The sequence below is a fragment of the Streptomyces sp. NPDC002623 genome, assembly GCF_053592635.1.
The window spans coordinates 1-57,671 of sequence record NZ_JBSFWB010000006.1 but is presented as its reverse complement, the minus strand read 5'-3'; the positions used below and the strand labels follow the sequence as shown (position 1 = coordinate 57,671).

Here is a 57,671-nt window from a genome sequence, read left to right as displayed (position 1 = left end):
GGAGGACATGACGGCATGTTGTCACGTCCTCCGAACAAGTCCGAATCCGGCCGTCCATCGGCATAGGCCACCGGCACGAGTGCCGGTGGCCGGTACCTTCCGGTCGCCCTTGGGGCTGACCTTTCGGTGCCTTTCGGTTGGCTTTCGGTTGCCTTTCGGTGGGCTCAGCGCCCGTTGAAGGCGTCCTTCAGCCGCGAGAACAGGCCCTGTTGACCGGGCTGGAACTGACCTGTGGGCCGCTCCTCGCCGCGCAGCTTCGCGAACTCGCGCAGCAGCCGCTCCTGCTCGGGGTCGAGCTTGGTCGGCGTCTGTACCTCGACGTGCACGATGAGGTCGCCGCGTCCGCCGCCCCGCAGATGCGTGACGCCCCGGCCGTGCAGCGGGATCGACTGGCCGGACTGGGTGCCGGGCCGGATGTCGACCTCCTCCAGACCGTCCAGCGTCTCCAGCGGCACCTTCGTGCCGAGCGAGGCCGCCGTCATGGGGAGGGTGACCGTGCAGTGCAGATCGTCGCCGCGGCGCTGGAACATCGCGTGCGGCAGCTCGTGGATCTCCACGTACAGATCGCCCGCGGGACCGCCGCCGGGGCCGACCTCGCCCTCGCCCGCCAGCTGGATCCGGGTGCCGTTGTCGACACCGGCCGGGATCTTCACCGTGAGCGTGCGGCGGGAGCGGACACGGCCGTCACCGGCGCACTCCGGGCAGGGCGTGGGAACCACGGTTCCGAAGCCCTGGCACTGCGGACACGGCCGCGAGGTCATGACCTGGCCCAGGAAGGACCGCGTCACCTGCGACACCTCACCGCGACCGCGGCACATGTCACACGTCTGGGCGGTCGTGCCCGGGGCCGCGCCCTCACCGCTGCAGGTGGCACAGACGATCGCCGTGTCGACCTGGATGTCCTTCGTCGTGCCGAAGGCGGCCTCCTCGAGGTCGACCTCCAGCCGGATCATCGCGTCCTGGCCGCGCCGGGTGCGCGAGCGCGGCCCGCGCTGCGACGCCGTCCCGAAGAACGCGTCCATGATGTCCGAGAAGTTGCCGAAGCCACCGGCCCCGAAGCCGCCCGCGGCTCCGCCGCCCGCCTGGGACAGCGGATCGCCGCCCAGGTCGTAGACCTGCTTCTTCTGCGGGTCCGACAACACCTCGTAAGCGGCGTTGATCTCCTTGAACCGCTCCTGGGTCTTCGGATCCGGGTTGACGTCCGGGTGCAGCTCGCGAGCGAGCCGCCGGAAGGCCTTCTTGATCTCTTCCTGCGACGCATCGCGGCGCACGCCGAGAACGGCGTAGTAGTCCGTGGCCACTTACGACTCCGCCAGGATCTGTCCGACGTACCGTGCCACCGCTCGTACCGCTCCCATCGTTCCCGGGTAATCCATGCGGGTCGGTCCGACCACGCCGAGCTTGGCGACTGCCTCGCCGCCCGAACCGTAGCCGACCGACACCACTGAAGTGGAGTTGAGTCCCTCATAGGCGTTCTCGTGACCGATGCGTACGGTCATGCCCGAATCTCCCGCCTCGCCAAGGAGCTTGAGGAGCACGACCTGCTCCTCCAAGGCCTCCAGGACGGGCCGGATGGTGAGGGGAAAGTCATGTCCGAAGCGGGTGAGATTGGCGGTTCCGCCGATCATCAGCCGCTCCTCGTTCTCCTCGACGAGCGTCTCCAGCAGGGTGGAGAGCACCGTCGTGACCGTGCCGCGGTCCTCCGCCTCGAAGGCTTCCGGCAGGTCCTCGACCAGCTGCGGCACGTCCGCGAAGCGGCGGCCCGCGACCCGGCTGTTGAGCCGCGCGCGTAGATCCGCCAGAGACGTCTCCCCGAAGGGGGCCGGGCAGTCCACGAGCCGCTGCTCGACCCGCCCGGTGTCCGTGATCAGCACGAGCATCAGGCGCGCGGGCGCGAGCGAGAGAAGCTCCACGTGCCGCACGGTCGAGCGGGTCAGCGACGGGTACTGCACGACGGCGACCTGCCGGGTGAGCTGCGCGAGCAGCCGAACGGTCCGGGCCACCACATCGTCGAGGTCGACGGCGCCGTCGAGGAAGTTCTGGATGGCCCGGCGCTCCGGACCGGTCATCGGCTTGACGCCGGCCAGCTTGTCGACGAACAGCCGGTAGCCCTTGTCCGTGGGGATCCGCCCGGCACTGGTGTGCGGCTGGGCGATGAACCCCTCGTCCTCCAGGGCGGCCATGTCGTTGCGGACCGTCGCCGGGGACACACCGAGGTTGTGCCGCTCGGTGAGCGCCTTGGAACCGACCGGCTCCTCGGTGCCGACGTAGTCCTGGACGATGGCGCGCAGCACCTGGAGCCTGCGTTCACTCAGCAACCGCGCACACCTCCAGAAGTCGTCCCCGGTCCGCTGGGCGTCCGCCCCGGCACCTGCCCTGACACTGTCCCTGGCACTCTTCACTTCCGAGTGCCAGCGTTCCCCGGCCCAGTGTACGGCTGTGGGGTACACCCGGGGCAAGGTCGGCCGACGGCAGGCGGTCGGGCGGGGGCGATATGGGGCTAGCGTCGCGGTATGACGGTGACTTGGGAAGAGCTCGGGTGGGAGCGGGTGGCGCCAGGGGTCGGACGATGCCGGCTGCCGGGCTGGGACTGCACGGCCGGGCTGGTCGTCGGGGCGGGCGCGGTGCTGATGGTCGACGCGGGGTCGAGCCTCGCGGAGGGAGCCCGGCTGCGGGCGCAGGCCGAGGAGCTCACCGGCGGGCGTGTGACCCATCTCGCGCTCACCCATCCCCACTTCGACCATGTCTTCGGGGCAGCCGCGTTCGCCGGCGCGGAGGTCTTCGCAGCGGTGGGCGTGGATTCCGTGTCGGCCGAGGAACTGCGGGCGGACGCGGTGCGCAACGGCCTGGACGAGACCGCGGCGACGGAGGCCGTGGACACGCTCGTCCGGCCCCGCCACCTGGTCTGCGGCGAGTGGACCCTGGACCTGGGCGACGGCCGCCAGGTCCTGCTGGCGAACGTGGGCCCGGGCCACACGGCCCACGACCTGGCGATCCTGGTCCCCGCCGCCCCCGGCTCACCGGAGGTGGTCTTCTGCGGCGACCTGGTCGAGGAGTCCGGCGAACCGCAGGCGGGCCCGGACGCCGTCCCCTCCCACTGGCCCGCCGCCCTCGACCGGCTCCTGGACCTCGGCGGCGAGGACGCGCTGTACGTGCCGGGGCACGGGGCGGTGGTGGACGCGGCGTTCGTGCGGGCGCAGCGGGACGCGCTGGCGGCACGATTCGGCGTGTCGTAGTCATCCGGTCACGGCTTCTCCTATCGTCATCCGAATGCGCCAGTACTCCGCCGATCTGACCCCGCCCTGGAAGAAGCCCCGGCCCGTCCCCGAGGTCGCGGCGGAGCCCGGCCTGGTGGTGGAGGAGCCCGGCACCGGCTTCTGCGGCGCGGTGATCCGCTGCGAGGCGGGCACGGTGACCCTGGAGGACCGCTTCGGCAAGCACCGCGTGTTCCCGCTGGAGCCCCGCGGCTTCCTGCTGGAGGGCCGCGTCGTCACGCTCGTACGCCCGTCAGCCGGTCCCGTACGCCCCACCCGCACCGCCTCCGGCTCGGTCGCCGTCCCCGGCGCACGCGCGCGTGTGGCCCGCGCCGGCCGCATCTACGTCGAGGGCCGGCACGACGCCGAGCTGGTCGAGAAGGTCTGGGGCGACGACCTGCGCGTGGAGGGCGTGGTCGTGGAGTACCTGGAGGGCGTGGACGACCTCCCGAAGATCGTCGCCGACTTCGCGCCGGGCCCGGACGCGAAGCTGGGCATCCTGGTGGACCACCTCGTCCCCGGCACGAAGGAATGGCGTATCGCCCGGTCGGTCACCAGCGAGCACGCCCTGGTCGTGGGCCACCCGTACATCGACGTCTGGGAGGCGGTGAAGCCGTCGTCCGTGGGCATCGAGGCATGGCCCCGCGTCCCCCACGGCCAGGACTGGAAGACAGGTGTCTGCCGCGCGCTGGGCTGGCCGCCGGAGAACACGGGGGCGGTGTGGCAGGCGATCCTGGCGCGGGTGAGCTCGTACCGGGACCTGGAGCCGGAGCTGCTGGGCAGGGTCGAGGAACTGATCGACTTCGTGACTGCCACCAGCCCGTCCGGCGCTTGAGGACGAGGCCGTCCAGGCCGAAAGCGGGGGTCTGGGGGCGCAGCCCCCAGGGACGGGACGGGAAGGGGCGGCGGGGGCGAAAACCCTCAGTCCACCAGATCCCGCACCACCGCGTCCGCCAGCAACCGCCCGCGCAGCGTCAGCACGGCTCGGCCCTCGTCATACGGCTCCGCGGCCAGCAGTCCCTCCGTCAGCGCCCGTCGGGAGGCCGCCAGGCCGTCCTCCTTCAGCAGGGCCAGCGGCACGCCCTCCCGCAGCCGCAGCTCCAGCAGGATCCGCTCGACCCGCCGGTCCTCGTCGGACAGAAGCTCCCGCCCCGCGCCCGGCGAGCGCCCAGCGGCCAGCGCCGCCGCATACGCCCCCGGGTGCTTGACGTTCCACCAGCGCACCCCGCCGACATGGGAGTGGGCGCCCGGCCCCGCGCCCCACCAGTCGGCGCCGCGCCAGTACAGCTCGTTGTGCAGGCAGCGCCCGGCGGCGGAGGTCGCCCAGTTGGAGACCTCGTACCAGTCGAAGCCCGCGGCGGACATCACCTCGTCCGCGATCAGATACCGGTCGGCGTGGACGTCGTCGTCGGTCATCGGAACCTCGCCGCGCCGGATCCGGCGCGCAAGCTGCGTGCCCTCCTCGACGATCAGGGCGTAGGCCGAGACATGGTCCGGGCCCGCGCCCAGCGCCGCGTCCAGCGAGGCCCGCCAGTCGTCGTCCGACTCGCCGGGGGTGCCGTAGATCAGGTCCAGGTTGACGTGCTCGAAGCCGGCCGCGCGGGCCTCCGCCACGCACGCTTCGGGGCGGCCCGGCGTGTGGGTCCGGTCCAGCACGCGCAGCACATGCTGCTTCGCGCTCTGCATGCCGAAGGAGATCCGGTTGAAGCCGCCTCGGCGAAGGGTGGCCAGATAAGCGGGGTCGACGGACTCCGGGTTGGCCTCCGTCGTCACCTCCGCGTCCGCCGCGAGCCCGAACTCGTCGCGGATCGCGCCCAGCATCCGTACGAGGTCGGACACGGGCAGCAGGGTCGGCGTGCCGCCGCCGACGAAGACCGTGCGGACCTTGCGCGGGTCGTCGCCGAGGACCTTGCGGGCCAGGCGGACCTCGTCGATCAGGGTGTCGGCGTAGTTCTCGCGGGAGGCGAGGACACCGCCCGTGCCGCGCAGCTCTGTGGCGGTGTACGTGTTGAAGTCGCAGTAGCCGCAGCGGGTCGCGCAGTACGGGACGTGCAGATAGAACCCGAGGGGGCGGTCGGCGGCGCCGGCGAGCGCGTGCGCGGGCAGTGCACCGTCGGTGGGGACGGGCTCACCGTCGGGGAGTGCGGAAGGCATGGGGTCCATTGTCCCGCACGTCCGCACCGTTCCCGGTTCTGCCAGCTCAGCCCGGCGGTCCGGCGGTCCGCCAGCCCGGCGGTCCGGCGGTCCGGCGGCCCGCCAGCCCGGCCGCTCGCAGTCCGGCCGCTCGCAGTCCGGCCGCTCAGCCGAGCAGCTCCGCCCCCAGCGGCCGTCCCGGACGTGCCCCCGGCAGGACGTACGCCACCGCCGAGCCCCGGGCCTCGCTGAACCTGCTCAGCTCGTCCCGCGCGGCCATCCGCCGCTGCACCCGGGTGAACAGCGCCGGGTCCCGCATGAAGGCGAGGAACAGCAGGCCCTGGTCGGTGGGGCCGTCGGCGTAGGAGTAGCCGCGGCGCAGCATCCGGGCGCCGGCGTCGAGGCCGGGATCGGCGGCGCGGACATGGGAGTGCGGCGGGACGACGTCCCGGCCGCCGTCCACACCGCCGCCGTCCACGCCGTCCATGCCGTCCACGCCGTCCAGCGGGCCGCCGGTCTCGCGGCGACGGCCGATGATCTCTTCCTGGCGGTGCACGGGGAGCCGCGCGAAGTCCTCGACGCTGAGGTGGACGCGCCGGACGACGAGGTAGGTGGCGTCGCCCGTCCAGACCCAGCGTTCGCACTCCTCGGCGGTGGGGTTGGCGCTGCCGTTCTTGAAGCCGAGCAGGTCGCGAGGGGTGCCGCCGCCGTCCGGGGACGGCGGCAGGAAGCCGGCCTGCCGCCAGCGCGGGCGCAGGGTGTCCCCGGCCAGCCGGGTCAGGGTCGCGGCGGCCGCCTCGGTGGCGTCGGCGCTGTCGGCACACAGCTGTACGAGCACGTCGCCGCCGCAGCGGGCGGGGTCGAGACGCTCGCCGGGGAAGGGCGGCAGCTCGCGCAGGGCGGCGGGGACGGGGACGCCGAGGCGGCCGGGCAGGCGGGGGCCGATGCCGACGGTGGCGGTGAGACGGACCGCACCGGAACTCCCGAGGGCGTGGGTCCACGCGCCGAGCACCGCCTTGAGCGCACGGACGCCCGCCGCGCCGCGCAGTTCGGGATCGAGGTCGTACGCGAGCAGTAGCGCGGTGGCCTGCTGCGGGGTGGTCACCCCGGCCTGGCGCATGCCGTGGAGGGCGGGTCCAGGGGCGCCCTGCGGCGGATCGGCGTCACGGGTACAGGCGGTCACGGTCAGCCCGATCCCCACGCCGGCGATCAGGACGCGTCGGCGGGTGGGCGCATCAAATACGGCATTCTTCGCCATCGGCACGAACGGGACGATACATCCGTCGGTGCGACCGCCCCGTCTCCCCCGCCCGGGCCGGTCCCCCGCACTCTCAGTCCGCCTGCAGCACCAGCAGCGCCAGATCGTCCTCCGGTGGCTGCTCGCCGAACTCGTGCACGAGCCGCCGGATCCGCTCCGCGATCAGCTCCGCGTCGAGCCCGGCGCAGCCGGCGAGCGCGGTCGCCAGGCCGTCGCCGTCGTCGAACTGACGGGAGCCCGACCGCCGTTCCGTGACCCCGTCGGTGACGCACAGCAGGCTGTCGCCGGTCCGCAGCTCCAGGCTGTCGCTGGTGTACGTGACGTCCTCGATGACCCCGAGGAGGGTCTGCGGGCGCCCGGCCGTGGCCACCGAGCCGTCCGGTGCGAGCAGCAGCGGCAGCGGGTGTCCGGCGGAGGCGAGGGTGCAGCGGACGCCGCCCTCGAAGGGGGCCAGTTCGCCGTAGAGGAGGGAGAGGAAGCGGGTCTGCGGGCCCTCGCCCGGTCCGGCGGGGCCGACGAAGGCGCGGGCGGCGGCGTCGGCGGCCTCGGTCGCGTCGTCGAGGAGGAGCTGGTTGAGGCGGTCCAGGACGTCGGCGACGCGGTAGCCCTCGCGGGCCAGCAGCCGCAGCCAGGGCCGGGCGAGGCCGATGACGACGGCCGCCTCCGGGCCCTTGCCCTGTACGTCGCCCACCGCGAAGCACCAGCGGCCGTCGCCCGCCGGGAACAGGTCGTAGAAGTCGCCGCTCGGCCCGCCCTGCTCGCGCGGCTCGTAGACGAGGGCGCTGCGCATGCCGGGGATCTCGGCGACCGCGCCGGGCAGCAGCCCGCGCTGCAGGACGGCGCTGATGGTGGCCTGGCGGGCGTACTGACGGGCCGCGCCGATCGCGAGCGCCACCCGGCGGCCGAGGTCCTCGACGAGGCCGGTGACCTCGTCGGGAAAGGCGGTCGGCCCGGCCCGGCCGATGACCAGGGTGCCCAGCGGGCGGCCGCCGGCGATCAGCCGGTAGGCGAGCGACGCGCCGCGCGGGCCGAGCACCGTGCCGGGCCAGGGGAAGGGCTCGGGTCCGGACTGCGGACCGCCGTCGGGCGGACACGGCGGGTCCTTCTCCAGGGCCCGGCGCAGTTCCTCGATGAGGTGCTCGCCGCCGTGCCAGACCCGGGCCAGCCGCGGGCCGGGCCCGCCGGCCCAGTCGCCGCGTCCGCCGACCTCGTCCTCCAGCCACACCGCGCACCAGTCGGCGAGCCGCGGCACGAGAAGCTGGCCGGTCAGCGCGGCCACCAGGTCCTCGTCGAGCTGTCCGGCGAGCAGGTCGGAGGCCTCGGCGAGGAAGGAGAGGGCGCCGCGGTTGAGCCAGTCCGGGTCGCCGCGTCCGACGGGCTGCGGCTCGGGGGCGAGGGCTGCGAGGAGACCCGGGGCGGGGCCGTCGGCCGGATCGAGGTCATGGGGCTCGGCGTTCGGCGTCAGTCGCGCCCACACCGTCTTCGTCCCCCTGCGGTACGTCACTCCCCAGGCTTCGGCGAGCGCGGCGACCAGGCGCAGGCCCCGGCCGTACTCCGGCATCTCGTACGGCGTCCCACCGTCCGACGGCGTCTCGTACGAGTCGTACGACCCGTACGACTCATACGCCGATGTCTGGTTCGGCGGTTCGGCGGCGCCGTCGCGTGGGGCGCGGGAGGGGTGGTGGTCGGAGACCTCGACGACGACCGCGAGGCAGCCGTCGGGGTGCCCGGGCTCGTCCTCCAGCCGGCAGACCAGCTCGACGTCGGTGCCGGCGTGGACGACGGCGTTCGTGACGAGCTCACTGACGACGAGTATCGCGTCCTGCGCGCACCGCTCGCCGAGTTCTCCGGGACCGGGTGCGCCGGCGCCGACCCACTCCGTGAGCGCGGCGCGGACCAAGGCGCGGGCGGCGCCGGGCGCCAAGGGGCCGCCGGTCAGGGTCGTACGGGTGTGCGGGAGCCCGCCTGAGTGCGCGGGCGCGCCGTTGGCACGGGAGACGGTCTCCCGTTGGGTCGGAATGGCCCCCATGCGCAGCTCCCCGGACGGTTTCGGATGCCCTCAGCGTGACAGACCGATCCCGGCCATGAGCGCTGGGTTACCGAAGTGGGCCGTCATGAGCGAGAAGCGTGCTGCGCAGATGCACACCCGTGTACGCGCGTGCTCGATGACGCACGGTTGAGGGGCGGAATCCGAGCATTCGGACTCCGCCCCCACCCCGCGCACTGGCCTAATACGGGTGGTGCGTCACGCCTCGCGCGCTCCGGCGTACATCTCGTCGATGAGGTGCTTGTACTCCCGCTCCACGACGGGTCGCTTCAGCTTCAGGCTCGGCGTGATCTCGCCGTGCTCGACGTCGAGGTCCCGGGGCAGCAGCCGGAACTTCTTGACGGTCTGCCAGCGCTGGAGGCCCTCGTTGAGCTGCTTGACGTAGCCGTCGATGAGCTCGACCGTCGCGGGCGCGGCGACGACGTCCGCGTACGACTTTCCGGCCAGTCCGTTCTCCTTCGCCCAGTCCATGAGCGAGATCTCGTCGAGGGCGATGAGCGCGGTGCAGAAGTTCCGGTCGGCGCCGTGCACGAGGATGTTGGAGACGTACGGGCACACCGCCTTGAACTGTCCCTCGACCTCGGCGGGCGCGATGTACTTGCCGCCGGAGGTTTTGATCAGGTCCTTCTTGCGGTCGGTGATGCGCAGATAGCCGTCGGGCGAGAGCTCGCCGATGTCGCCGGTGTGGAACCAGCCGTCGGCCTCCAGCACCTCGGCGGTCTTCTCGGGGAGCCCGTGGTAGCCCTCCATGATGCCGGGGCCGCGCAGCAGGATCTCGCCGTCCTCGGCGATGCGCACCTCGGTGCCGGGCAGCGGCTTGCCGACCGTGCCGGTGCGGTAGGCCTCGCCGGGGTTCACGAAGGAGGCCGCGGAGGACTCCGTCAGGCCGTAGCCCTCGAGGATGTGGATGCCCGCGCCGGCGAAGAAGTAGCCGATCTCGGGCGCGAGGGCCGCCGAGCCGGACACGCACGCGCGCAGGTTCCCGCCGAAGGCCTCGCGGATCTTGGCGTAGACGAGCGCGTCGGCGACCTTGTGCTTGGCGCCGAGCCCGAAGGGGACGGCGGCGCTGCCGGTGCGGCGGAAGTTGTCCTGTGCGGCCTTGGCGTACTCGCGGGAGACCCCGACGGCCCACTGGAAGATCTTGTACTTGGCCCCGCCGCCCGCGCGGGCCTTGGCGGCGACCCCGTTGTAGACCTTCTCGAAGATGCGCGGCACGGCCGCCATGTACGTCGGCCGGACGATCGGCAGATTCTCGATGATCTTGTCGACGCGGCCGTCGACGGCGGTGACGTGCCCGACCTCGATCTGTCCGGAGGTGAGCACCTTGCCGAAGACGTGCGCGAGCGGCAGCCACAGGTACTGCACGTCCTCGGCGCTGATCAGCCCGGTCGCGGCGATCGCCTTGGCCATGTACGACCAGTTGTCGTGCGGGAGGCGCACGCCCTTGGGGCGGCCGGTGGTGCCGGAGGTGTAGATGAGGGTGGCGAGCTGGTCGGAGGTGATCGCGGCGACCCGGTCCTTGATCAGTCCGGGCTCCTGCGCCAGCCGGGCGGCGCCGCGCTTCTCCAGCTCGTCGAGGGTGAGGATCCAGTCCTCGCCGGTCTCGACGCCGGCCGGGTCGATGACGACGACGTGGGTGAGAGCGGGCAGCTCGGCGCGCTTCTCGATCGCCTTGGCGAGCTGGGCTGCGTCCTCGGCGATCAGCACCCTGCTCTCGGAGTCCGAGAGGATGAACGCCGACTCGTCGGCATTGGTCTGCGGGTAGACGGTGGTCGTGGCGGCCCCGGCGCACATGATGCCGAGGTCGGCCAGGATCCACTCGTACCGGGTGGAGGAGGCGAGCGCGACGCGCTGCTCCGCCTGCACGCCGAGCTCGATGAGGCCGGCCGCGATCGCGTAGACCCGCTCGGCGGCCTGCGCCCAGCTCAGCGACTTCCATTCGTCGGGGCCCGCGCCGGACGCGGCCGGCACCGGGTACCGGTACGCCTCCACGTCGGGCGTGGCCGCCACGCGCTCCAGGAAGAGGCCCGCGACCGACGGCGGACGGTTCTCGATCAGTGTCTGTGTGTCGCTCACGACATCCTCCGGCGCCCGCGGCGTTGCTGGCTCAATGCGGCTGGTGGCTGACTGCTGTTGTTTAACTCACGAGTAACTATTGAGCAGGCATCAGAGTAAGCGGCGACTGGCCAGCGCGTAAGGGGCTCCGGGTGATCGATTTCCACCAGGACGGCCCACACGAGCACCACAGGACGCACCCGGGGCCCGCCGCGCTCTCGCGTGACGGGCCCCGGAGGATCGGCGTTCCGGGCGGCTACTTCTTGCCCTTGCCGGATCCCGCGTTCTCGTCGCTGCTCAGAACGGCGATGAAGGCCTCCTGCGGAACCTCCACGGAACCCACCATCTTCATCCGCTTCTTGCCTTCCTTCTGCTTCTCCAGCAGCTTGCGCTTCCGGGAGATGTCACCGCCGTAGCACTTGGCGAGGACGTCCTTGCGGATGGCGCGGATGGTCTCTCGGGCGATGACCCGGGAACCGATGGCCGCCTGGATGGGCACCTCGAAGGCCTGCCGCGGGATCAGCTCGCGCAGCTTGGCGACGAGCCGCACACCGTAGGCGTAGGCCGCGTCCTTGTGGGTGACGGCGGAGAACGCGTCGACCTTGTCGCCGTGCAGCAGGATGTCGACCTTGACCAGGCTGGAGGCCTGCTCGCCGGTGGGCTCGTAGTCGAGCGAGGCGTAGCCGCGGGTCTTGGACTTCAGCTGGTCGAAGAAGTCGAAGACGATCTCCGCGAGCGGGAGCGTGTAGCGGATCTCGACCCGGTCCTCGGAGAGGTAGTCCATGCCGAGCAGGGTGCCGCGCCGGGTCTGGCACAGCTCCATGATCGACCCGATGAACTCGGAGGGCGCGAGGATCGTGGCGCGTACGACAGGCTCGTACACGTCGTCGATCTTCCCCTCGGGGAACTCGCTCGGGTTGGTGACCGTGTGCTCGGTGCGGTCCTCCATGACGACGCGGTAGACCACGTTGGGCGCGGTGGCGATCAGATCGAGCCCGAACTCGCGCTCCAGCCGCTCCCGGATCACGTCGAGGTGCAGGAGCCCGAGGAAACCGACGCGGAAACCGAAGCCCAGAGCCGCCGAGGTCTCCGGCTCGTACACCAGCGCGGCATCGTTGAGCTGGAGCTTGTCGAGGGCGTCGCGCAACTCGGGGTAGTCGGAGCCGTCCAGCGGATACAGGCCCGAGAAGACCATCGGCTTCGGGTCCTTGTAGCCGCCGAGCGCCTCGGTGGCCCCCTTGTGCAGGGTGGTGATGGTGTCACCGACCTTGGACTGACGGACGTCCTTCACACCGGTGATGAGATAGCCCACCTCACCGACGCCGAGCCCGTCGGCCGACTTCATCTCCGGGGACGAGACGCCGATCTCCAGCAGCTCGTGCGTGGCGCCCGTGGACATCATCCGGATCCGCTCACGCTTGTTGAGCTGCCCGTCGATGACACGTACGTACGTCACGACACCGCGATAGGAGTCGTACACCGAGTCGAAGATCATGGCGCGCGCCGGAGCGTCCTGGACGCCGACCGGTGCGGGGACCTCGGCGACGACCTTGTCCAGCAGCGCCTCGACGCCCAGACCCGTCTTGGCGGAGACCTTGAGGACGTCATCGGGGTCGCAGCCGATGAGGTTGGCGAGCTCCTCGGAGAACTTCTCGGGCTGCGCGGCCGGCAGGTCGATCTTGTTCAGCACCGGGATGATCTTAAGGTCGTTCTCCATCGCCAGGTAGAGGTTGGCGAGGGTCTGGGCCTCGATGCCCTGAGCGGCGTCGACGAGGAGAACGGTCCCCTCGCAGGCCGCGAGCGACCGCGAGACCTCGTAGGTGAAGTCGACGTGCCCGGGGGTGTCGATCATGTTGAGGATGTGCGTCTTGCCCGGATCCTGAGTCGGGGCCCAGGGCAGACGCACGGCCTGGGACTTGATCGTGATGCCGCGCTCGCGCTCGATGTCCATGCGGTCGAGGTACTGAGCACGCATCTGCCGCTGGTCGACCACGCCGGTCAGCTGGAGCATGCGGTCGGCGAGCGTGGACTTGCCGTGGTCGATGTGCGCGATGATGCAGAAATTGCGGATCAGAGCCGGGGCGGTACGGCTCGGCTCGGGCACATTCTTAGGGGTCGCGGGCACGCAGGGTCCTGATTCTTGAGGTATCCGCAGGGTCAGCGGCTCGGGTCGGATCTATACGTAGGCTCCATGGTCCCATGGGCGGCGACCGGGGGCCGGTTTGGGCCGTTCTCGCGTCCACTGGTAACGTGGGCAGCTGTGTCTCATGCCCTCTCAGCGCGGGGCACATTCGAAACCAGGAAATAGAAGAGGCTTACTTCGTGGCGAACATCAAGTCCCAGATCAAGCGGATCAAGACCAACGAGAAGGCTCGGCTGCGCAACAAGGCCGTCAAGTCCTCCCTGAAGACCGCGATCCGCAAGGCCCGCGAGGCCGCTGCCGCGGGTGACGTCGAGAAGGCCACCGAGTACCAGCGCGCTGCCGCGCGTCAGCTCGACAAGGCCGTCTCGAAGGGCGTCATCCACAAGAACCAGGCCGCCAACAAGAAGTCGGCGCTTGCTTCCAAGGTCGAGACCCTCAAGGGCTGAACCCTTATCTGATCTGATCGCCGGAAGGACTCGGGCGGGCCCTCTCTCATCCGCCCCCGACCGGCACCCACGGGTCCGCGCACGGCCTGCGTTCGCCACGCGGGCGCGGATCCAACAGCTTGATCGGCTTGAACCGAAGGCCCCGGCACTCGTCCTTCCCCAGGACGGCAGCCGGGGCCTTCGGCATGCCCACGACCAGAAGGCTCACGAGCCAGAAGGCTCACAACGAGAAGGCTCACGACCAGAAGTCGTTGCTCTTGTCGATGCTCTCCAGGCACTCGTCGAGGTCGGTGATCTTGTCGCCGACGATCCGGAAGACGATGCAGCCGTTCTCGTCGATGTGCTTGCCGTTGCGGTCGGCGGTGAAGCGGTGCATGGCGACGGCGTGTCCACGGCCGTCGACAAGGATGCTCTTCACCTCGACCCGCATCGAGCCGCCCGTCTCCGAGAAGAGCCGACCGTACATGTCGATGATCGCGTCGGTGCCCTTGAAGTCCCCCGAGAGGGGGTGGGAACCGGGCACATGGTGTGTACAGTCCCCGGTCATCATGCCTCTGAGGGCGTCCATGTCGCCCCGCATGAAGGCTTCGTACCCCTTGCGGACGAGCATCGCGTGCGGGTGTTCGGCCATGTCGATCGCCACCTTTCCTGACACGTCCGATTCTCCTCCCCGACGGGGGAAGGGCTACTGGATCACATAGCTCGCATCGGGGTCCGGAGGGGCGGATCCGGGGCTGGAGGGGGAGGCGGCTTGCGGGGAGCCGGAGGTGGAGGCGTGTTCGGGGATCCCGGAGGACGGATCCCGGAGGGGCGGCTAGCCTCGGCCGCCGGAGCGGGCCGCCCGCGCGATCGTCACGACGGCCTTCTCCAAGGCGTACTCGGGATCGTCACCGCCGCCCTTCACTCCCGCGTCGGCCTCGGCCACCGCCCGCAGCGCGACGGCCACCCCGTCCGGTGTCCACCCCCGCATCTGCTGTCTGACCCGGTCGATCTTCCAGGGCGGCATACCGAGCTCCCGGGCGAGGTCGGCCGGCCGGCCGCCGCGCGCGGAGGACAGCTTGCCGATGGCCCGCACGCCCTGGGCGAGCGCGCTGGTGATCAGCACGGGCGCGACGCCGGTGGCCAGCGACCAGCGCAACGCCTCCAGCGCCTCCGCCGCCCGCCCCTCCACCGCCCGGTCGGCGACGGTGAAGCTCGACGCCTCGGCCCGCCCGGTGTAGTACCGCCCGACGACCGCCTCGTCGATGGTCCCCTCGACATCCGCGACCAGCTGGGAGACGGCGGACGCCAGCTCCCGCAGATCGCTGCCGATCGCGTCGACGAGCGCCTGGCACGCCTCGGGCGTGGCCGACCGGCCGGTCACCCGGAACTCCTGTCTGACGAAGGCCAGCCGGTCCGCCGGCTTCGTCATCTTCGGGCAGGCCACCTCCCGCGCCCCCGCCTTGCGCGCGGCGTCCAGCAGCCCCTTGCCCTTGACCCCGCCGGCGTGCAGCAGCACGAGCGTGATCTCCTCGGCGGGAGCCCCGAGGTACGCCTTGACGTCCTTGATCGTGTCGGCGGACAGGTCATGCGCGTTGCGTACGACCACGACCTTGCGCTCCGCGAAGAGCGACGGACTGGTCAGCTCGGCGAGCGTGCCGGGCTGCAGCTGGTCCGAGGACAGGTCACGTACGTCCGTGTCGGCGTCGGCGGCCTTGGCGGCGGCCACCACCTCCTGCACGGCACGGTCGAGCAGGAGGTCCTCCTGGCCCACGGCAAGGGTCACCGGGGCGAGAGGGTCGTCGTTTGCAGTCTTCCTGGCCATCTCCGAAAGCATCCCACGAGCCACTGACAACGCGGTCGAGGTCCGACGTGTACGACCGCGGCCGACGCGTGCCACTGCGGCCGACGTGTACGACCGCGGCCGACATGCGCGACTGCGGCCGAGGCCGGCTACGGCTCCTCGCGCCAGCCGTCCCACTCCCCCGCGAACTCGTCGAGCGCGCCCGCGTCGAGCCGCTCGTCCTCGTCCCCGACCAGGACGAGCCACTGCGCGTCCTCCGCGTCGTCCTCCCCGGCCAGGGCGTCCCGGACGATCCTCGGCTCCTCGCCCAGCCCGAACCGCTCCCCGAGCGCTCGGGCCACTTCCTCAGCGGCCTCACGATCGGGCAGCACCAGCACATGTCTCACATCACTCACGGGCCCCATTTTCCGGCACGCGGGTCGGCAGCCGTACCGCAGGTCGGCCGGTCGGCACGGTCGGGCGTTAGGCGTGGTCAGGCCTTGGGCGTGGTCAGGCCTTGGGCGTGGTCTGCACGATCTGCACGTCCAGCTCGATGCTGATGCTGGGGCCGACCACCGCGATGCCCCGCGTCAGCATCGTCTGCCAGCTGACGGTGAAGTCGTCCCGGTGCAGTTCGGTCCGCGCCCGGCAGGCCGCCCGCACCTCGCCGCCCATGCCGTTGCCGACCCCGAGGTACTCCGTGTCGAGCGTGACCGTCCGCGTCACACCGTGCAGCGACAACGCCCCGGTGACCGCCCACCGGCTGCCGCCCTTGTGCACGAACCGCTCGCTGTAGAACTCGAGCGTCGGGAACCGCATCACGTCCAGGAAGTCCGCGGACCGCAGATGGTCGTCCCGCATCCTGACGTTCGTGTCGATGGACGCCGCGTCGATCACCACATGCATCGCCGACTGCTCCATCCGCTCGGCGATCCGCACCGCCCCCGCGAAGGAGTTGAACCGCCCGTGGATCCGGGCGAGCCCGATGTGCCGCGCGGTGAACCCGATCGACGAATGCGTCGGCTCGATCTCCCAGTCCCCCGGCGTCGGCAGCTCCGGAGGCCGCGCGACCTGGAGGGTCACATCGCCGAGCGAGGCCAGCGCGTTCTCCCCGACCGTCGCCGTCGCCCGATAGGGCGTGTACCCCTCGGCGGACACCGCGAGCCGGTACTCCCCCGCCGGCACGGTCGTCATGAACGCCCCGAAGGGATCCGTGCCGCCGCTGACGACGTTGCGTCCCATCGCATCGCTCACCGCGAACTCCGCATGCGGCACCGGTTCGTTGACCGGGTCGAGGATCCGACAGCTCAGCACTCCGGCGTTCGGCGGAGTGTGGACCGCCGCGAGGGGACTCGTCCGCTGCACGCGGTTCGTACGGTTTCCCAGCCAACGGCCGAACATCTACGACACCCCTGCGCGACTTGACATCACTTGTTGTCGAAGAAGCATTCGATCACCGATGCGGCTTTCGAGGCAAGACGAGCCCACATCGCGGGAAACCAGCGCATGTGCTGGCACTACGCACGAGTAGCCCCGTGTGACCGGAATCTACCCCTCCGATCGCAGGCTTCCCTCAGCCGGCTCCTCAGCCCGTCTCTCCGCCGGCCCCTCTGTCGGCCTCTCTGCCGGCCTCTCCGCCGCCCGTACCGTCGGCACCCGCTCCAACTCGATCCCGAACCGCTCCCGATATACCGCCAACACCGCCTCGTCGCCCGTCAGTTCACTCTCCTCACGCACTCCGTCGACGGATGTCGCCTTGAACCGGCGTCCGCTGAGCGTGATCCTCCCTCCGTCCTCCGTGACCCGTGAGCAGATCAGCGACTTCGTGAAATGCGACTCCGGCGAGGTGCTGTGCCACCAGGCTCCCGCCACGAAGTCCCCCAACACCCGGGGCCGCACCTCCAGTCGGTACACCCGCACCCCGTCGCACACGACGTCCAGGTCCCGCGTCTGCGCCGCACCGGTGCCGCCCCTGGCCGGATCCGGGCCGTCCCGATCCGCCTCGACGATCCGGAACACCCCGCCGGGATCCCTCTGTTCATCACGGTCCCCCCACCGGAGCGGGTAGTGGCTGTGCGCCCCGAACCCGACGTCGGCCAGCCACTCGCCCGCGTCCGCCGTCCCCACCAGCAGCGCGAGATGGTCGTACGGAATCCCTAGCCGCCCCTCCTCCCCGTACACCCGCGCCGCCATCAGCGTGACCTCGAACCCCAGCGCCGCGAGCAGCGCACCGAACGCCCCGTTCAGCTCGTAACAGAACCCTCCCCGCCGCGCCCCGACGACCTTCTCGACAAGCCTCCTCTCCTCCAGCACGATCTCCTCCCCCAGATGAACCGACAGGTTCTCGAAGGGCACCGTCCGCAAGTGCCGCAGATGCAACTCACGCAGCAGATCGACGGTGGCAGTGGCGGTGGCGACAGGGGCAGTGGTACCGGTGACAGGGGCAGTGGCACCGGGGGTGGTGGCGCGGACGACGGGAGCGGTGGCGGCGCGGGCGACGGGAGCGGTGGCGGCGACGGGAGTGGCGGGCCGTGCCGGGGGCTCGACGCCGATGCGGCGCAGATAGGCATCGACCAGTCGAGCGTCGAGCCCAGCGACGGAGGGCTGGGGCGGTTCTTCCTCGGCCTGTGCGGGATTCATGCCCTCAGTCTCGCGCCACCCCCAGTTCCCCGCCCACGCCCGCGACCACCGCCACCGCGCCGTCCCGGTCCGTCCGGAACACCGCCGCGCCTCCCGCACGCAGCGCCGCCACCGTGCTGGGCGCGGGATGCCCGTACGAGTTGCCCGCACCGCACGAGATCAGCGCCAGCCGTGGTGCCACTGCGCGTATGAGGTCCGGATCCTGGTAGGCCGAGCCATGATGCGCCACCTTGAGGACGTCCACTCCCCGCACCAGCGCGGCCGCCGGTGATCGCACCAGTGCCTGTTGCGCCGGGGGTTCGAGGTCTCCGAGCAGCAGCATCCGCAGCCCGGCCGACCGCACGAGCAGCGTCACGCTCGCGTCGTTCGGACCGTCCGGTTCCGGCACCGGGTTCGGCGGCGGCCACAGCACCTCCCAGTCGAGCGCCCCGATCCGCCTCCGCTCCCCGGCCACGGCCCGCACCAGCGGAACGCCCCGCGCCGCCGCCTCCTTCCGTACGAAGTCCACCTGGTCCACTGGCTCCTCGAACCCCGTCGTCTGGATCTCGCCCACCGCCCGGCCACGCAGCACCCCCGGCAGCCCGGCGACGTGGTCGGCGTGAAAGTGGGTGAGCACGACGAGCGGCACCCGGGTGATTCCGAGCGAGCGCAGACAACGATCGACCAGTCTCGGATCCGGCCCGGCGTCCACCACGACCCCGGCGCCGTCGCCCGCTGCGAGGACGGTCGCGTCGCCCTGTCCCACATCGCACATGGCCAGCCGCCACCCCGGCGGCGGCCAGCCCGTGAGCACTCTGGTCAGCGGCGGCGGTTGCACCACCACGAGCAGGAGCAGCACCCCGCAGAGCCCGCACAGCCAGGGGTGCCTCAACAGTCGCCGCCCGAGCAGCACCGCCCCTCCCGTGACAAGCGCGAGCAACAGGGCTCCGCCCCAGCTCCCCGGCCAGTCCACTCCCCCGCCGGGCAGCGCCGCCCCGGCCCGCGCCACACCCGCGATCCACCCGGCCGGCCAACTCGCGCACCAAGCCAACGCCTTGGCCACCGGCATCGCCATCGGTGCCGTCGCCAGCACCGCGAAACCCAGCACCGTCGCCGGCGCGACCGCGAACTCCACGAGGAGGTTGCAGGGCACCGCCACCAGACTGACCCGCGCCGACAGCACGGCGACGACCGGCGCGCACAGTGCCTGCGCGGCTCCCGCGGCCGCCAACGCCTCCGCGAGCCGCGGGGGTACCCGGTGCCGCCGCAGCGCGGCGCTCCACCGCGGCGCCAGCGTCAACAGGGCCCCGGTGGCCAGGACGGACAGCAGGAACCCGTAACTCCGGGCCAGCCACGGGTCGTACAGCACCAGCAGCAGTACCGCCGTCGCCAGCGCCGGGATGAGCGATCTGCGGCGGCCGGTCGCCAGGGCGAGCAGCACGATCGCCCCGCAGGCCGCGGCGCGCAGCACACTGGGGTCGGGCCGGCACACGACCACGAATCCGAGGGTGAGCGCTCCGCCGAGCAGCGCGGTCGTCCGGAGGGGGACGCCGAGCCGGGGCGCCAGGCCGCGGCGCTCCACCTGCTGGGCCAGCCCGGGCGGTCCGAGGAGGAGGGCGAGGATGATCGTGAGGTTGCTCCCGGAGACGGCGAGGGTGTGTGCCAGATCCGTCTCCTTGAAGGCTTCGTCCAGTTCGGGAGTGATCCGCGAGGTGTCCCCGACGACCAGCCCGGGCAGCAGCGCCCTCGCGTCCGTCGGCAGTCCCTCGGTAGCCGCCCGCAGTCCTGTCCGCAGCCGCCCCGCCAACCGCTGCGCGGCCGACGGTTCCTCCACCACCGACGGCGCCGCACGATCCCGGACCCGCAGCACAGCCGCGATCCGGTCCCCTCGAGCCAGCGCGGGCGCCAACCGCCCGGTCACCCGCACCCGAGTGGACGGCAACAACCCGAGCCACGACGCCCTGGACGTCACCCCGGATCCCGGCACACCCCCGGGCCCCGCCCGGCCGGCAGTCTCAGCGGGCCGCGCACCCCCGGACGGACCCCGGTCATCGAACCCCGCACGCGGACCATCCGCACCCATGTCCATGTCCATGCCGGTGCCGGTGCCGGTGCCGGTGCCGGTGCTTCTACCTGCGCCTGAGCCCGACCCGACGTCCAGGATCACCAGCACCGGGGCCCGCGTCGCCACCGCCGTCCGGTCCGCACCCTCGACTCTGCGGACCTCGCCCTCGATCAGAACGGAGTCCGGAGTCACGTGGTCCCCGCTGACTCTGGGCCGGGTGAGCCGTGGATCGGAGGTGATCTCGACCTCGGCGGTGACGGTCGCGTACTCCTGTGCCAGCGCCGGCACCGGCCCCCGGCGCAGATCGGCCCCGTGCAACCCGGCCGACGCGGCAGCCGCGCCCACGCAGAGCAACGATGCGGCGACGGTGACCCGGGGCCAGACGCTCCGCCCACCCACGCCTTGGTCACTCCGCCCGACCGCGCCCCCGTCGCTCTCCCTACCGCTCTCCCGACCGGCAGGGCGGACGCCCCACGTGCCCGGAGTCCGGTAGCCGCGAACTCCGCACCGCGCCCGCGCCCGCCGCCGCCTCACGACCAGCAAGGCGCCGGCGGTCATCAGGCAGACGACCACGATGCCGCCCACCAGCCCTGGCGACGCGTCCAGCGTCAGCGCGGCCGTCGCCCAGGCCGCGAGCGCGGGCGGCACGAGCCGTAGATCCACCGGCCCTTCCTGGCGCGGGTTGGCGTCGCCCAACCGCCTACCGGATTCCGCGTGCACGGCGCGGCGAGCGCGGGAGCCAGGCACGCCCCGGACTCCGATGCCGTCGGCAGCACCCCTGGCCCTGGTTCCAGGGTCCCCGTCTCCGGCAACGGCAACGGCAACGGCATGCTCAGCGTCTTCACGCCTCATGGCTGCACGAGATTCCGCAGGTCGGCGAAGCGTCGCTCGCCGATGCCGTTGACCTCGCGCAACTCGTCCACCGATCGGAAACCGCCGTGCTGTGCCCGGTAGTCGACGATGTGCTGCGCCAACACGGGGCCGACGCCGGGCAGGGTGTCGAGCTGATCCACCGTGGCCGTGTTGAGAGAGACAGGGGACGGGGGCCCGGCTCCTGCCCCCGCACCGGCGGAACCTCCCGCCCCCGCCCCGACGGCCCCGGCCGGCGCGGGTCCGCCGACGACGACCTGCTCCCCGTCCACGAGGAAGCGCGCGCGATTGAGACCGTCGGTGTTGGTGCCGGGCCGGACTCCACCGGCCGCGCCCAACGCGTCGACGACACGTGAACCGGCCGGGAGCCGGTGGATACCGGGCTTTCGCACCTTGCCGCTGACGTCCACGACGATCTCGGCCCCTGCCGTACTCCCCATGCCCGCCGGCGGGCCGGCGGAAGCGGGATGCTCGGCCGCCGAGCTCTGTTCATCTGTCGGGTAGGGAGCCGCGGCTCGCACCACTTCCGGCGCCCTCACCGGCTCGGCCCGTCCTGCCCAGAAGTGCTGTACGGCGAAGGCAGCAGCGGCGACCAGCAGTACCGTGAGCGCAACCACGCTCCTGCGCTCCAGTCCGCAGCGCGCCTGCAGCCACACAGGCATCCGCTCCCGCAGCGCAAACCCTGCCCGCGTCTGCCAAGCCTCTGCGCCACGAGAGGCTGTCCCCTCACCCCCCTCGTCGACGTCGTCAGGCCGCACACCCACACCGCCGGACCCATCGCCGGACCCACTACCGTCCGACGCATCGGCCCCCCGCGAGGCATCCAAAGCCCCCGCCGTTCCCGACGCCCCCGCAGCTCCCGCAACTCCCGAACCCGCCACCGTCTCCGGAGCCACCACCGCCTCCGACACGACCGCCGTTCCCGACGCCCCCGCCATTCCCACCATTCCCACCGCCGGCGACGCCCCCGCAGCCACCGGCGTCTCCACCGCCCCCCGGACACCCGCCCCTCCGACGGGCACGGCGCCCCCGTCCGGCGGGGGCCCCAGCCCCATCTCCATCTCCCGTCGGATTCGGGCCCGTTCGGCGAACAACGCCTCCGCCCGGCGACGGATCTCCTCCGCCGAGGCGTCACGGTGTCCGGCCCGGCCGCCGCCAGGTGAGCGGAGTCGGCGGGAACGGCCGTCGGAGCCGGGGCCCCGTCCAGGGCCGCTGGTCGCATTCGTGCTGTGCGAGCGTGAGTGTGAGCGTGATCGAAGTGCCATGCGACGAGGATCGGACACTTCGCCGAACCGCGATGATCTTGCTCAATTTCCGTGGATCACCGCACAGTTGTGGATAACTCCACCACTCGCCCGAGTGAGGGAAGTCCTCAGCGCGGCGAGACCACGACCCCGAGCAGCCCCGGCCCGGTATGCGCCCCGATCACCGCTCCGACCTCGCTCACGTGCAGGTCGGCGAGCCCGGGCACGCGTGAGCGCAGACGGTCCGCGAGAGCGGAGGCCCGGTCGGGGGCGGCGAGATGGTGCACGGCGATGTCGACGGACGCGCTGCCCGCCCGGTCGGCCCCGAGTTCCTCCAGGCGGGCGATCGCCCGCGACGCCGTCCGCACCTTCTCCAGAAGGTCGATGCGCCCGCCCTCCAGCTGGAGGAGCGGCTTCACCGCGAGCGCGGAGCCCAACAGGGCCTGCGCGGCGCCGATCCGGCCGCCACGGCGCAGGTAGTCCAGGGTGTCGACGTAGAAGTAGGCGGACGTCCCGGCCGCCCGCTTCTCCGCCGCGGTGACCGCCTCGTCGACCGTGCCGCCCGCCTCGGCGACCTCGGCCGCCGCGAGCGCGCAGAAGCCGAGCGCCATGGCGACCATGCCGGTGTCCACCACCCGTACCGGTACCGGCGCCTCGCGCGCCGCGACGACCGCCGCGTCATACGTGCCGGACAGTTCGGCGGAGAGATGGAGGGAGACGATGCCGGTCGCGCCGGACTCGGCGACCTTGCGATACGTCTCGGCGAAGAGCTGCGGGCTGGGGCGCGAGGTGGTGACGGGTCGTCGCTTCTGCAACGCCTGCGCGAGGGAACGGGTCGAGATCTCGCTGCCCTCTTCAAGGGCCTGGTCGCCGAGGACGACGGTCAGGGGCACCGCTGTGATGCCATGGCGCTCCATCGTCCGCTGCGGCAAGTAGGCCGTTGAATCCGTGACGATCGCGACATGGCGGGACATGACCTGGAGGTTACCTGGCGTAGCCCCCGTACGGCAGCCCGGCCCCTCGCAGCTGGGCCGCCCTTGACCGAATCAAGTACCAGTCGAACAGCACCCGCCCCGGGGTCACCTCAGGTGGTGCTCTCAGGGCGCGGCTTCTTCTGCCACGGGTAGGTGGGACGCGTTCCCGGAGGGGTGATGGCGGCCTGCGTCGGCTCCTCCGCGGTGCGTGCGCCGGGTGTCTCCGGCCACGTCTGCCCCGCTGCCGGGCTGTCGGCGGCAGGCGCCTCGGGCCACGAGGGCGGCGTCTGGGCGGATTCCGGTGTGGTCCAGTGCCGCAGGGCACCGGTCTCGACGTCGATCTGGGCGCTCAGGGAGTCGAGGTCGTCGTCCGCGAAGCGGTGGGCACGGTCCCGGGCCGCCCAGCGCAGCGAGTCCGCCGATCCCGTGATGCGCTCGGTGCGCTCCCGCAGCGAGGGCAGCCGCTCGGTCAGCGTCGCCCGGTCCGGCTCGGACTCCAGGCGCTTGAGCTCGTCGTCCAGTTCCCGGCCGTGCGCGCTGAGTCTCTGGAAGAGACCGAGCGACTCCTTGAGGGACTCGTCCTCGGCGACGCCCGCGTGCAGCGCGTCCTGGGTGGCCCGCATCGATGTGCGCAGCTTGAGCCGCAGCTGGGCGATCTCGCCGGCCGGTCCGAGCTGGGCGAAGGACTTGGCCCGCAGGGTGTGGTCCTCGACCGTGCGGCGGGCCTGGGTGATGGTGCGGTCGACGCCCCGCTTGGCGGCGCCGATCGCCTTCACCGTGGCGTAGACGCCGAGCGCCAGGAACAGCACGAAGAGCAGGGCTACCACTGTGATCACTGCTTCCACGAGCTCCTCCTGCGGCCGGCCACGACACATCCGGCGCCACACATGGCGCGCCGCACTCAAAACGGTAAACGACGCGGGCAGGTTCGGAGTTCCAGAAGAACCCCGAACCTGCCCGCACGAAACCCTTAGGGGACGGCCGTGGCCGGTCCCGGCCCGTTACGCCGGAACGATGTTCACCAGCTTCGGCGCCCGCACGATGACCTTGCGGATCCCGGCGCCGCCCAGCGCGTTCACCACGGCCTCGTCGGCCAGCGCCACCTTCTCCAGCTCCTCGTCGGAGATGGCCGGGGAGACCTCCAGGCGTGCCTTGACCTTGCCCTTGATCTGCACGACGCAGGTCACGCTCTCGTCCACGACGTACGCCGGGTCGGCGACCGGCAGGTCCTGGTGGACGACCGAGTCGGTGTGGCCCAGCCGGCGCCACAGCTCCTCGGCGATGTGCGGGGCCAGCGGGGCGACCAGCAGCACCAGGGCCTCGGCGACCGGGCGCGGCAGCGCGCCGCCCGCCTTGGTCAGGTGGTTGTTCAGCTCGGTGATCTTGGCGATGGCGGTGTTGAAGCGCAGGCCCTCCAGGTCCTGGCGCACTCCGTCGATCGCCTTGTGCAGGGCCCGCAGGGTGTCCACGTCGATGTCGGCGTCCTCGACGTCGACGACGGTCACCTCGCCGGTGGTCTCGTCGACGACGTTGCGCCACAGCCGCTGCAGCAGGCGGTACTGGCCGACCACGGCGCGCGTGTCCCACGGGCGCGAGACGTCCAGCGGGCCCATCGCCATCTCGTACAGGCGCAGCGTGTCGGCGCCGTACTCGGCGCAGATCTCGTCCGGGGTGACCGCGTTCTTCAGGGACTTGCCCATCTTGCCCAGCAGCTTGGAGACCTTCTCGCCCTGGTAGTAGAACGCGCCGTCGCGCTCCTCCACCTCGGCGGCAGGCACCGCGATGCCGCGGCTGTCGCGGTAGACGAAGGCCTGGATCATGCCCTGGTTGAACAGCTTGTGGAACGGCTCCACGGAGGAGACGTGCCCCAGGTCGAACAGGACCTTGGACCAGAAACGCGCGTACAGCAGGTGCAGCACGGCGTGCTCGGCGCCGCCGACGTACAGGTCGACGCCACCGTGCGGCTGGCCCTCGCGGGGGCCCATCCAGTACTGCTCGATCTCCGGGTCGACCAGCTTCTGGCTGTTGTGCGGGTCCAGGTAGCGCAGTTCGTACCAGCAGGAGCCGGCCCAGTTGGGCATGGTGTTGGTCTCGCGGCGGTACTTCTTGGGGCCGTCGCCCAGGTCCAGGGTGACGTCGACCCAGTCCTCGTTGCGGGACAGCGGCGTCTCCGGGGAGGTGTTCGCGTCGTCCGGGTCGAAGGTGCGCGGCGAGTAGTCCTCGACCTCCGGCAGTTCCAGGGGCAGCATCGACTCGGGCAGCGAGTGGGCGACGCCGTCCTCGTCGTAGACGATCGGGAAGGGCTCGCCCCAGTAGCGCTGGCGGCTGAACAGCCAGTCACGCAGCCGGAAGTTGACGGTGCCCTCGCCGATCCCCTTGCGGGCCAGCCACTCGGTGATGCGCGCCTTGGCGTCGGCGACGCTCAGGCCGTCCAGGGCGATCTCGTCGTTGGACGAGTTGATGATCTTCGCGTCGTACGACCCGAAGGCGCTCTCCCAGGTCGACGGGTCGGTGCCGCGGTCGTCGGTGGGCTCGACGATGCAGCGGATCGGCAGCTCGAAGGCGCGCGCGAACTCGAAGTCGCGCTGGTCGCCCGCGGGGACGGCCATGATCGCGCCGGTGCCGTAGCCCATCAGGACGTAGTCGGCGATGAAGACGGGGACCTGGTCGCCGTTGACCGGGTTGGTCGCGTACACGCCGGTGAAGACGCCGGTCTTGTCCTTGGCCTCGGCCTGGCGCTCGACGTCGGACTTCGAGGCGGCCTGCGCGCGGTACGCGGCGACGGCCTCGGCCGGGGTCGCGTGGCCGCCGGTCCAGATGTCGTGCGTGCCCTCGGGCCACGCGTCCGGGGTGAACTTGTCGACCAGCGGGTGCTCGGGCGCCAGCACCATGTAGGTCGCGCCGAACAGGGTGTCCGGGCGCGTGGTGAAGACGGTGATCCGCTCGCCGTCCACGGGGAAGTCGACGCGCGCGCCCTCGGAGCGGCCGATCCAGTTGCGCTGCTGCAGCTTGATGGCCTCGGGCCAGTCCAGCGCGTCCAGGTCGTTCAGCAGGCGGTCCGCGTAGGCGGTGATGCGCATGTTCCACTGGCGCAGCTTGGCCTTGAAGACGGGGAAGTTGCCGCGCTCGGAGCGGCCGTCGGCGGTGACCTCCTCGTTGGCCAGCACGGTGCCCAGGCCCGGACACCAGTTGACCGGCGCGTCGGAGGCGTAGGCCAGGCGGAACTCGCCCAGGACGTCGGCGCGTTCGATGGCGGTCAGCTCGTGCCACGCGCGCGTGTGCCCCGGTACGGCACGCTCACCGGACTCGAACTGGGCGATCAGCTCGGCGATCGGGCGGGCCTTGTCCGCCTCGTCGTCGTACCAGGAGTTGAAGATCTGCAGGAAGATCCACTGGGTCCACTTGTAGTAGTCCGGGTCGATCGTGGCGAACGATCGACGCCGGTCGTGGCCCAGGCCCAGGCGGCGCAGCTGGACCTTCATGTTCTCGATGTTGGCCTCGGTGGACACACGCGGGTGCGTGCCGGTCTGCACGGCGTACTGCTCGGCGGGCAGGCCGAAGGCGTCGAAGCCCAGGGTGTGCAGGACGTTGTGGCCGGTCATCCGCTGGTAGCGCGCGAAGACGTCGGTCGCGATGTAGCCCAGGGGGTGGCCGACGTGCAGGCCCGCACCGGAGGGGTACGGGAACATGTCCATGATGAACTTCTTGGGCCGGGCGACCAGCTCGGGGTCACCGGCCAGGTCACCCTTCGGGTTCGGGGCGGCGTACGTGCCCTCGGCGTCCCAGAAGTCCTGCCAGCGTGCCTCGATCTCGCCGGCCATGGCGGCCGTGTAGCGGTGCGGCGCGGCCTCTGCCGGGACAGCGGCGGCAGCGGGGTTCGTCTCGCTCATGGTCCTCAAAGCTCCATCGATCGTCTCTGCCAGCGGCGTGTCGTCCAGGAAACGAAAAATCCCCTCGCACAGGAGGGGACGCCGCGCCGATTCCGAACCGTCCGTTCACCGGCGGTCGGGACTGATCAGCGCGGCTCGCTAAGCAGAAGGCGTACAGCACGCATGGCGCTAGGGTACCGCAGGCCTTGAGCACGCCGCGACGCGCTTACGTATGCATGGTCGCGACAACGTTGCTGCAACCAGAATGGGCGGGCCGGAACTGAATCAAGGTCAAGGGTTACTTCGCGTAACAGTAGCTAAGGGACATCACAACAGCCACATCGTCGTTTCATAACAACGCAATAACTCAAACCTCGTACCCATCGGTATGGAGCCACTTAGAGTTCGGCAGCGGGACCGCTTTCCCGAAACTGCTCGGAGTTGCCCCCATGAACCCTCGTCGTAACAGCTCGCTCCCCAAGCCGGGTCGGTCGGCCTATGGGGCGGCGACTGCTGTCGTCCTGCTCCTCATACCCGTAGTCGTGCTGGTCGGAGGTGACCAGTTCCAAGCCTTCCTGAACTTCGGCGCGGGCGTGTTGTCCCTCGTCTCCCTCAGCTGCTCGGTGATCTGGGGCCTGGTCGCCCAGGACCGGATCTTCCTCAACACCCGCCAGCGGATCATCGGCCAGGCGGTGCACCGGACGACGGCGGTCGGCTCGATCGCGTTCCTGCTGCTGCACATCACCACGAAGATCGCACTCGACCACACCCAGCTCATCGCCGCGATCATCCCGTTCTCGCTCGGCATCACCGGGAGCGCCGGCCTCATCGGCCTCGGCTCCCTGGCCGGCCTGCTGATGATCTTCGTCGGCATCACGGGCGCGCTGCGCAGCAACTTCGCCGCGCCCGCCGAGGTCGCCGCCCGCTGGCGTGCCATGCACATGCTGGCCTACCCGGCCTGGTGCGCCGCGCTGGTCCACGGCCTCTACGCGGGTCGCCAGGCCAAGCCGATCTTCACGATCCTGTACAGCCTGTGCCTGCTGGGCGTCATGGCCGCCCTGGCGCTGCGCGCCGCCCCGCGCCCCTTCAAGCGCCAGGTCGCCGACCAGCTCGGATCGGTCTTCGGCGGCGCCGAGGACCGCTCCGCGATGGACGGCCTCGAGGCTTCACGCGCGCGCGTGGGCGAGACGGGCTCCTCCGCGCTGCCCGGCTACGAGGGCCGCTCGGGCCGCTCGTCCGACACGATGGGCTCCACGCGGATGGCCCCGCCGACGTCGCCGCTGTACGACACGCCCGCCACCCCGGAGCCGGCGAACGGCTTCGCGGCCGCCTACCGCGCCGTCAACACACCGCAGCGCGGCCAGCAGCAGCCCTATGCGGCCGACCAGACGGCCCGCATGAACATGCCGTTCGACGTGCAGCCCACACAGGCGATGCCGCGGGTCGACAACGGCGGCAGCACCTCGGGCAGTTGGCCGATCCCGTCCCCGCCGCCGGTCGGCGAGGCACCTCCGTCGGTCTACGACCCGCTCCAGGACACGGGATTCAACATCCCGGTCTATGGCAATTCGGGCACTCCGGGGCCCGCCGGACGTGATGTGTACAACACCGGTGAGACGAACCCCGCGTACGGCACGTACAACCAGAACGACACGTACAACAGCGGTCCCGCCAATGAACCATCGCCCGGCGCGTCCTTCGACGCACCGGGTTCGGGCGAACCTTGGAACATGCCTTCCGGAGGCTATAGGTGAACGAGGCCCTGCCCGACGTCCCAGAAGTCCGCGTGGTCGGACTTCCGCAGCTCACGTCGGGCTTCGACCTTGTCGAACGACTCGATCTGCCCATGCACCTGAAGGTGCATGGGCCGCTCGAACCCCTGGGCGGAGAAGCCCTCGCGAAGCTCTCCGAGAACATCAACCTCAAGGGCCGCGGCGGCGCGGGCTTCCCGTTCCACAAGAAGCTGCGCTCGGTCGCCGAGGCCGCGATCAAGCGCGGCGTCCGGCCGGTCGTCGTCGTCAACGGCAGTGAGGACGAACCGGCCTGCCGCAAGGACACGGTGCTCATCAACCGTGCCCCGCACCTCATCCTGGACGGCGCGCTGCTGGTCGCGGAGGCGCTGGGTGCCCGCACGCTCGTGGTGGGGGTCACCCGTGAGTCGACGCAGCGCTCCATGGAGGCCGCGCTCTCCGAACGCGGCCTCAGCAACGGCCGTAGATCGGCCCTGAAGGCGTTCGTCCAGCGCAACCCGATCCGCATGGTCACCGGTGCCGCCGCATCGCTGATCCGCTCCATCGACGGCGGTCCGCCGATCCCGCCCGGCCGCAAGGTCAGCGCCTCGCAGAACGGCGTCGGCGGCGCGCCCACCCTGCTGTCCAACGCCGAGACGTTCGCCCAGCTGGCCATCGCCGCCCGCATCGGCCCTGAGCGCTACGGCAACACCGGCCTGTACGACGAGCCGGGCACCGTCATGCTGACGGTCTCCGGCGCGGTCGCCCGCCCGATGGTGATCGAGGTCCCCACGGGCGTGCCGCTGCGTTACGTCCTTCAGCTCGCCGGCGCCCCGCCGGTGCCCCAGGGCGTGCTGACCGGCGGCTACCACGGCAAGTGGATCGACGCGGCGACGGTCAACGAGGCGATCGTCTCCCGCAACTCCCTGGACGCGGTGGGCGGGGCGCTCGGCGCCGGCGCGATCCTGCCGATCAGCCAGGAGACCTGCCCGCTGGGCGAGTCGCTGCGGGTGGCCCAGTGGCTGGCCGACGAGAGCGCGGGACAGTGCGGTCCCTGCTACCTCGGCCTGCCGGCCGCCGCGCGCGGCATGGAGGACATCATCAACGGCGGCGGCCCGGCCGCCCTGGAGGCGCTCAAGCAGGTCGCCAAGAACGTCAAGCGGCGCGGTGCGTGCTCGCATCCGGACGGCTCCGCGATGTTCCTCGAGTCGACCATCAAGGCGTTCACCGACGACCTGGCCGCCCATGTCCTCGGCAATGGCTGCGGACGGCCCGTGGAGGGCGTTCTGCCGCTCTTCGAGGCCGGCATGGCCCCGGCGGCCATCACGAGCGGCATCGCGCCGGAGGACAGCGGCTCGAGCCGCCAGAAGATCTTCGTCGACTGGACGCTGTGCCGCGGCCACGGCCTCTGCGCCGACATCCTCCCGGAGGTCTTCCAACTGGGCGCCGACGGCTTCCCGACGGTCGCACAGGCGAAGGTGCCGCAGAACGCGGAGGCCAAGGCGCTGCGCGCGGTACGCCGCTGCCCGGCCCTCGCCCTGCGCGTCGAGGAGGACACCCGCCCGCAGGCCCCCGCCCGCAATCTCCCGGTCCTCTCCCAGGGCCGCGGCCGCCGCGCCCTCGGCCGCTGAGCCACACGACGACGACAAGGGCCGCCCGTCCTCGGGCGGCCCTTCGCGTTTTCGCCTCGGAACACGACAAGTCCGGAGACGACAAAAAGATCCCGCTGGATCGAATCCGATCCAGCGGGATCTGCTGTGGAGCTAAGGAGAATTGAACTCCTGACCTCCTGCATGCCATGCAGGCGCTCTACCAACTGAGCTATAGCCCCTTGTGGTGTTCCGCGGGTCTCCCCGGCGGCGACGCCAACATTACCGGCCCGGGGGGTGGACCACCAAATCGTTTCCGCCCTGTCCGGTTTGAGCCGGTATGACGGGTCAAGCGGTGACGAACGAATAGAACCGCTTGAGCGTGCAGTGCTCCTCGAGGAGCCGGCCGTAGATCGGCTCGCCCTCCAGCTCACGGTAGGTCTCGATCGGGTCGCCTTTTATGATCAGCGCCCGCGCGCATTCCTCGCACCAGTACTGGTAGTCGGCGTTGACCGGCTCCATGTCACGGACGATCGGGGTGCCGCTGCCGCACCAGTCGCACTTTCGCCTGTGTGCACCCATCGATCAGCTCCAGCTGTGGCCGCAGGCCGTGCACACGTAGGAAATCCCGCCGTTGTCACCGAGTACCTGGGCCACATGGCCGGAACCGCAGGAGGGGCAGCTGAGCCGCGTGGCCTTGTCCCGTGTCAACGCCGCTTCGGAGAGGTGGCCGACCTCTCCGAGGATGCTCGCAGGCATCGCTACTCCCTCCCGTCGGGCCGCGCCCCCTTCCGGCCGTTTGATTCTGCCACGGCCGGGCCAATACGGTCAGCGACGCCTTAGTACCAGTCCGGACACGGCACCCAAGGCGGCTGTCGTAGCGAGCGCGAACATGCATGTGAGAAGCGCTTCCGAAGAGGTATACGCCTCTGGGGCCCCAAGTGACTCAAGCCGGTTGAAGAACAGTGTGCCGAAGACCGCCACCCCGATCAGCTGCCCGAGCTGGGTGACCGTGGCGAGCAACCCGCTGGCGTCCGCCGCGTCCTCGGGCCGCACCGTCGCCAGCGCCCCGGTGAGCGTCGGGCTGAAGGCGAGAGCGAGCCCGACGCCCACCCCGGCGTATGCCGCGTACAGCCACACGCCCCCGTGGCCGCCGCCGTCGAAGGCCAGCCCGACACCCGCCACGGACAGCGCGGTGACCGCGAACCCGGCCGGGATCAGGGACCGTTGCCAGGTCGCGGGCCACTTGCGCCAGGTCAGTCCGACCGCCCCGAAGACGACCGCGGTCGGCGCGAAGGTGAGGCCGGCGCGCAGTGCGCTGTAGCCGAGGCCGCCCTGGACGTGCAGGGTCAGCACGAACAGGAAGCCGCCGTTGACCGCCATCACGGCCATGACGCGCACGACCGCGAGCCCCATCCCGGGGTGACGCAACACACGTGGCGCGATCAGCGGGGAGCCGCCGCGACGGGCCAGTCGGGCCTCGTAGACGCAGAACAGGACGAACACCAGCGCGCCGACCGCCAGCGACAGCCAGGACCACCACGGCCAGCCCTCCTCCTGCCCGAGCACGAGCGGCACCGTGACCAGCGAGACAGCCGCGCCCAGAAGCACAAGCCCCGGCCAGTCCAGCCCGCGCGCCCCGGCACGCGCCCCTGCCACCGTGTCCTGCCGTTGCACGCCCCCGCCCCGCGGCAGGACGCGCCTGCCGACGACCAGAAGAACGAGGCCCACCGGCACGTTGACGAGGAACACCGGACGCCAGCCGGTGCCCAGCAGGTCGGCGCTGACCAGAACGCCGCCCACCACCTGCCCGGCCGCCGCGCCGACCGCGAGGACCGCCGCGTAGGCGCCCAGCGCGCGCATCCGGGCGTCGCCGGTGAACGTGCGCTGGATCAGGCTGAGCACCTGCGGGATCATCACCGCCGACCCGGCGCCCTGCACCAGCCGGAACACGATCAACTCGGCGCTGCCCTGAGCTAGACCGCAGGCCAGCGAGGCCACCGTGAACAGGGCGAGCCCGACGAGGTAGACCCGCCCGTGCCCGAACCGGTCGCCGAGACGCGCGCCGGTGATCAGCAGCACGGAGTACGTGATGGCGTATCCGGCGACGACCAGTTGGAGGTCCGCGCCGGAGGCGTTCAGGTCGGAACCGATCGTGGGGGCCGCGACGTTCACGATGAAGACGTCGAGCAGTGCCATGAACTGGGCTGCGAGCAGCACCGCGAGCAGCTGCCGAGGCCGATTGTCAGTGCCAGGGTCTTTACTGGCAGCAGGAGTTGAAGCGGGTGGGCCGGGCGTGGGGACCGGGCTCGTCCGGGGTGTCGTCGTCATGCCGACGAGCGTGCAGGGGATCCGGTACGGGTGCCGAGAGCCCGCTGATGCTGGTACTGACAGCACCTGGCAGGGGACGGGTGAGGGATCGACCATGGGGGACGTGACGATGGGGGACGTGACGATGGACACACGAGTCGGCGAGCAGAAAAGGGCAGCGGCCGAGGCGACAGCGAGGAAAGAGCCCGGGCCGGGGGCGACGCATCGGCGTCGGCCCGAACTGGCGGCCTTCCTGCGCAGCAGGCGGGCCCGGGTGACACCGGGCGACGTCGGAATGCCGCCCGGGCTGCGGCGGCGCACTCCGGGGCTGCGGCGCGAGGAGGTCGCCCAGCTCTCGGGCGTGGGCGTCACCTGGTACACGTGGCTGGAGCAGGGTCGGCCGATCAACGCCTCCGCGCAGGTCCTGGACGCCGTGGCGCGCACGCTGCGGCTGGACCCGCCGGAACGGGAGCATCTGTACCACCTGGCGGAGGTGCCCTGCACCTCCGCGCCGGAAGCCCTGGCGCAGAGCGTGGGCCCGGAGATCCAGGACATCATCGACGCCCTGGCGCCCCGGCCGGCGGTGGTCTACAACTCGCGCTACGACATCCTCGCCGCCAACCCCGTCTACCACGACCTGTTCATCGCTCCGGCGGCCGAGCTCGCCTCCCGGGTGCCGTCCAACGCCCTGTGGCGGCTGTTCACGGTGCGGGAGGAGGACAGCCCGCTGGTGTTCCGGGACAAGGAGCTGCCTGTGATGGTGGCGAACCTGCGGGCGTCGTACGGACTGCGGGCCGGCGAGCCCGTCTGGGAGGACTTCATACGCAGGCTGTCGGAGGCGAGCCCGCTGTTCGCGCGGCTGTGGGCGTCCGGTGACGTGGCGGAGCCCGGCAGCCGTGTGAAGGTCTTCCGGCACGCGGCGGTGGGCGAACTGAGGATGACGTCCACGTCGCTGTCGATCAACGGGATGCCGGAGTGCCGGATCGTCGTCTACACGCCGAACGACGAGGAGACGGAGCGACGCACGGCCCGGCTGCGAACGGAGGCAACAAAAAATCCCGCCCCCTGAGGGACGGGATCTTCTTGACAAGATCTCAACCGATGTCAACCGACCTCAACCGATCTTTGACAACTCAACAGAGTGTCGACCGACCAGACGATCAGTGGAGCTAAGGAGAATTGAACTCCTGACCTCCTGCATGCCATGCAGGCGCTCTACCAACTGAGCTATAGCCCCTTGTGCCATGCGGCCGAAGCCGTATGGTGTTTCGCCCCGCTCGGCGGGGCGAACAAGAAGAACTTTAGCCTGCGACCTGCCGGAAAGTGAAATCCGGGTCCCGGCGGCCGCCCGGCGCTCAGTCGTCGTCGCCGAGCACCGGCTCGGGCAGGGTGCCGGCGTTGTGCTCGAGCAGCCGCCACCCTCGAGCGCCCTCGCCGAGGACGGACCAGCAGCAGTTGGAGAGGCCGCCCAGGCTCTCCCAGTTGTGGGCCTCCAGGCCGAGGAGACGGCCGATGGTGGTCCGGATGGTGCCGCCGTGGCTGACCACGACCAGCGTGCCGTCCTCGGGCAGCTTCTCGACGTGCCGCACCACGACGGGGGCGGCCCGGTCGGCCACCTCCGACTCCAGTTCGCCGCCGCCGCGGCGGACCGGCTCGCCGCGCTTCCACGCGGTGTACTCGTCGCCGTGGCGGGCGATGATCTCGTCGTGCGTCAGCCCCTGCCAGACGCCCGCGTACGTCTCGCGCAGGGCCTCGTCGTGGGTCACCTCCAGGCCGGTGAGCACGGAGAGCTCGGCGGCCGTGTTCGCGGCCCGCGACAGGTCCGAGGCGACGATCGCGTCGGGCTGGAGCGAGGCGAGCAGCCGGGCGGCGCGGCGGGCCTGGGCCACGCCGGTCTCGGTCAGCTCGACGTCCGTCGTGCCCTGGAAGCGGCGCTCCACGTTCCAGGCGGTCTGGCCGTGCCTCCAGAGGATGACGCGACGGCCACGGCCCGGCTCACGGGCGGCGGCGGTCTCCGCGGGGGTGGTCATCGCAGCTCCCCGTATCCGGCGGCGTCTTCCTCCTCGGCCTGCAGCTTGGCGTGCTCCTGGGCCTTGCCGCGGGTGGCCTTGGCGTCGGCGGGCAGCTCCAGCTCGGGGCAGTCCTTCCACAGGCGTTCCAGGGCGTAGAAGACACGCTCCTCGCTGTGCTGGACGTGGACGACGATGTCGACGTAGTCGAGCAGGATCCAGCGGGCGTCGCGGTCGCCCTCTCGGCGGACGGGCTTGGTGCCGAGCTCCTTCTGGAGGCGCTCCTCGATCTCGTCGACGATCGACTTGACCTGGCGGTCGTTGGGCGCGGAGGCCAGCAGGAAGGCGTCCGTGATCGACAGCACGTCGCTGACGTCGTAGGCGATGATGTCGTGCGCGAGCTTGTCGGCGGCCGCCTGTGCGGCGGCGGTGATGAGCTCGATGGAGCGGTCGGTGGCGGTCACTACGTGGCTTTCCCTAGGCGGACACTTGTCCTCAAGGGTCTCACGGACCGCCGACGGCACCCCACGTGATTGAGGGATCACACGCGGGGGCCGCTTCCGACCGGCCCCCGCGAGTCCTCCCCACCCCGGTCACCGGGGTCACCCGGGTCACTCGGCCGAGGTGGGCTCGTAGTCCTCGCCCAGGACGACCGCCACGTCGGCGTTCGCGGAGACGGTGCCCTTCTTCACAACGCTGGCGTCCAGGCCCAGGGTCTTGGCGACCTCGGTGGCGTTCTCCTTCTCGGCGGCGTCGGCGTAGAGCACCTGCGAGGTGGCCTTCGTGCTCGCCGGCGTGCCGGCCTCCAGGAAGGTGAAGCCGCCGTTGAGGAGCACCACGCGCGCGTCCTCGGTGCTGGCCTTGGTGCCGCTGGCGTTCTGGACGGAGACACTGACGGCCGCGTCCTTGTCGGGGCTCTTCGCGGCGCCGCCGAGGACGTCCTTGACGACGCTCGCGCTCGACTCGGCGCTGAGCGTGCCGTCGCTCTGGACGGGCAGCAGGGCGGTCTTGTAGTCGCCGCCCTTGGCCAGGTCGGCGAGCTTGGCGAGGAAGGCGCCGAGATCCTTGTCGGTCAGCGACGGGTCCAGGATCTGCGCCAGGGTCTGCACGGTGACGGTGGCGCCCTGCGCATCGGAGGACACCTTGCGCAGCACGCCCTGCATGACCTGGCCGAACCGCTGCAGCTGGGCGTTCTGGGCCTCGCCCGCGGCACGGTAGGTGGCGTAGGCGACGGCCATCTTGCCGCTGAGGGTCTGGTCCTGGCCCTTGTTGACGAGTGCGGCCGCGCCCTTCTTGGCGTCCGGGTCGGGCACGGCGGTGTCGGTGTCGACCTCGATGTTGCCGACGAGGTCGACGAGGTTCTGCAGGTACGGCGTGTCGAGCCGCCAGGTGCCCTCGATGTCGGTGCCGAGAACCGTGTCCAGCGAGTCGCGCGTCCCGGCGGAGCCGTCGTCGTCGACGGACTTGGCGAGGGTCGCCGTGGTGCCGTCGTCGTCCGTGAGGACGAGGGAGTTGGGCAGCAGGACCGTGGTGGCCTGCTTGGTCGTGGTGTTGTCCACGAGCAGCACCGTGGAGGTGCCTCCGGCGGCGGTGTCGTGCAGGTGGACGACGACCACGTCACGCTTCTGTGCGGCGGTGGCGGTCGTGGCGCCCTTGTCGGAGTCGGAGGACGAGGACGACAGGCCGGGCAGCTTCCCGGCGTACCAGAGGTAGCCCACTCCGCCGACCGCGACCAGCGCCAGGACCACGCCGAGGGCGACGATGCGGCTGCGGGCCCGGCGCTTGGCCTCCTCGCGGCGCTCGGTGCGGTTCTCGGTGAAGTTCAGCCAGTCGATGACGTCCTCGGAGTCGCCGTCGGGCTCCTCCACGAACGCGAACTGCTCGGTGTGGTACTCCCGTTGGGGCTGCCCGGAGGCGCCGGACGCGGCGCGCGCGTCGGCCGCCGCGTCACCGCCGTCGAGGCCCGCCCCGACTCCGGACCCGGCCCCGGACCCGGGCTCGACCGGACCGGCCTGCTGCGGGATGTAGGCGGTCTGCTCGGCGACGCGGGGCTGCTCGCCCCGGGGCTGCTGTCCGCCGACGGCGGTCTGCCCGTAGGGGTCGTACGGGGCCTGGGTCGCGGTGCCGTAGGGGTCGTAGCCGACGGGAGCCTGCGGGCCGGTGTCGTACGCGGGGGTGGGCGGCTGCTGACCCGTGTCGTACGGGTCATAGCCGGGCTGCTGCTGCCCGCCCGTGTCGTACGGGTCGTAGCCATACCCCTGCCGGCCCTGCCCCTGCCCCTGGTACGGCTGGTCCTGGTGCTGCTGCCCGCCCTGCTGTCCGTACGGGTCGTAGGGCTGCTGCGGCACCTGCTGGGGCGGGACCTGGACCTGCCGGTAGACGGGCTGCCCGTACTCGTCATAGCCGACGAGTTCGTACTGGTCGGCCCCGTACCCCGCGTCGTATCGGTCGTTCACCGGTACCCCTCTCGGCTCACTCGCCGCGGTACAGCTCGCGCTTGTCGATGTAGCGCACGACTCCGTCGGGCACCAGGTACCAGACGGGGTCTCCCTTGGCGACTCTCGCACGACAGTCCGTCGAGGAGATGGCGAGAGCGGGAACCTCGACGAGCGAGACACCGCCCTCGGGCAGACCGGGATCCGTGAGGTTGTGCCCGGGCCGGGTGACGCCGACGAAGTGCGAGAGGGAGAACAACTCCTCGCTGTCCCGCCAGGTCAGGATCTGCCCCAGGGCGTCGGCGCCCGTGATGAAGAAGAGGTCGGTGTCGGGGTTGAGGGCCCGCAGATCGCGCAGGGTGTCCACGGTGTACGTGGGACCGCCGCGGTCGATGTCGATACGACTGACCGAGAACTGGGGGTTCTCGGCGGTCGCGATGACCGTCATCAGGTAGCGGTCCTCGGCCGGGGAGACACTGCGGTGCGTCTTCTGCCACGGCTGACCGGTCGGGACGAACACGACCTCGTCCAGGTGGAACTGCGCGGCGACCTCACTGGCCGCCACGAGGTGTCCGTGGTGGATCGGATCGAACGTCCCGCCCATGACGCCGAGGCGGCGCTTGCCCGGGTTCCGTGGGCCGGTAGGCATGTCCTGCTCTCCCATGCGTGCAGACCCTACCGGCCGGGTCCAGGGGCCCCGGCCGGTGATTGCCCGGAGCGTCCCGCTATGCCGGACTGGCCGTCGGTGAACACGTGATGTCTGAAGCGGTCGTGATGACTCAGCGGTCGCGGTTGAAGCGGGTGGTGATCCACAGCAGAAGCAGCAGGATGAGGAAGGCGCTGCCGCCGGTGACCCACGGTTCGAGGCTCTCGTGGTTGCCACCGTGCTCTTCGCCCTCGGCGGCGAGGGTGACCAACTGGGCGGCGGCGCTGTGAAGGCTCATCTTCGGCAGTACCTATTCGGTGAGGGCGGGATAAAGACGTCGGCCCATCGTATGCGGGAGGCTCGGCGGCGATCACGCCGACTCCGCCATTGGGAACCTTCCCGCCGGCTCAGTCGTCCTTCCGCTTGTAGCCCCGCAACAGGAACCACGCGGTGAAAACACAGCCCAGAACCATCACGATCAGTACGACGCGGAGCAGATTCCCCGCCCCCTGTTGCTGGGCGGCGGCTTCGGTGAGCCAGGCGGCTGCGGGGTGGTGCTCCATGGCGCGGGACTCCTTCGGTGTAGTGCCCGTCCAAGGTAACTCCGCCTAGGCTGGGCTCTGCTTCGGGGGCGCAAAGGACCGCACAAGGTCCGTAAAGGGTCATGTAAAGGCCACAGAGACGCACATGGGGGAAGACATGTCCGACGACGGCCACGAGCAGGACGACACCGCTCACGAGAACGTGCCGAGCAGGCAGCGCAGGCGCTTCCCGGGAATCTCCTCCCGTGCGTACGAGCACCCGGCCGACCGCTCCGCCCTGGTGGCGCTGCGCAAGCTGAGCGGCTTCGACACGGTGTTCAAGGCGCTCAGCGCGCTGCTGCCCGAGCGCAGCCTCCGGCTGCTGTTCCTGTCCGACTCGGTACGGGTCTCCGACCAGCAGTTCACGCACCTCAACGACATGCTGCGGGACGCCTGTCACATCCTGGACCTGAAGAAGGTCCCGCCGATGTACGTCAACCAGGACCCGCAGCCCAACGCGATGTGCATCGGCCTGGACGAGCCGATCATCGTGGTCACCACCGGGCTCGTCGAGCTGCTCGACGAGGAGGAGATGCGCGCGGTCATCGGCCACGAGGTGGGCCATGCGCTGTCCGGGCACGCCGTGTACCGCACGATCCTGCTGTTCCTGACGAACCTGGCGATCCGGGTCGCCTGGATCCCGCTGGGCAACCTCGCGATCATGGCGATCGTGACGGCGCTGCGCGAGTGGTTCCGCAAGTCGGAGCTGTCCGCCGACCGCGCGGGTCTCCTCGTCGGCCAGGACCTGAAGGCCTCGATGCGCGGCCTGATGAAGATCGCCGGCGGCAACCACCTGCACGAGATGAACGTGGACGCGTTCCTGCAGCAGGCGGAGGAGTACGAGGCCGGCGGCGACCTGCGCGACTCGGTGCTGAAGATCCTCAACGTGCTGCCCCGTACCCATCCCTTCACCACCGTGCGCGCGGCCGAGCTGAAGAAGTGGGCCGAGTCCCGCGACCACCAGCGGATCATGGACGGGCACTACCCGCGGCGCACCGAGGACAAGGACACCTCGGTCACGGACTCCTTCCGCGAGTCGGCCACCCACTACGCGACGAGCGTCAAGAGCTCCAAGGACCCGCTGATGAAGCTGGTCAGCGACATCGCGGGCGGTGCCGGCGACCTGGGCGGCCGGGTGCGACGCGGCTTCGGCGGCTTCACGGCTTCGGCTCCGCCTCAGGACGAGTCGCCGCGGAACGGCTCCGACCCGGACGGCCCGACGGACACGCCCCCGTCCGACAAGAGCTGACCGCTTCCCCCCAGGCCGCCGGGGCTCACACCTTCGGTTGGGCGCTCGTGGCCAGGGCTCCGCACAGGGACGCCGCGCCGTCGGTCGCGTAGGGGTCCGTGCCGGCCGGGCCGCCCGCTTTCGCGGTCTCGCCGGCGAGCAGGGGGCGCAGATGGTTCGTGGAGTCCTCGGCGCAGGAGAGCGGGCCGGCCTGGACGTAGGACACGATCAGCTGGACCTGGTGGGTGCGCAGGTCCTCACGGTCGAAGCGGAAGTGCAGCTCGCGGCGGACGGTGAAGAGGGAGGCCGGGGCGTCGGCGGCGGTGCCGGTGGGCCGCAGGGCGTACACGAAGGTGTGGTCCGCGGTGACCTCGAGGGTCGAGGAGTCGGTCTCGGCGGCCTCCAGCGTGCCCTGGACGCGGATCTTGCTGTCGGCCAGCTGAGCCTGGGCGGGGTCGAAGCGGACCAGCCAGCCGGTCGGCGCGTGCCGCCCGTCGGCGGCCGGGTGGCTGAAGCTGTCGTCGAACTGGTCGAGCTGATCGGCGTCGATCAGAGCGCGCACGGGCCGCACCTGCTGGCCGGTGAGCACCTCCGGGTAGAGGGAGGAGTGCACGATGTAGTCCTTGGCCGTGGTCAGGGCGGCGACGACCTGGCTGTCGGAGAAGTGCGCGGTGCGCCGGGAGGCGGGCAGCGGAATGCCCTCGGCGCCGATGCGGAACTGCGCGGCGGGGCTGCGCGCGAACAGCGACTCGGGGTCGGCGGCCCCGGGCACCACGCCCTGCGGGGAGAGCGGGATGACGGTCATCCGCAGGGGCTCGGCGGGCCGGCGCGCGGCCGGGCTCTGGTAGGGGTTGCGCAGGCCCATGTAGACGGCCGTGCCGAAGGCGACGGCGATCAGCACGACCAGGAGCAGGGCCTGCCGGGACAGGCCCCGGCCTCGGCGCAGGGGCGGACGGGTGCGGACGGCGGGCGCATGATCGGCCATGCGCTCCTGCGCGGAGTACTCCTGGATACGGGCAGCGCGGACGAACGATTCGTCGAAGACGACGGATCGGTACTCGTCCTCTCCACCTCCGGGAGCGCCCTCGGGTGTCCCCTCCGGTGGGTCTCCAGGCCCGGCCATACTTTCAGAGTAGGTCGCACGGAGCCCAGGTAAACGCCCTGCTGTACGACAAGTTCTGACAGGTTCTCACCAGCTTCGGCCCCGCTCGCGGAGCCCTCGCACACCCCTGCGCCGCGCAGGCGTTCAGGGCGTGCGCGGGACCGCCGAGACGGGTGGCTGAGAATAGTCGGCGGAGGCGGACGGCGGCGGCACGGTCGCCTGTTCGAGGCCGGTCGTGGCGGGCGGCGGCACCTGGTCCCGGCTGCTCGAGGACGCGCCCCGGTAGACCGCGGCGAAGGCCAGCGCCACCATGCCGACGCCCATGATGAGGGCGAGGATCCAGGCCACCGGGCGATGCCAGCGGACCTGCTTGCCGTAGGTCCCTGGGGCGCCGTAGCGGCGTTCCCAGGCTTCGGGGAGGTCGCCGTCGTCCAGGTCGTCGAAGTCCGGATCATGGCCGAAATCGCCGGGTCCGTCGGGGCCGTAGGCGTCGTCGTAGCGGTCGCCTCTGGCGCGGGTTCGGCGGGCTTCGGCCTCGGAGGCCTCGGCTCTCGCTTCCGCGGCGGCAAGGAGGCGTTCGACGGCGGTCGGCTCGTGCACCACGGCCGCCTGTACGAAGGCCTCGTCGAAGACCACGGAGGCGAACTCTTCGTCCGACACCCCGCGGTCGTGATCGTCGTCGGGCTCCCAGCCGTCAGGGAACGGCATACCCCCCACGTCCTCCGGCACGAATCCAGAGTAGACCTGGGGGGTCAATTTGGGCAGACGGTAGGGAAATTCATCCGCCGGATGAGACGCCTCTCACGGCGTCGCCGAGGGGGGCTCAGCGCCGTACGTGGCCGTCGCCCGTGACGATGTACTTGGTGCTGGTCAGCTCCGGGAGGCCCATCGGGCCCCTGGCGTGCAGCTTCTGGGTGGAGATGCCGATCTCCGCGCCGAAGCCGAACTGACCGCCGTCGGTGAAGCGGGTGGAGGCGTTCACGGCCACCGTGGTGGAGTCGACCAACTGGGTGAAGCGGCGGGCGGCCTGCTGGGAGGTGGTGACGATGGCCTCGGTGTGGCCGGAGGTCCACAGCCGGATGTGCTCGACGGCCTTGTCCAGCGAGTCGACCACGGCGGCGGCGATGTCGTAGGAGAGGTACTCGGTCTCCCAGTCCTCCGGGGTCGCCTCCACGACGGTCGCGCTGGAGTCCTTGGCGTACGCCAGCACGCGCTCGTCGGCGTGCACCGTCACCCCCGCCTCGGCGAGGGCGTCCAGGGCGCGAGGCAGGAACTCGGGGGCGATGTCCTGGTGGACGAGGAGGGTCTCGGCGGCGTTGCAGACGCTGACCCGGTGCGCCTTGGAGTTGATCAGGATGTCGATCGCCATGTCGAGGTCGGCGTGGGCGTCGACGTAGACGTGGCAGTTGCCGGTGCCGGTCTCGATGACCGGGACGGTGGACTCGGTGACGACGGTCTGGATGAGGGAGGCGCCGCCGCGCGGGATGAGGACGTCGACCAGCCCGCGGGAGCGCATCAGCTCGCGCACGCTGTCGCGGCCCTCGCCGGGCACCAGCTGTACGGCGTCGGCGGGCAGTCCGGCCCCGCCGACCGCGTCACGGATCACCCGGACGAGGGCGGTGTTCGACTCGTAGGCGGAGGACGAGCCGCGCAGCAGGACCGCGTTGCCGGACTTCAGGCAGAGGGCGGCGGCGTCCACGGTGACGTTCGGTCGGGCCTCGTAGATGATGCCGACGACGCCCAGCGGGACGCGGACCTGGCGCAGGTCGATGCCGTTGGGAAGAGTGGAGCCGCGGACGACCTCGCCGACCGGGTCGGGCAGCGCGACGACGTCCCGCACGTCCGAGGCGATGGCCCGGACCCGCTCCGGGGTGAGGGTCAGCCGGTCGATCACCGATTCGGCGGTGCCGGCCTCGCGGGCCTTGGCGATGTCCTTGGCGTTGGCCTCGACGATTTCGCTCGTACGGACCTCCAGCGCGTCCGCGATGGCGAGGAGCGCGTCGTCCTTGGCGGCCCGGGGCAGCGGCGCGAGGTCGGCGGCGGCCGCCTTGGCGCGGTAGGCGGCACGGGTGACCGGGGACATGGAGTCGTACGGGGAGAGCGTGGTCATAAGGGAAGGGTAGTGCGCCGCACCGGCCCCTTCACCGCTCGTTCCACACCCCGAGACCGGCGCCTGAGACCGGCAACCCGGCAACCCGGCGACCGTCGCCCCGAGACCGTCAGTAGGGGTGAACCCCGACGGGGGTCGCCGGGGCCGGGCCGTAGCCCTCGGCGATGCGCTGGTGGTAGGTCTGGCGGTCGATGACCTCCAGGCCGACGATCTCCCAGGGCGGCAGCCCGGCCGTCTGGCGGTGCTCGCCCCACAGGCGCAGGGCGACGGCGGCCGCGTCGTGCAGGTCGCGGGCCTCCTCCCAGTACCGGATCTCGGCATGGTCGCCCGCGTATCTGCTGGTCAGGAGGAAGGGGTGGTCGTGGGCGAGCTGTTCGAGAGCGCGCCGGACCTCCTTCAGCGGGGCCTCCTCGCCGGAGACGCTGAGGGTGACGTGCCACAGCCGGGGGACGTCCACGGGCCGGCCGCCCTTCGACTCGGCGACCTCCTGGGCCCGGTATCGCTCACCGGCCGCCACACTGGTCAGGGCGCGCTCCTCGCCCGGCGCACGCGACGCCGAGCCCGCGACGCGTGACGAAGCCGAACCGGCGGCCGCACGTGAGGACGACGTCGAACCGGTCGTATGCGACGACGTCGAGCCGCTGTCACCGGTACTCTCGTCGGTACTCCCACGGGCCGCTGCCACCCCAGGGCGCACTCGTCTCACGACGGCCTCCTTTACGCAGCGCTCGTGCGGAACCCGTCCCGCGGTGGCCCGCCGGACTCCCGCAGCCGGTGTCCCTGAGACAAAGTTGAGCAGGCCGCACGGCTCCGTGGGGCGGTTTCACGGAACGTCCCCCACCGGTACGGACCGTTCGAGCGTGTTTACGGGTGCAGGATCACCAGGTCGTCCCGGTGGACGACCTCGCGCTCGTACTCCGCGCCCAGTTCCCGCGCCAGTTCCCTGGTCGACCGGCCGATCAGCTGGGGGATCTCCTTGGCGTCGAAGTTGACGAGACCGCGGGCCACCGCGTGCCCCGAGGCGTCCCGCAGCTCGACGGGGTCGCCCGCGCTGAAGTCGCCCTCGACGGCCGCGATCCCGGCCGGCAGCAGCGACTTGCGCCGCTCGACGACCGCGCGCACCGCGCCGTCGTCCAGGGTCAGCGACCCCTGCGGGGTGGACGCGTGCTGCAGCCACAGCAGCCGGTCGGCGGAGCGCTTGCCCGTGGAGTGGAAGTACGTGCCGGTGTCCCCGCCGGCGAAGGCGTCGGCCGCGTGGACGGCGCTGGTGAGGACCACAGGGATGCCGGCGGCGGCGGCGATCCGGGCGGCCTCGACCTTGGTGACCATGCCGCCGGTGCCGACGCCCGCCTTGCCGGCGCTGCCGATCTCGACGTGCCCGAGATCCTGCGGGCCGTGCACCTCGGCGATCCGCGCGGTGCCCGGCTTGCCGGGGTCGCCGTCGTAGACGCCGTCGATGTCCGACAGCAGGACGAGCAGGTCGGCGTGGACGAGATGGGCGACGAGCGCGGCGAGCCGGTCGTTGTCGCCGAACCGGATCTCGTCGGTGGCGACGGTGTCGTTCTCGTTGACGATCGGGAACGCGCCCATCGCGAGCAGTTTGTCGAGCGTGCGGGAGGCGTTGCGGTGGTGGGCGCGCCGGCTCATGTCGTCGCTGGTCAGCAGCACCTGGCCGACGCGGACGCCGTAGCGGGCGAAGGAGGCGGTGTAGCGGGCCACCAGCAGGCCCTGGCCGACGCTGGCGGCGGCCTGCTGACGGGCGAGGTCCTTGGGGCGACGGCGCAGGCCAAGCGGGGCGAGCCCCGCGGCGATGGCTCCCGAGGAGACGAGGACGATCTCCTTCTCTCCCCCGCTGCGGCTCTTGGCGAGGACGTCGACGAGCGCGTCGACCCGGTCCGCGTCGAGCCCGCCGGAGGCGGTGGTCAGCGACGAGGAGCCGACCTTGACGACGATCCTGCGGGCCTCGCCCACGGCCTGCCTTGCCCCTGCCACCTTGTTGTTCGCCCCTTGCGTAGGTCCGGCTGCCGGTTTGGCAATCTACGCGAACGGGGCGCAGGCCGCGCCGGGGTTTCACGTCGCGGACAGACCGGGCGGCGTAGCCGTTCGCTCACGCTTTGCATACGGCAAAGCGGTCGTATCGGTTCCCCATAGGATTTGAAGAGAACACAAATTTATTTTGAAGTTTGTGTCACCTACAGTTCGCCCTGTGAAGCGCATACTCCTCAGATCGGGGAAGAGCCCCTTCGACGTGGTCCCCGTCGAGGAAGCCCTCCACCGCGACGTGATCGCCACCAACGCCGGCAACCTGATCTTCAGCGACGCCGCGCACAAGATCCTCACCACGCCGGGCACCGAGGTCTTCTCGAACGGCATGCGGACCGACGTGAAGGCCGCGTCCCAGATCAACGAGGAGTACGACGCCTTCGTCGTGCCTCTGGCCAACGCCTTCCGGCCGACCTTCGAGCCGGGGCTGCAGCGCCTGACCCGGCTCATCGGGAAGCTGAAGATCCCGGTCGTGGTGCTGGGCGTCGGCGCGCAGTTCGGCGTGACCTACAGCCCGGAGCGGCTGAAGCCCATGGAAGGCAGCGTGCGCGCGTTCTGCGCGGCGGTGCTGGAGCACAGCGCCTCCATAGGCGTGCGGGGCGAGTTCACCGAGCGCTACCTCAACGACCTGGGCTTCCGGGACGTCGAGGTCATCGGCTGCCCGTCGATGTTCCTGCACGGCGACCGGCTGCCCGTGGAGAAGAAGGCGGCGACGCTGACCGCCGAGTCGCGGATCAGCGTCAACGGCTCGCACACGGCGGTGCGCGGCGGCGGTCTGCACAAGGTGATCGCCCGCGCCCACCAGCGCTATCCGAACCTGCTCTACATAGGCCAGAACCTCAGCGACGCCAAGCAGCTGTACTGGCGGGACGTGGACTCCGTGGGCGGCCGGGTGGTCGAGATGCCGACCCACCCCGACCACCCGATGTACCGGGAGGGCAAGGCGCGGGTCTACATCGACCCGGTCACCTGGATGGACGACCTGCGGGAGTTCGACTACTCGTTCGGTTCGCGCATCCACGGCAACATCGCGGCCCTGCTGGCCGGTACGCCCGCGACCGTGCTGGCCTTCGACTCGCGCACGCTGGAGCTGTGCCGCTACTTCGAGATCCCGCACCGGCTGCTCAGCGAGGTGCCCGAGGACCTCGATCCGGCCGAGCTCTACGAGGAGGCCGACTTCACCGCCCTCACGGGCAACCACAAGGAGCGCTTCGACCGGTTCGCCGCGTTCCTGGACAAGAACGGGCTGCAGAACACCTTCACCCACGGTGACGGCGGCACGGCCTTCGAGAAGAAGCTCCGCTCACTGTCCTTCCCGGCGGGCGTGCGCCCGTGGAACGAGACCGACGTCGCCTCGCTGACCAGCAGGTTCGGCTGGCTGCACCACCGTATAAGCGAGCTCGACTCCCAGAACGCCCAGCTGAAGCGGGACCTGGCGAAGAGCCGGACCGGCGCGCGGGCGGCGGCCAAGGCCGCCTCGGTCATCCCCGCGCCCTCGATCTACCGCCGCGCCAAGCGCGCGGTGGGCGGCCCGCTCCGCCGCGCCCTGAAGCCGAACAAGTCCTGAGCCAGAACCAGTCCTATGAACAGCCCCCTCAGACCGCCGCGGTGCCGCCCGGTCTCATCGTGCGTCGGCGGAGTCTGCTGAGCCTGCGGCGGACCTTGCGGGTGAAGCCGCGCAGCAGGGCCTCGGCGGGGTCCTTGCGCCAGCCCGGGTAGGCCTTGGCCTCGCGGGGTTCGGCCAGGTAGAGCCGGTCGGGGAGGCCGGTCGCCGCGGAGCCGTAGTGCGGGTAGGCCAGATAGAGCTGGGTGTTGCGCTTCTTCAGGACCGGCGCCGGCTTGCTCTTGGCCGCGATGAACTCGAGGACGTCCGCCAGGAGGTCGGGGCGCTGCCGGGCCACCAGCTCCAGGCGCAGCCGCTCGTGGACCAGGAGGCGTTGGGCGACGCCCTCGTTCCAGTACGCGTCCATCAGGGGCTTGGCCAGCTCCATCTTGGTGCGGCGGATCTCCTCGTCGTTGCGCAGGAAGACGGGCCCGAACTGCGGCAGCACGGTGACGAGGAAGGGGCGGACCATGAGCACGTCCCGCTTCGCGCCGGGCGGGACGAGCCGCTCCAGCAGGCCCATCAGGGCGCGCGCGGAGTCGAAGCGCAGGGTGTAGCTCCCGCTCTTCGTCACATGCTTGCCGTCGGTGCGGCCCACCAGGTAGTAGCAGGTGTAGTCGGCGACCACGGAGACGCCGTCGGCCCGCAGATACGCCTCCATCGTGAACAGCGCGTCCTCGCCGGTCCACAGGGACTCGTCGAAGCGCATGCCGTGGCGTTCCAGGAACTCCCGGCGGAACAGCTTCTGCGCGCTGAGGGTGAACTTTATGTTGGAGGAGTAGACGTCCGTCCGCTCGAGCGTCTCGCCCCACATCGACTTCGGCGGCTTGCGGTTGATGCCCTCGACCCGCCCGAGGACCACGTCCGTGCCGTTGCGGTCGGCCATGGCGACCATGCGCTCCAGGGCCTCGGCGCCGAGCCGGTCGTCGGCGTCGAGGAAGAAGACGTACCGCCCGGTGGCCTTGGCGAGGCCGACGTTGCGCGGGCCGCTGGGGCCGCCGGAGTTCTCCTGCCGGATCACGGTGACGGACAGCGGCACGCGGGCGGCGAACTCCTCCAGGCACTCCCCGGTGCCGTCGCGGGAGCCGTCGTCGACGGCTATGACCTCCAGGCGCGCCGGGTCCAGGGTCTGCGCCTCCACCGATGCCAGGCACTCGACCAGGTACGGCATCGCTTCGTACGCCCCGATGACCACCGTGACGTCAGGCTGCGCAACGGACATTTTCCCTCTCACCACGCACCGGTTTCCGACAAAAACGCTCTGGATACCAGGTAGACGGAGGATGAACGGAGTGGGTTGCCTGGATTGCGACACGTGTTCCACATCACAGGATGCACGAAAAACCGGGCCCCCGGAGATCGATCTCCGGGGGCCCGGCCTGAGGAAACACGGATGTCAGGCGGTCGTCACACCCTTGGCCAGTTCCGCCTCGTCGTCCGGTGGGCCGTCCGCCCCGCCGACCCCCGCGCCGGCCAGGGAGCCGAGGCCCACGTTGCGCGCCTCGGCCTTCAGCGCGAGGTCGGTGACCGCGGTGTCGAACCGTTCCAGCGACGTGGGCTCGTCCGGCCCGAGCAGGTACTCCTTGAGTTCCTTGCGGTCCTTGGCCAGCGGATCGCCGGCCGGGTCGCGCACCGCGTCCAGCAGCTGATCCAGCTCGGCGGCGCCGTTGCCGAGGATCACGGCGGCGCGTACCGCGGTGTTCTGCCGCTTGAACTCCTCCGCGCCGAGCTCCGCGGAGTCGGTGACTGCATACGGCTTGCCGCTCGCGATGAAGTCGGAGACCACGCTGGAGATGTCGGAGACCATCGCCTCGGAGGCGTTGAAGCAGTCGTACAGACGGGGTTCGGTGCCGGTGACCACCCGGTGCTCGAAGGAGGGGAAGGAGCGCCAGTAGGCCTCGTTCCACGCAGCGCGCAGCCGGGCGGCCTCCTGGTGCTTGCGGAGGTCGACGATGCCGTCGCGGCTTGTCACGGCCTCGTCGGCCCGCTCGTCGAAGGCCAGCGAGAGGCCGTCCAGACGGGCCTTGAGCCGGGTCAGCTCGGCCTTGGCCTTGGCCTGGGCCGCCGGGTCCGCGGTGAACCGGGAGTCCTCCGCGCGCTGGGCGGCGGCCTTCTTGATCAGGGCGATGATCCGGCGGTGGGCGGCGCCGGCCTTGGCGTTGCGCATGCCGGTGAACGGGTGCGGCTTGTACACGACACGAACCGGCGGCTCGGCCTCGACCAGTTTGCGCACGATGTTCTCGCCGGCCAGCAGGAGCGAGGTGTTGCCCGGGTTGTCGTCCCAGCCCTCCCAGGTGGGCGCGTAGAGGATCGTCGGGACGCGGTCCGTCGGGATGCCGCCCGACGCCAGAATCGGCGCGAGCTGCGGGCGGCCGACCTCCACGATGTCCTCGTCGCGGATGCCGACGTCGGCGATGGCGTAGCGGTCGCGGCCCGCGCGGCCGGCGGTCCACACCTCGTCGTAGACCTTGCTGAACGGGTTGACGCTGGCGACCTTGTCGCTGTCGCCGTGGCCGATGAAGACGTGCTTCATGGTCGGCACACGCAGCAGGTGGATGTTCTTGCCGACGTTCGCGCAGTACAACGCGACCCGCACCATGGACAGGTCCATGTTCATCAGGTGCACCCCCCCGGGCACGCAGATGACAGGGACCGAGGTGGGCGCCATCCGCTCCAGGATGACGCGCTCACGCAGGATGACCAGTGGCCGGGCCTCCATCTGCTCCAGCGTCTCCAGCCACATGTTGACCTGGTAGGCGGAGTCGTCGGAGCCGGAGAAGTACAGCACCGTCTGCGGCCGGTACTCGCGCAGCCAGGCACTGACCGTGCCCAGGACCTTGCCGGCCTTCGGCGGCAGCCGCCTGGCCCGCAGGTGCGGCACCAGCGCGAGGACGTACAGCGCGCCCAGGCCCAGGGTGACGGCGATGCCGACGTACCCCGGAAGCACCACGACCGAGCCGGAGCCGGAGTCGCTGAACGCGCACACGAGCAGGCCCACCACGGCCGCGAGGTCGAGGTGGAGCATCTTCACGGTGGCGCGGCTCAGCAGCAGGCGCGGCGGGGCGTCCGGTATGGGCAGCCGGGAGGCCAGGTCGACGTTCCTGGTCACGACCGGCATCTGGCGACGCTTGCCGATCAGGGTGATCAGCGCGCCGTGCGGAGCCTGCAGACCGAAGAACACCGTGAAGCACGCGATCGCCGCGTAGAAGACCGGCTCCTGGGAGAGGTCGAGTCTCGCCAGCAGCAGGATCAGCAGCAGTTCGCGGACCAGGAACCGGGTGGACAGACCGGCCCGCACCTTGGACAGGAGCCCGATGAGGCGACTGCCCTTGCGGTGGAGGTAGAGGTCCGCCAGGTACGTCACGGCGGCCGCGGCGGCGAAGGCGGGGGCGCTCGGCACGAGCGCGGCCAGCATGAGGCCGGGGTAGCCCAGCATCATGAGGACCGCTGCGGCCAGTTCGGCCGCGCTGCCCACCCGGGCTACGCGAATAGCGGTGGATATCACGGAGAAACCTGCTCTGGGAGGGGGCCGGTCATAGGTACCTAAAAGTCCGGAAAATCCTTTTTGAAGGTTTCGGGAGTTTTACGGATTCAGGCCTCCGTGAATTCTCCGTAAACGGGGAGCCACAGAGGCCTGAAAAATCGATGGCTATTTGGTCACGATTATGCCACGCCGTTCTGTCGGTCCAGTACGTCGGCCAGTGCCTGCTCGAAGCCGGACGCCTTGCCGGCGGCCGCCGTCGGGTCCTGCTGACGGACGTCGATGACATGACCCGTGAGCTCGGAGAGCAGCACGTCGAGCGAGGTGCGGGCGACCGCCTCGGAGGAGAGCAGACTGCCCGCGGGCTCCTGGCCGAAGGCCTTGGTGCGCATCGGCGTCGCCGTGCGTTCCGGGTTGACGCAGTTCACCCGGATGCCGTCACCGGCCCACTCGTCGGACAGGGCCTGAGTGAGGTTCACCATGGCGGCCTTGGTCGAGGAGTAGAGGCTGTACTCGGCACGGCCGCGGGTGTAGCTGCTGGAGGTGTACAGCAGCAACTGGCCCTTCGTCTCGGCGAGATACTTGTAAGCCGAACGTGCGATCTGCACAGGCGCCAGGTAGTTGACTTTCAGCGCTTCCTCGATGGTCGCGTTGTCGGTCTCCGCCAACTTGCCGATGCGCAGCACGCCCGCGGTGTTGACGACGTAGTCGATGCGCCCGGTCTCGCTGTAGGCCTTCGACAGGGCGTCGTCGACCTCCTCCGGGTTCTCCACGTGCGTGCCGGTGGTGGACCGGCCCAGGGCGTAGACCTTGGCGCCGTACGCCTCGGCGAGTTCGGCGATGTCCTTGCCGATGCCGTACGAACCGCCGAAGACGACCACGGTCCTGCCGGTGAGCAACTCGCGGTAGACCTCCTCGCCGTTCTGCTCGGGAGTGGCGGAGGAGGCCAGCTGGAAGAGCTTGTCGGCGATGAACACGTCGACGGGCTGGGTCACCTTCATGTTGTACTCGTCGCCCGCCACGACGTGGATCGGCACGTCCGGCAGGTAGCGCAGCACGACGGTGCAGTCGTCCGTGGCCTGGAAGTTGGGGTCGCCGGCCGCCACCTCGTAGGCCCGGCGGATGGTGGACAGCTTGAACGCCTGCGGGGTCTGACCGCGGCGCAGCCGGGAGCGGTCCGGGATCTCCGTGATGAACTCGCCGTCCTCGCCGTGCGTGCGCGTGACGATGATGGTGTCCGCGGACGGGATCGCCACGTCGACCGCCTGGTAGCGCTCCAGCGCCGTGACGCAGTCGTCGATGACGCGCTGCGAGAGCAGGGGGCGCACGGCGTCGTGGAAGAGGACGTTGAGGTCCTCGCCGTCGGCCAGCCCCTCGCCCAGGGCGGCGATGGCGCGCTCGGTGGTCTCGTTCCGCGTGGAGCCGCCCTCGATGATCGCCCGGACCTTAGTGAACCCGGCCTTGGCCACGATCTTCTCGACGTCCGGCACATAGCCCGGGGCCATGAGCACGATGATGTCGTCGACCGAGTCGGCGTTCTCGAAGGTGGTCAACGTGTGCTCGATGACTGCCTTGCCGGCGATCTTCAGCAGCTGCTTGGGAATCGACAGACCCACGCGCTGGCCGGTGCCACCGGCCAGGATCACTGCGGTGGTACGGGGCTTGGCTATCAGCTGGGACACAGAAGACCTACCTTGAGACGACAGGGACGCGGAAATGGTCCCACTTGCGGTTACCGCGATGCAAGGTGAGTGCCGTTCGCTGCAAATGTGTACGCAACCTGGCATTCACCTTGCGTCGCTGACGATGCCGAGACACCGATGCGGCTTCCCAGGGAAGCTCCCGGAAATCCTGTGAGTAACTCCACAGAAGTAACGCATTGCCGAGAGTGACATGCGCCGTGACATGTGTGACGTGGCTGACTCTAACGGCTGCGGAGAGGTGTCAGCGCCGCCGCAGCCGTTTCAGGCAACGGTGCCCGAGCACCCGCACGAGCTCCTTCGACGAGGTCTGGTGCACCGGGCGGGCCGAGGTCCCGCCGGGCCCCGCGGCCACCGCCGCGAGTGCTCCGTACAGGGCATGTGCGGCCACCTCGGGAGCGATCCGGGCCTCCCTCGCCCGCTCCCCTTCCCACTCGCCTTCCCGCTCCCCTTCACGCTTCCCTTCACGCTCCCCGGCCGGCTTCGCCGCGGGCTCGGGAACGGCGGACAACAGACCCGGATCGCCGATCACCCGCACGCCCGACAACGCAATCCGATCGGCCATCTCGGCACCGATCTCGGCGGCCGTTTCGATCGCCCAACCGGGTGTGGAGATCTTCACATCCCGGGGCGTGGGACTACATATGTTCTTCATATGGATGACCGCACCGTTGCGCACCAGCTTGGAATAGAGCTCGTCGGGAAGTCCATTACTGCGGAATTCCTTGTTGAGGCTCCGCAGCATTTCGGTCTCGGCAAGCGTGAGAGAGCGATTCGCGGTGTCGGGAACAGGCTGCAGGAGATTGCGGGGCAGTCCTAACAGCGCCTCGAAGGTGCGCATCAGCCCGCCCCGGTCCCGGTCGTCGACCACGACGACGGTGACCCGCTCGGCGCCGACCGCCCGCACCCACCGCTCGACCAGCCGGTCGTGCCGGTGCCGACGCCAGAAACTGGGGTTGGGCTTCTCGTAGGGGGCCTTGCGGAGCATGTGCTCCAGCCACTCCTCGTAGCCCATGCGCAGACCGTTCTGCACGTACTGCTGCCACTGCGAGGGCATGATCTTCGCCAGCGGGCGCACGGTGACCAGGACATGCACACGCTCCCCGCCGAGCTGCTCGACGATGCGTTCGATCGTCGCGTCGTCCGGGGCGTCGGCGAAGAACTCGCTGCTGATCACGGAGGTACGGCGGCCGGAGGCGTGCACCTGCTCCACGAGCCGCGTCCAGTGCCGCTCGGTGGGCCGGGCGTCACCGATCATCCCGGTCCGGGCACAGGCGGCCAGCACGGCCTGCATGGGGTGTCTGCTCTGCGCCGGGAACTCGACGCCGTACGCCGGCAGCTTCTCCTTCGCCCCGAAGAGGGCGCCCTGGATCGAGGTCGTCCCGGTTTTGTGCGGGCCGATGTGCAGCAGGCGAGTGCCGGGCGGCAGCGGGGAGAGCTTCGCGGGGGCCACGGCGTCATTGCTCGTACAGTCCGTCTCCATGGTTAATGGACGGTAAGAGGGCTTCCTTAGGGGACGCTGAGAGAAGCCTGGGCCACAGATGAGTCCCAGGCTCCGGTCAGCGGTTTTTCCCACAACAGGGTTTTCCCACCGGCCACCTTCGCCCGCCTTCCCCCGCCTTCCCCCGCCTTCCCCCGCCGAACAGCCGACGAGGCCGTCTCCCGAACAGGAAACGGCCTCGCTCACACCGGTCTCAGGTCTCAGGTCTCAGGTCTCAGAAGGGCTCGAAGCCCTCGAACTCCTGAGTCGCCTCGTCGCGTTCGGCCTGCTTGTCCCGGCGGCGCTGGGTCGCGGGACGCGGCTCCTCGAAGCGGTGGTCCTCGCCTCGGCGGCCGAGCATCTCGGCGCCTGCCGTCAGGGACGGCTCCCAGTCGAAGACGACCGCGTTGTCCTCGGGGCCGATGGCCACGCCGTCGCCGCCGCGGGCGCCCGCCTTCATCAGCGCGTCCTCCACACCGAGGCGGTTGAGCCGGTCTGCGAGGTAGCCGACGGCCTCGTCGTTGTTGAAGTCGGTCTGGCGCACCCAGCGTTCGGGCTTCTCGCCCCGGACGCGGAACAGGCCGTCCTCCTCCAGGGTGACGGTGAAGCCGGTGTCGTCGACCGCCTTCGGACGGATGACGACCCGGGTCGCCTCCTCCTTCGGCTTGGCCGCGCGCGCCGCGCCCACCATCTCGGCGAGGGCGAACGACAGCTCCTTCAGACCCATGTGGGCGACCGCGGACACCTCGAAGACGCGGTAACCGCGCTCCTCCAGCTCCGGACGGACCATCTCGGCGAGGTCCTTGCCGTCGGGGACGTCGATCTTGTTCAGCACCACGAGCCGCGGGCGGTTGCCGAGACCGCCGTACTGCTTGAGCTCCTCCTCGATGATGTCGAGGTCGGAGAGCGGGTCGCGCTCGGACTCCAGGGTCGCGGTGTCCAGCACATGCACGAGCACACTGCACCGCTCGACGTGGCGCAGGAACTCCAGGCCGAGGCCCTTGCCCTGGCTGGCGCCCGGGATCAGGCCCGGCACGTCCGCGATCGTGTAGACCGTGGAGCCGGCCGTGACGACGCCCAGGTTCGGGACGAGGGTCGTGAACGGGTAGTCCGCGATCTTCGGCTTGGCGGCGGACAGGACGGAGATCAGCGAGGACTTGCCCGCGCTCGGGTAGCCGACGAGGGCCACGTCCGCGACCGTCTTCAGCTCCAGGACGATCTCCTGGAGGTCGCCGGGCACACCGAGCAGCGCGAAGCCGGGCGCCTTGCGGCGGGCCGAGGCCAGCGCCGCGTTGCCGAGGCCGCCGCGACCGCCCTGGGCGGCGACGTACGACGTCCCGTGCCCGACCAGGTCCGCCAGCACGTTGCCGGCCTTGTCCTGGATCACCGTGCCGTCCGGGACCGGCAGGATCAGGTCCTGGCCGTCCTTGCCGGAGCGGTTGCCGCCCTCGCCGGGCTTGCCGTTGGTGGCGCTGCGGTGGGGCTTGTGGTGGTAGTCGAGGAGCGTGGTGATCGACTGGTCGACGACCAGGATCACATCGCCGCCACGGCCGCCGTTGCCCCCGTCGGGGCCACCGAGCGGCTTGAACTTCTCACGGTGGACGGAGGCACAGCCGTGGCCTCCGTTACCCGCGGCGACATGCAGTTCGACGCGGTCCACGAAGGTGGTCATGGTGGGTGCCTCCAGCACTACGAAAACGTACGAGTTTGGTCTCTTGCCTAACACGCGAAAGGCGGACCCGCCTTCCCGAAAGGGAAGTGAGGTCCGCCTCGCGAAATGTTCGGTCTGTGTCTAAGCCCTGGGCTCAGGCGGCGACCGGAACGATGTTCACGACCTTGCGGCCACGGTGGGTGCCGAACTGCACCGAACCGGCCTCGAGGGCGAACAGCGTGTCGTCGCCACCGCGGCCGACACCGGCGCCCGGGTGGAAGTGGGTGCCACGCTGGCGGACCAGGATCTCACCCGCGTTGACGACCTGACCGCCGAAGCGCTTCACGCCGAGCCGCTGGGCATTGGAGTCGCGACCGTTCCGGGTGGACGATGCGCCCTTCTTGTGTGCCATGTCTCCTCAGTCCCTTACTTCGCAGCCGCGGGGATCTCAGTGACCTTGATCGCCGTGTACTGCTGGCGGTGGCCCTGACGACGGCGGTAGCCGGTCTTGTTCTTGTAGCGAAGGATGTCGATCTTGACGCCCTTGTGGTGGTCCACGACCTCGGCCTGGACCTTGATGCCGGCCAGCACCCACGGGTCGCTGGTCACAGCGTCGCCGTCGACAACGAGCAGGGTCGAGAGCTCGACCGTGTCGCCAACCTTGGCAGTGGAAATCTTGTCAACCTCAACGATGTCGCCGACAGCAACCTTGTGCTGGCGACCACCGCTGCGCACGATGGCGTACACGCGGATCTCACTCTCTCGCTCTGGGACGGCATCCCCGCAGTCCAGCCACCCGGGAACGAACACGGGCGGCCTCTCCCGACCACCGAGGTACCGGTACCCGGGAGGAAGAGGGTTTACGAGGATGTGGCACGTCTATCGACACACCGAGGGTCAAGGTTACGGGGCGGGGACGCGGGGGGTCAAACCGGCCGCCCCGCCGCGTCACCCCGGGGACGTCGGCCTCTCCTGATCACAGCGCGTGCCGCTATCACAGCGCGTGCCGCTTGCACCACGACAGCGCCGGTGGCATCCGCCGGGAGGCGGAGCTCCGCCCGGCATCACGGAAGCGCTCGGTACCGCTCCGCCCGGGCGCGCCCGGATGCGCATGTCCGACATGATCACATCCATATCGTCACAGTTTCATCACAGAAACCTCTCCGGCGCATGCAATCACCCCGCCTTGCACATGTATGCCCGAATCCCCCTTCCTCGCCCTTCAGTTGCACTTCTTTCTTTGGGCAAAGGCCACAAGGGCGGCGCGCGTAGGATCCTCGTCGCGGCCGTCCTGACGGTCCATCAATATCCGTGGGGGGTAGCAAGTCATGGCTGGCAAGAGACGTGTCGAGCTGGGGCGCAGGCGGTTCATCAGGGTGGCCGGGGGGTCCGTCGCGGGGGTCGCGGTGGTCGGTGGGGGAACCTTCACCGCGTTGGCCACGGGAGTGCTGGACTCCCCCTCGCCGGATCTGCTCGACGGGGTGCCGCGCTCCCTCGTGCTGAGTCTTCCCGACACCCCGGGCAGCACCCAGCCGCCGGTTCCGGATCTGCCGGACCAGCTCAGCGAAGGCGTCCTCAGCCCGCCCAAACCGGGCACGCGGATCCCCTACACCGGTGGGACCGTCGACCCGCAGACCGTCGAGGACTCCGTACCCACGACGCTGCCCTTCGAGTTCAAGACCTCGGGCTACCGGATCGACACCGAGCTCCCCGAGTACATGCGGCCCTGGCGCGACCGGCCCACCACCTGGTCCAACGTCACGCCCGACACCGAGAACGTCTACCTCGACGCCGAGGGCGCCGTGCAGTACCGGCCCGACCGGAACACGCCGGGCTACGACCAGCCCGTCACCCAGATCCAGTTCGGGCTCGGTTGTATCTCCAGCTACCGCACCGCGACCGACCCGACCCGCAAGGCGCTCTTCCTGGAGCGCGCCAAGGCCCAGGCGAAGCGGCTCATCGACAAGCGCGTGGAGACGCGCGGCGCCTGGTACTTCCCGTACCCCTTCGACTGGTACCACCCCGAGCACAGCGGCGTCGACTACAAGGCGCCCTGGTACTCCGGCATGGCGCAGGGCGAATCGATCAGCCTCTTCATCCAGCTGTCCCAGCTGGACGGGGTCACCGAAGAGGAGAAGACGCTCTACAAGGCCGCGGCCGACGGCGCGTTCGCCTCGCTGCTGCGCGGCGACAACGCCAAGCCGTGGGTCGTGAACAAGGACAAGAACGGCTACCTGTGGATCCAGGAGTACCCGGGCGCCGTCGCCGGCACCGGTGACTACACCTTCAACGGCATGATCTTCGCCACCTTCGGCCTCTGGGACTACTACGTCGCCACCGGCAACGAACTGGCCCTCAAGCTGTACGACGGAGCGGTCACCACCATCCGCGACCACTTCTCGCGGCTGCGCCAGGCCAAGTGGCTCTCCTACTACTGCAACACCCACCGGGTCCCGACCAAGGGCTACCACCAGCACCACATCAACCTGTTCCGCCAGTTGCACTGGCAGACCGGCAGCCCCACGCTCGCGGCCCAGCAGGACACGCTGATCAACGACTACCCCTACGCCCAGACCAACCTGCCGGCGGGCTCGGTCCTCGCGTTCGCCGCCGGCACGCACACGCTGTACAAGCTGAAGACCCAGGGCGCGCCCCTCTACGGCTGGTCCCCGACGATGGAGGACGCCCAGCAGGCGACCAAGAAGGTCACCTTCTCCAAGGCCACCCAGGCTCCCGTCGACGTCCGTCGCCGGATCAAGGGGCGCGGGATCTACTACCGCATCAGCGCCGGTGCCTACGCGGGCTGGTGGGTCGGGGAGTACTACCCGAACGTCTTCCTGCGCGGCGTCTTCCTGCCCACCACCTACCGCCCGCAGCGCACCGCCACCTTCCCGGCCAACGTGTCGATCACCTGCATCAAGTTCGGCAGCGACGGCAAGACCGGCACCACGAAGACGGTGAAGTTCGCCAAGAGCTCCAAGGCCCCCTTCGACCAGCGGGCCATCGTCAACGGCCGGCCCATGCTGCGGATCACCGCGGGCGGGCTGACCGGGTACTGGGTGCCGAACGGGCCGGTTCTGACCGACGGATAGCGGACGAGCGGCCGGCGCGCGGCCCGGACGGCCACAGTGCCGTCCCTCCGCGGCACCAAGGTCGCGGTGATCTGCAACCCGAACAACCCCGACGGCGGCTTCCTGCACAAGCACGCGCTCGTGCAGTTCATGGACGCGATGG

48 protein-coding genes and 2 tRNA genes (1 of these 50 running past the window's edge) are annotated in these 57,671 nt (G+C 70.5%); 9 read left to right on the top strand and 41 right to left on the bottom strand.

The window, feature by feature from the left end:
* From ACWD4O_RS12615 to hrcA, 3 genes are all read right to left on the bottom strand, one after another.
* Positions 1 to 9, bottom strand: the start of a protein-coding gene (locus tag ACWD4O_RS12615) for a nitronate monooxygenase (RefSeq protein WP_451279695.1). Its footprint begins 1,095 nt before the window's first position; only the first 9 of its 1,104 coding nucleotides appear in the window; it begins with the start codon at positions 7 to 9; its stop codon lies beyond the left edge, outside the window.
* 155 nt (positions 10 to 164) lie between these two features.
* Positions 165 to 1,301: a molecular chaperone DnaJ gene (gene dnaJ, locus ACWD4O_RS12610; protein ID WP_351915642.1), complete on the bottom strand. Its 1,137-nt coding sequence runs from the start codon at positions 1,299 to 1,301 to the stop codon at positions 165 to 167.
* A complete protein-coding gene (gene hrcA / locus ACWD4O_RS12605) occupies positions 1,302 to 2,318 on the bottom strand; it encodes a heat-inducible transcriptional repressor HrcA (RefSeq protein ID WP_351915640.1) in 1,017 nt (338 codons plus the stop codon).
* Positions 2,319 to 2,513: 195 nt separating this feature from the next.
* Between hrcA and ACWD4O_RS12600 the strand changes: the two genes are divergently transcribed.
* Both ACWD4O_RS12600 and ACWD4O_RS12595 read left to right on the top strand, forming a co-directional pair.
* Positions 2,514 to 3,236 carry an MBL fold metallo-hydrolase gene (locus ACWD4O_RS12600; RefSeq protein WP_451279694.1) on the top strand — a complete coding sequence of 241 codons (723 nt, stop codon included), beginning with the start codon at positions 2,514 to 2,516 and terminating at the stop codon, positions 3,234 to 3,236.
* 34 nt (positions 3,237 to 3,270) lie between these two features.
* On the top strand, positions 3,271 to 4,089 hold the full coding sequence (locus ACWD4O_RS12595; RefSeq protein ID WP_451279693.1) for a DUF3097 domain-containing protein: 819 nt from the start codon (positions 3,271 to 3,273) through the stop codon (positions 4,087 to 4,089).
* Between the two features lie 86 nt (positions 4,090 to 4,175).
* Here the strand turns inward: ACWD4O_RS12595 and hemW are convergent, their stop codons facing one another.
* The 5 genes from hemW to lepA all read right to left on the bottom strand — a co-directional run bounded on the left by hemW (position 4,176) and on the right by lepA (position 12,872).
* Positions 4,176 to 5,408: a radical SAM family heme chaperone HemW gene (gene hemW, locus ACWD4O_RS12590; RefSeq protein WP_451279692.1), complete on the bottom strand. Its 1,233-nt coding sequence runs from the start codon at positions 5,406 to 5,408 to the stop codon at positions 4,176 to 4,178.
* 145 nt (positions 5,409 to 5,553) lie between these two features.
* Positions 5,554 to 6,645: a Dyp-type peroxidase gene (locus tag ACWD4O_RS12585; protein WP_451279963.1), complete on the bottom strand. Its 1,092-nt coding sequence runs from the start codon at positions 6,643 to 6,645 to the stop codon at positions 5,554 to 5,556.
* A 73-nt stretch (positions 6,646 to 6,718) separates the two neighbouring features.
* Positions 6,719 to 8,674 (bottom strand): SpoIIE family protein phosphatase, encoded by a 1,956-nt coding sequence (locus ACWD4O_RS12580; RefSeq protein ID WP_451279691.1) that lies wholly within the window; start codon positions 8,672 to 8,674, stop codon positions 6,719 to 6,721.
* Positions 8,675 to 8,890: 216 nt separating this feature from the next.
* Positions 8,891 to 10,768, bottom strand: coding sequence for an AMP-dependent synthetase/ligase (locus ACWD4O_RS12575; RefSeq protein ID WP_451279690.1), 1,878 nt, complete (start codon positions 10,766 to 10,768; stop codon positions 8,891 to 8,893).
* A 235-nt stretch (positions 10,769 to 11,003) separates the two neighbouring features.
* Positions 11,004 to 12,872: a translation elongation factor 4 gene (lepA, locus tag ACWD4O_RS12570; RefSeq protein WP_451279689.1), complete on the bottom strand. Its 1,869-nt coding sequence runs from the start codon at positions 12,870 to 12,872 to the stop codon at positions 11,004 to 11,006.
* A 197-nt stretch (positions 12,873 to 13,069) separates the two neighbouring features.
* On the opposite strand from lepA, the gene rpsT reads away from it, so the two are divergent.
* Complete coding sequence (gene rpsT / locus ACWD4O_RS12565; protein ID WP_020127768.1) at positions 13,070 to 13,336, top strand: 30S ribosomal protein S20; 267 nt, start codon at positions 13,070 to 13,072, stop codon at positions 13,334 to 13,336.
* A 235-nt stretch (positions 13,337 to 13,571) separates the two neighbouring features.
* On the opposite strand, the gene ACWD4O_RS12560 is transcribed toward rpsT, so the two are convergent.
* The 10 genes from ACWD4O_RS12560 to leuS form a co-directional block, all read right to left on the bottom strand.
* Positions 13,572 to 13,967: a nuclear transport factor 2 family protein gene (locus tag ACWD4O_RS12560; protein ID WP_451279962.1), complete on the bottom strand. Its 396-nt coding sequence runs from the start codon at positions 13,965 to 13,967 to the stop codon at positions 13,572 to 13,574.
* A gap of 183 nt (positions 13,968 to 14,150) precedes the next feature.
* Positions 14,151 to 15,140 carry a DNA polymerase III subunit delta gene (holA, locus tag ACWD4O_RS12555; protein WP_451279688.1) on the bottom strand — a complete coding sequence of 330 codons (990 nt, stop codon included), beginning with the start codon at positions 15,138 to 15,140 and terminating at the stop codon, positions 14,151 to 14,153.
* A 128-nt stretch (positions 15,141 to 15,268) separates the two neighbouring features.
* A complete protein-coding gene (locus tag ACWD4O_RS12550; protein WP_451279687.1) occupies positions 15,269 to 15,514 on the bottom strand; it encodes a hypothetical protein in 246 nt (81 codons plus the stop codon).
* Positions 15,515 to 15,608: 94 nt separating this feature from the next.
* A complete protein-coding gene (locus ACWD4O_RS12545; protein ID WP_451279686.1) occupies positions 15,609 to 16,499 on the bottom strand; it encodes a YceI family protein in 891 nt (296 codons plus the stop codon).
* Positions 16,500 to 16,646: 147 nt separating this feature from the next.
* A complete protein-coding gene (locus ACWD4O_RS12540) occupies positions 16,647 to 17,489 on the bottom strand; it encodes an arylamine N-acetyltransferase family protein (RefSeq protein ID WP_451279961.1) in 843 nt (280 codons plus the stop codon).
* 253 nt (positions 17,490 to 17,742) lie between these two features.
* The gene (locus ACWD4O_RS12535) at positions 17,743 to 20,502 is read right to left on the bottom strand and encodes a ComEC/Rec2 family competence protein (RefSeq protein WP_451279960.1); all 2,760 of its coding nucleotides are present in this window, start codon (positions 20,500 to 20,502) and stop codon (positions 17,743 to 17,745) included.
* A gap of 128 nt (positions 20,503 to 20,630) precedes the next feature.
* Positions 20,631 to 21,599 (bottom strand): helix-hairpin-helix domain-containing protein, encoded by a 969-nt coding sequence (locus ACWD4O_RS12530; RefSeq protein WP_451279959.1) that lies wholly within the window; start codon positions 21,597 to 21,599, stop codon positions 20,631 to 20,633.
* Positions 21,600 to 22,024: 425 nt separating this feature from the next.
* Entirely contained in the window at positions 22,025 to 22,870 is an 846-nt protein-coding gene (locus ACWD4O_RS12525; protein WP_451279685.1) for a DegV family protein, read from the bottom strand.
* Between the two features lie 110 nt (positions 22,871 to 22,980).
* Entirely contained in the window at positions 22,981 to 23,715 is a 735-nt protein-coding gene (locus ACWD4O_RS12520; RefSeq protein WP_451279684.1) for a hypothetical protein, read from the bottom strand.
* Positions 23,716 to 23,871: 156 nt separating this feature from the next.
* Positions 23,872 to 26,760 carry a leucine--tRNA ligase gene (gene leuS, locus ACWD4O_RS12515; RefSeq protein WP_451279683.1) on the bottom strand — a complete coding sequence of 963 codons (2,889 nt, stop codon included), beginning with the start codon at positions 26,758 to 26,760 and terminating at the stop codon, positions 23,872 to 23,874.
* Positions 26,761 to 27,188: 428 nt separating this feature from the next.
* On the opposite strand from leuS, the gene ACWD4O_RS12510 reads away from it, so the two are divergent.
* Complete coding sequence (locus ACWD4O_RS12510; protein ID WP_451279682.1) at positions 27,189 to 28,493, top strand: cytochrome b/b6 domain-containing protein; 1,305 nt, start codon at positions 27,189 to 27,191, stop codon at positions 28,491 to 28,493.
* Entirely contained in the window at positions 28,490 to 30,100 is a 1,611-nt protein-coding gene (locus ACWD4O_RS12505) for an NADH-ubiquinone oxidoreductase-F iron-sulfur binding region domain-containing protein (protein WP_450949484.1), read from the top strand. Before ACWD4O_RS12510 ends, ACWD4O_RS12505 begins: the two co-directional genes overlap by 4 nt.
* Positions 30,101 to 30,227: 127 nt before the next feature.
* On the opposite strand, the gene ACWD4O_RS12500 is transcribed toward ACWD4O_RS12505, so the two are convergent.
* The 4 genes from ACWD4O_RS12500 to ACWD4O_RS12485 all read right to left on the bottom strand — a co-directional run bounded on the left by ACWD4O_RS12500 (position 30,228) and on the right by ACWD4O_RS12485 (position 32,275).
* Positions 30,228 to 30,300 (bottom strand) — tRNA-Ala (locus tag ACWD4O_RS12500).
* A gap of 106 nt (positions 30,301 to 30,406) precedes the next feature.
* Positions 30,407 to 30,640 (bottom strand): hypothetical protein, encoded by a 234-nt coding sequence (locus tag ACWD4O_RS12495; protein ID WP_005479297.1) that lies wholly within the window; start codon positions 30,638 to 30,640, stop codon positions 30,407 to 30,409.
* A gap of 3 nt (positions 30,641 to 30,643) precedes the next feature.
* Positions 30,644 to 30,817: a hypothetical protein gene (locus tag ACWD4O_RS12490; RefSeq protein WP_329217253.1), complete on the bottom strand. Its 174-nt coding sequence runs from the start codon at positions 30,815 to 30,817 to the stop codon at positions 30,644 to 30,646.
* A 69-nt stretch (positions 30,818 to 30,886) separates the two neighbouring features.
* Entirely contained in the window at positions 30,887 to 32,275 is a 1,389-nt protein-coding gene (locus ACWD4O_RS12485; protein ID WP_451279958.1) for an MFS transporter, read from the bottom strand.
* Positions 32,276 to 32,483: 208 nt separating this feature from the next.
* Between ACWD4O_RS12485 and ACWD4O_RS12480 the strand changes: the two genes are divergently transcribed.
* On the top strand, positions 32,484 to 33,437 hold the full coding sequence (locus ACWD4O_RS12480; protein WP_451279681.1) for a helix-turn-helix transcriptional regulator: 954 nt from the start codon (positions 32,484 to 32,486) through the stop codon (positions 33,435 to 33,437).
* Positions 33,438 to 33,532: 95 nt separating this feature from the next.
* On the opposite strand, the gene ACWD4O_RS12475 is transcribed toward ACWD4O_RS12480, so the two are convergent.
* From ACWD4O_RS12475 to ACWD4O_RS12445, 7 genes are all read right to left on the bottom strand, one after another.
* Positions 33,533 to 33,605, bottom strand: a tRNA-Ala gene (locus ACWD4O_RS12475).
* A 118-nt stretch (positions 33,606 to 33,723) separates the two neighbouring features.
* Positions 33,724 to 34,398 carry a histidine phosphatase family protein gene (locus ACWD4O_RS12470; protein WP_451279680.1) on the bottom strand — a complete coding sequence of 225 codons (675 nt, stop codon included), beginning with the start codon at positions 34,396 to 34,398 and terminating at the stop codon, positions 33,724 to 33,726.
* On the bottom strand, positions 34,395 to 34,841 hold the full coding sequence (gene rsfS, locus ACWD4O_RS12465) for a ribosome silencing factor (protein ID WP_351915607.1): 447 nt from the start codon (positions 34,839 to 34,841) through the stop codon (positions 34,395 to 34,397). The genes ACWD4O_RS12470 and rsfS overlap by 4 nt, the downstream gene beginning before the upstream one ends.
* 147 nt (positions 34,842 to 34,988) lie before the next feature.
* Positions 34,989 to 36,833, bottom strand: coding sequence for an LCP family protein (locus ACWD4O_RS12460; protein ID WP_451279679.1), 1,845 nt, complete (start codon positions 36,831 to 36,833; stop codon positions 34,989 to 34,991).
* Between the two features lie 16 nt (positions 36,834 to 36,849).
* On the bottom strand, positions 36,850 to 37,476 hold the full coding sequence (nadD, locus tag ACWD4O_RS12455; RefSeq protein WP_351915603.1) for a nicotinate-nucleotide adenylyltransferase: 627 nt from the start codon (positions 37,474 to 37,476) through the stop codon (positions 36,850 to 36,852).
* A gap of 115 nt (positions 37,477 to 37,591) precedes the next feature.
* Positions 37,592 to 37,756, bottom strand: a complete 165-nt coding sequence (locus tag ACWD4O_RS12450) for a hypothetical protein (protein ID WP_451279678.1) — start codon at positions 37,754 to 37,756, stop codon at positions 37,592 to 37,594.
* Positions 37,757 to 37,865: 109 nt separating this feature from the next.
* Complete coding sequence (locus tag ACWD4O_RS12445; protein ID WP_451279677.1) at positions 37,866 to 38,021, bottom strand: hypothetical protein; 156 nt, start codon at positions 38,019 to 38,021, stop codon at positions 37,866 to 37,868.
* A 136-nt stretch (positions 38,022 to 38,157) separates the two neighbouring features.
* On the opposite strand from ACWD4O_RS12445, the gene ACWD4O_RS12440 reads away from it, so the two are divergent.
* Positions 38,158 to 39,288 carry a M48 family metallopeptidase gene (locus ACWD4O_RS12440; protein WP_451279957.1) on the top strand — a complete coding sequence of 377 codons (1,131 nt, stop codon included), beginning with the start codon at positions 38,158 to 38,160 and terminating at the stop codon, positions 39,286 to 39,288.
* Positions 39,289 to 39,313: 25 nt separating this feature from the next.
* Here ACWD4O_RS12440 and ACWD4O_RS12435 read toward each other — a convergent pair whose 3' ends face one another.
* The 5 genes from ACWD4O_RS12435 to proB form a co-directional block, all read right to left on the bottom strand.
* Positions 39,314 to 40,390 carry an SCO2583 family membrane protein gene (locus tag ACWD4O_RS12435; RefSeq protein WP_451279676.1) on the bottom strand — a complete coding sequence of 359 codons (1,077 nt, stop codon included), beginning with the start codon at positions 40,388 to 40,390 and terminating at the stop codon, positions 39,314 to 39,316.
* A gap of 123 nt (positions 40,391 to 40,513) precedes the next feature.
* Entirely contained in the window at positions 40,514 to 41,098 is a 585-nt protein-coding gene (locus tag ACWD4O_RS12430; protein WP_451279675.1) for an SCO2584 family spore wall biosynthesis protein, read from the bottom strand.
* A gap of 94 nt (positions 41,099 to 41,192) precedes the next feature.
* The gene (locus ACWD4O_RS12425; protein WP_451279674.1) at positions 41,193 to 42,479 is read right to left on the bottom strand and encodes a glutamate-5-semialdehyde dehydrogenase; all 1,287 of its coding nucleotides are present in this window, start codon (positions 42,477 to 42,479) and stop codon (positions 41,193 to 41,195) included.
* 109 nt (positions 42,480 to 42,588) lie between these two features.
* Complete coding sequence (locus ACWD4O_RS12420) at positions 42,589 to 43,185, bottom strand: hypothetical protein (RefSeq protein ID WP_451279673.1); 597 nt, start codon at positions 43,183 to 43,185, stop codon at positions 42,589 to 42,591.
* 158 nt (positions 43,186 to 43,343) lie between these two features.
* A complete protein-coding gene (gene proB, locus ACWD4O_RS12415; RefSeq protein ID WP_451279956.1) occupies positions 43,344 to 44,450 on the bottom strand; it encodes a glutamate 5-kinase in 1,107 nt (368 codons plus the stop codon).
* A gap of 235 nt (positions 44,451 to 44,685) precedes the next feature.
* Between proB and ACWD4O_RS12410 the strand changes: the two genes are divergently transcribed.
* Positions 44,686 to 46,089 carry a polysaccharide pyruvyl transferase family protein gene (locus ACWD4O_RS12410; RefSeq protein ID WP_451279672.1) on the top strand — a complete coding sequence of 468 codons (1,404 nt, stop codon included), beginning with the start codon at positions 44,686 to 44,688 and terminating at the stop codon, positions 46,087 to 46,089.
* Between the two features lie 28 nt (positions 46,090 to 46,117).
* On the opposite strand, the gene ACWD4O_RS12405 is transcribed toward ACWD4O_RS12410, so the two are convergent.
* The 7 genes from ACWD4O_RS12405 to rplU form a co-directional block, all read right to left on the bottom strand.
* On the bottom strand, positions 46,118 to 47,347 hold the full coding sequence (locus ACWD4O_RS12405; protein WP_451279671.1) for a glycosyltransferase family 2 protein: 1,230 nt from the start codon (positions 47,345 to 47,347) through the stop codon (positions 46,118 to 46,120).
* A 174-nt stretch (positions 47,348 to 47,521) separates the two neighbouring features.
* The gene (locus tag ACWD4O_RS12400) at positions 47,522 to 49,600 is read right to left on the bottom strand and encodes a hypothetical protein (protein WP_451279670.1); all 2,079 of its coding nucleotides are present in this window, start codon (positions 49,598 to 49,600) and stop codon (positions 47,522 to 47,524) included.
* A 188-nt stretch (positions 49,601 to 49,788) separates the two neighbouring features.
* Positions 49,789 to 51,288: an SDR family NAD(P)-dependent oxidoreductase gene (locus tag ACWD4O_RS12395; RefSeq protein WP_451279669.1), complete on the bottom strand. Its 1,500-nt coding sequence runs from the start codon at positions 51,286 to 51,288 to the stop codon at positions 49,789 to 49,791.
* A 262-nt stretch (positions 51,289 to 51,550) separates the two neighbouring features.
* Complete coding sequence (locus ACWD4O_RS12390; protein WP_451279668.1) at positions 51,551 to 52,789, bottom strand: hypothetical protein; 1,239 nt, start codon at positions 52,787 to 52,789, stop codon at positions 51,551 to 51,553.
* 232 nt (positions 52,790 to 53,021) lie between these two features.
* Positions 53,022 to 54,458, bottom strand: a complete 1,437-nt coding sequence (obgE, locus tag ACWD4O_RS12385) for a GTPase ObgE (RefSeq protein ID WP_451279667.1) — start codon at positions 54,456 to 54,458, stop codon at positions 53,022 to 53,024.
* A gap of 133 nt (positions 54,459 to 54,591) precedes the next feature.
* Positions 54,592 to 54,849, bottom strand: a complete 258-nt coding sequence (rpmA, locus tag ACWD4O_RS12380) for a 50S ribosomal protein L27 (RefSeq protein WP_363168531.1) — start codon at positions 54,847 to 54,849, stop codon at positions 54,592 to 54,594.
* 14 nt (positions 54,850 to 54,863) lie between these two features.
* Positions 54,864 to 55,184: a 50S ribosomal protein L21 gene (gene rplU, locus ACWD4O_RS12375; protein WP_007381993.1), complete on the bottom strand. Its 321-nt coding sequence runs from the start codon at positions 55,182 to 55,184 to the stop codon at positions 54,864 to 54,866.
* Positions 55,185 to 55,765: 581 nt separating this feature from the next.
* On the opposite strand from rplU, the gene ACWD4O_RS12370 reads away from it, so the two are divergent.
* Positions 55,766 to 57,529, top strand: a complete 1,764-nt coding sequence (locus tag ACWD4O_RS12370) for a D-glucuronyl C5-epimerase family protein (RefSeq protein ID WP_451279666.1) — start codon at positions 55,766 to 55,768, stop codon at positions 57,527 to 57,529.
* The last annotated feature ends 142 nt before the right edge of the window (positions 57,530 to 57,671 follow it).

What these genes read in the sequence shown, in the direction of transcription:
- ACWD4O_RS12600 (WP_451279694.1), top strand. Translation starts at nt 2,514, where the DNA reads ATGACGGTGACTTGGGAAGAGCTCGGGTGGGAGCGGGTGGCGCCAGGG.
- ACWD4O_RS12595 (WP_451279693.1), top strand. Translation starts at nt 3,271, where the DNA reads ATGCGCCAGTACTCCGCCGATCTGACCCCGCCCTGGAAGAAGCCCCGG.
- hemW (WP_451279692.1), bottom strand. Translation starts at nt 5,408, where the DNA reads ATGCCTTCCGCACTCCCCGACGGTGAGCCCGTCCCCACCGACGGTGCA.
- ACWD4O_RS12585 (WP_451279963.1), bottom strand. Translation starts at nt 6,645, where the DNA reads ATGGCGAAGAATGCCGTATTTGATGCGCCCACCCGCCGACGCGTCCTG.
- ACWD4O_RS12580 (WP_451279691.1), bottom strand. Translation starts at nt 8,674, where the DNA reads ATGGGGGCCATTCCGACCCAACGGGAGACCGTCTCCCGTGCCAACGGC.
- ACWD4O_RS12560 (WP_451279962.1), bottom strand. Translation starts at nt 13,967, where the DNA reads ATGGCCGAACACCCGCACGCGATGCTCGTCCGCAAGGGGTACGAAGCC.
- holA (WP_451279688.1), bottom strand. Translation starts at nt 15,140, where the DNA reads ATGGCCAGGAAGACTGCAAACGACGACCCTCTCGCCCCGGTGACCCTT.
- ACWD4O_RS12545 (WP_451279686.1), bottom strand. Translation starts at nt 16,499, where the DNA reads ATGTTCGGCCGTTGGCTGGGAAACCGTACGAACCGCGTGCAGCGGACG.
- ACWD4O_RS12530 (WP_451279959.1), bottom strand. Translation starts at nt 21,599, where the DNA reads ATGGTGGGAATGGCGGGGGCGTCGGGAACGGCGGTCGTGTCGGAGGCG.
- ACWD4O_RS12525 (WP_451279685.1), bottom strand. Translation starts at nt 22,870, where the DNA reads ATGTCCCGCCATGTCGCGATCGTCACGGATTCAACGGCCTACTTGCCG.
- leuS (WP_451279683.1), bottom strand. Translation starts at nt 26,760, where the DNA reads ATGAGCGAGACGAACCCCGCTGCCGCCGCTGTCCCGGCAGAGGCCGCG.
- ACWD4O_RS12510 (WP_451279682.1), top strand. Translation starts at nt 27,189, where the DNA reads ATGAACCCTCGTCGTAACAGCTCGCTCCCCAAGCCGGGTCGGTCGGCC.
- ACWD4O_RS12495 (WP_005479297.1), bottom strand. Translation starts at nt 30,640, where the DNA reads ATGGGTGCACACAGGCGAAAGTGCGACTGGTGCGGCAGCGGCACCCCG.
- ACWD4O_RS12490 (WP_329217253.1), bottom strand. Translation starts at nt 30,817, where the DNA reads ATGCCTGCGAGCATCCTCGGAGAGGTCGGCCACCTCTCCGAAGCGGCG.
- ACWD4O_RS12480 (WP_451279681.1), top strand. Translation starts at nt 32,484, where the DNA reads ATGGGGGACGTGACGATGGGGGACGTGACGATGGACACACGAGTCGGC.
- ACWD4O_RS12470 (WP_451279680.1), bottom strand. Translation starts at nt 34,398, where the DNA reads ATGACCACCCCCGCGGAGACCGCCGCCGCCCGTGAGCCGGGCCGTGGC.
- nadD (WP_351915603.1), bottom strand. Translation starts at nt 37,476, where the DNA reads ATGGGAGAGCAGGACATGCCTACCGGCCCACGGAACCCGGGCAAGCGC.
- ACWD4O_RS12450 (WP_451279678.1), bottom strand. Translation starts at nt 37,756, where the DNA reads ATGAGCCTTCACAGCGCCGCCGCCCAGTTGGTCACCCTCGCCGCCGAG.
- ACWD4O_RS12445 (WP_451279677.1), bottom strand. Translation starts at nt 38,021, where the DNA reads ATGGAGCACCACCCCGCAGCCGCCTGGCTCACCGAAGCCGCCGCCCAG.
- ACWD4O_RS12440 (WP_451279957.1), top strand. Translation starts at nt 38,158, where the DNA reads ATGTCCGACGACGGCCACGAGCAGGACGACACCGCTCACGAGAACGTG.
- ACWD4O_RS12435 (WP_451279676.1), bottom strand. Translation starts at nt 40,390, where the DNA reads ATGGCCGGGCCTGGAGACCCACCGGAGGGGACACCCGAGGGCGCTCCC.
- ACWD4O_RS12425 (WP_451279674.1), bottom strand. Translation starts at nt 42,479, where the DNA reads ATGACCACGCTCTCCCCGTACGACTCCATGTCCCCGGTCACCCGTGCC.
- ACWD4O_RS12405 (WP_451279671.1), bottom strand. Translation starts at nt 47,347, where the DNA reads ATGTCCGTTGCGCAGCCTGACGTCACGGTGGTCATCGGGGCGTACGAA.
- ACWD4O_RS12390 (WP_451279668.1), bottom strand. Translation starts at nt 52,789, where the DNA reads ATGGAGACGGACTGTACGAGCAATGACGCCGTGGCCCCCGCGAAGCTC.
- obgE (WP_451279667.1), bottom strand. Translation starts at nt 54,458, where the DNA reads ATGACCACCTTCGTGGACCGCGTCGAACTGCATGTCGCCGCGGGTAAC.
- rpmA (WP_363168531.1), bottom strand. Translation starts at nt 54,849, where the DNA reads ATGGCACACAAGAAGGGCGCATCGTCCACCCGGAACGGTCGCGACTCC.
- ACWD4O_RS12370 (WP_451279666.1), top strand. Translation starts at nt 55,766, where the DNA reads ATGGCTGGCAAGAGACGTGTCGAGCTGGGGCGCAGGCGGTTCATCAGG.